Source organism: Erwinia endophytica (genome assembly GCF_009295515.1).
In the GTDB taxonomy this organism is placed as follows: domain Bacteria; phylum Pseudomonadota; class Gammaproteobacteria; order Enterobacterales; family Enterobacteriaceae; genus Erwinia; species Erwinia endophytica.
Window position 1 is genome coordinate 1 of record NZ_RQVV01000037.1, and the last position, 57,671, is coordinate 57,671.

The following is a 57,671-nucleotide window of genomic DNA, read 5'->3' on the forward strand; positions in this document are numbered from 1 at the left end:
ACAGTGAGATCATAGAATTATGAGTTAGTTCCATTTTTTTAACAAAGTACGATCCAGCCCTGTCGTAAGAGTCGTAAGAGTCGCCTGTGCTGCCTGTCGATGCCAACAGCTCCGCCTCCTGCAGCCGTTGGGTGTACGCCAAGGACACGTATTGGGAGCCCTTGTCCGGGTGATGAATTGTACCTGAGGGGCGACGTGCCCACAGAGCCTGTTCCAGTGCATCGCGCGAACCTTGCTACCATCGACGATGAGACTCGCCAGCCAACGATCGTGCCCGCGAACACATCGATGATGAAAGCCACATAGGCGAAGCCCTGCCAGGTGCTGACGTACGTAAAATCTGCACACCAAAGCTGACAGGGACGTTCTGCCACGAACTGGCGGTTTACCTGATCCGCTGCTGTCGCTGCTTTGCGACCGAGCGTGGTTCTGATGACTTTGCCGCGGAGTACGCCCCGAAGACCGATTATTTTCATCAGGCGTTCAACAGTACACCGGGCAACACTAAAGCCTTCGCGGAGTAACTGACGCCAGACTTTTCGTGCGCCATAAACACTGTAATTTTCTTCGTAAACACGTTTTATCTCCTGGCTGATTTGAGCATCGCACTTTTCTCGTTGGCTACATTTCTCCGGATACCGCCGGCGTTGCTGATGCCAGTAATATGTCGACGAGGCAATATCCAGTTCGCGACATACCGGCCCGACCCCGTGTGTACCACTCAGACGCTGCATCAGTGGCATTATTTTTTCCAGTGGCGGTCGAGCTCCGCCTGAGCAAAATAAGCTGAGGCCTGACGCAATATATCATTGCTGCGGCGTAGCTCCCGATTCTCACGTTCCAGTTCTTTTAAACGCTGGTGCTCATTGGTGCTCAGTCCGCCATCATCAGTGCTGACGAGGCTGACACCACCACGGACATCATTTTTATGCTGACGCAACCAAGCTCGTAAGGTGTCGTAATGACATCCGATTTTTGACGAGATGGCACGAATGGCATCCGGCTCAGAGTCATACTCATCACGGTGTTCCCACAACATTCTGACAACGCGCTCACACAGTTCAGGGGGATAGCGTTTGGCGGATTGTGATTTCATTTGAGATCTCCTTTCACTGAGAGTTTAGTCTCCAAGAAACCCGGGACGGTTCAATATATCCAGCCCGCTTTCCGGTTTGGCGCTGTCAGCCTGAAAAGGGATTTTACCAACAGGAAGGTCGTGGAATATTGATAGGGCATTTTAAGGTAATGACCAGCTAGGTAGTCGCGGTTGATACGCCAAGCCACAATCTCACTGTCGGCCATACACTGAAGCGGAACGGCCTTATCAGCATTGATCTCACTCAGTACCGCGCCGGGAGCCGTCACATCTGTCAGGTGTATTCCGCCATGCCACATTTTATTGGTGCCGGCCAGCCAGGAGCCGTGCGGCTCCCGCCCGATACAGGTCATAATCTCGTTCAGGCTCGCGTAATCCTCACCATTCGCCTTACGCGCCGGGAAGCTGGTTTTCACAGGAAATTACTTATTCTTAACAGGGTTAAGTCCTCATCATACACCGGACAAGACTTAACCAGAGTTTCCCCTGTGTTATAATATGTTACTGGCACATGACTGTCCTGGAGACACCTTATGAAACACAAAAAAACTCACTCCCACCGAAGAAAAACGGCTGGCGGATGCATTTGTCGCGCAGGCGCTGGCTATGGGCCTGAAAGGCAATAAAAAACTGCCAAAGGACATCAAGCTACAGGTTCGGGACAGGGTGCTCGCATCCATTCAGGCCGACCGGCAAGCCAGTGAGGCGCAGCTGGCCCGAAGGCTGGAGCATGAGGCGGCGGAAAATACCTTCAGCTGGAAACCAGTAATCCGCCGGCGCTGAAGATGGGTTATGCTTTTACGATGAGACACTAACGGGACACTGTCATTTTTATGGCATGGCACACTGTTCAGGACACCCTGAAATTAACCGGAAAATCGCGGTCGCAATTATACCGGGACATGGCTAAAGGCCTTGTCAGCTACCGGACAGGGAAGGATGACCGCCGGGAGTTCGAAACCAGCGAACTAATCCGAGCTTACGGTGAACTCCGTACCAGTGAGACACCGAAAAGGCACAGAAAGGGACAGTCAAAAAAAGGCGATATGCCGGCGGAAAATCCGCAGTTAGAGGCTATTCAGCAGAAGCTGGATGCACTGCAGCAGACCGTCACCCTGATGATCGAGGATAAGGCCGCTCGGGAAGCGGAAAATCGCCAGCGGGATGAGGAACGGGAGCAGCTGCAGGCGGAGATAAGCCGGCTGACTGACGCACTGGCGCAGGAAAAGAAACGCGGGTTCTGGTCGCGCCTGTTTCGCCCCGGCGCAGAGTGACCGTGCCGGTCGCCCGGATTGAACATCACACCCGTTATATGTCGGACAGGAAAAAGCCCGCTTGTGCGGGCCATCAAGTCTGAGTCTAAGGCGAGCAATACCCTCCTTTGTGATGAGAGCCAGTTCCGCCATGCGGATGCTCGCCTTTCGGACATGCTATTGCTGATGCAGACATAGCACCAAGCGTCACAACCATCAGTAACGTTATAATTTTTTCACTCTTCACTCCTGTCTAATTAAACGGACTTTTAAGCTAATCCCCTGTTTTAACCAGAATTGTGAACGCAAGCGAATAACCATAAAAAAAGAAGGGATTAATATTGAAATCCGGCCTCGGCAACATAATATGTGAAGGCGTACGGCACATTGTTGTACGGAAAAAAGGTGGGAAAATGAGTAAAAAACATGCGTATGTAGAACACAGACCAACATCCACGAATAAACATGCCACCACTGAACATCACGTGGTAATTGTCGATGGTAAAGAAGTGAAGAAAACCAACACACAAAAAGATGCGGCTGACTGGGCTATTAGTATGGATTTCGTGGTACATGTAGCTCGTGAGCGCCATCTCCAGGATCGCGATACTCCGGCTCACTGGCGTCAATACAATTAAGGAAAAAACATTTAATGTCAGGAACAGTAGCCCTTCCTCACGTATGTCCAAAATGCAGGAAGACCACAGCAAAAACTGCCGCCGAATTACTGACGTTGTTCGGCTATCGGACTATTCCTTCTGGGGCAACGAATCAGAGTTGGTGTCGTGAGTGTCGCGGTAAATCATAAGCAAAAAGCCCTGCGGGGCTTTTTTTGGTTCTGTCGCATTAAGCGGCCCATCAGGTAACATGCTGTTTTGTTTTTGTGATGTTGCCTGCCCATGCCCCTGACCAGAAAAGCCTTCAAACGCCTGCATTATCCCGCTGATGTAATAGCCCAGAGTGTCCGCTGGTACCTGGCGTACTCACTCAGCCTGCGCAATCTCGAAGAGATGATGGTAGAGCGTGGGATCGTCGTTGACCATTCCACACTTCACCGCTGGGTTATTCGTCTTGTCCCACTGCTGGATAAGGCGTTCCGTCGGCATAAACGTTCCATGGGCCACCGATGGCGAATGGATGAAACGGACATCAGGGTGAGAGGCAAGTGGAAATACCTGTACCGGGTAGTTGACGGCGAAGCGTGATGCCTCAGCTGCTCTGCGCTTCTTTCGTAAGGCCATCCGACATCACGGCCGGCCAGAAGTAGTGACCATAGACAAAAGTGGAGCGAATACAGCAGCACTCGCGGTGCTTAACGCCGGCAGAGAAGACGATGAGCACATTAAGGTCAGGCAGAGTAAGTATCTGAACAATCTGATTGAGCAGGACCACCGGAATATCAAACGACGAATACGTTTGATGCTGGGATTTAAGTCGTTCCGCCGGGCACAGGCCATTCTGGCCAGCATTGAACTGATTCACATGATACGTAAAGGGCAATATCAGCGCCCGGCCGGGGACGGGATGTTCCCGGCAGAACAGTTTTATCTGTTAACAGTCTGAAAAACAGTCAACATGATTTTTGTCACACTGCTGCCGTTAATGCGACAGAACCGCATAAATACCTCCCCTTCACTGCCGTCATCCAGACCCGCCAGAATACCTAACAATGTCGATTTACCGGAACCCGACTCACCGATCAGCGCGATAGTTTCAGCCGGTTTGACAACCAGCTCAACTCCGGTAAGGATGGACAACCGATGTTCTCCCTGACCGACGGACTTACTAAGACGATGAACATTCAACAATGTTTTCCGCTGGCATTACCTTGTCCTGTTATTATTGACGCTGACGACGTTACGCGCGATGGCGGCAGATACCCTGCTGGTACTCGGCTACAGTCTGAGCGCGGGTTACCGAATGCCCGCAACCACAGCATGGCCAGCGTTACTCAATGAAAAATGGCGGCAGTGATGGTTTACGCGGTTTTCCACCGCAGAATATCGAACAAGATCTGAGTAAAATCATCACGCTGGTGAAAGCGGCGAGCGCACAACCGTTACTGATGCAAATCCGTTTGCCCGCCAACTACGGCCGCCGTTATACCGAGGCTTTCAGTCGGATTTACCCCAAACTGGCCAAAGAGTTTGCTGTCCCGCTGGTGCCTTTTTTTATGGAACAGGTCTATCTGAACCCCCAATGGATGCAGTCAGATGGCATCCATCCCTCTGCCGCTGCTCAACCGTTTATTACCGAACTGCTGGATAAAGAACTGGCACCATTAGTTAAACATGAGTGAACAGATTTGCAGGCTATTGACAGGTAAAGTTATGCAAAAAATTATAGTAATAACCGGATGTTCCAGTGGGATCGGTCTGGTTGCCGCCAACGATTTACTGCGCCGAGGTTATCGGATCTTCGCCGCCTGCCGCAAACCACAAGACGTGGTGCGCATGGATGAACTGGGATTTACCGGCATAGAACTGGATCTGAATGACCGCGACAGCGTATCCCGTGCGGCTGAACAAATCCTTGAACTCAGCGATAACCGGCTATTCGCCCTGTTTAATAACGGCGGCTATGGCGTGTACGGTCCACTGGAATCCATCAGTCGCGAACAGGTGGAACAACAGTTCGCCACTAACCTTTTTGGCACACATCAGTTGACCACCTTGCTATTGCCAGCCCTGCGGGCCAGCGGCGACGCACGGATTATCAATACCAGTTCGGTGTTGGGGCTGATCTCCACTCCGGGCCGGGGTATTTACGCCGCCAGTAAATACGCGCTGGAAGCCTGGTCAGATGCATTACGCATGGAATTGCACGGCAGCGGCATTCACGTTAGCCTGATTGAGCCCGGCCCGATCAAAAGCCGCTTCACCGATAACGTCAATCAGACGCAGCGGAACAATCCTGTAAAAAACCCGGGTATTGCCGCCCGTTTTACCCTGCCGCCTGAGGCAATTTTACCTAAACTTCATCATGCCCTGGAGAGTAAAAAACCCTGTCTGCGCTATCCCGTGACCATCGTCGCCCACGTGATGACGCTGTTACGGCGTTTACTTCCAGGCTGGATACTGGATCGCATTTTGCGCGGTAAATAAGCGGATAACGAGAATAAACCTTGAAGCGCGGGGCACCGCCCCAATAAAGTAAGAAACCCTGTAAAAGAGACGAATTCATGTCACCACAAGCAGACATCATTAGCATTAACGAAACCAACCTGCACCAGACACTGGAGCAGTCAATGCAGACGCCGGTTCTGTTTTATTTCTGGTCGGCCCGTAGCCAGCACTGTCAGACACTGACACCACTGCTGGAACGTCTGGCGCAGGAATATGCCGGCCAGTTCATTCTGGCGGAACTGGATTGCGATGCTGAACCCGCTGTGGCCCAGCAGTTTGGCTTACGCGCCATTCCGACCGTTTATCTGTTCCAAAACGGCCAGCCGGTGGATGGCTTCCAGGGACCACAGTCAGAAGAGGCGATCCGCTCGTTGCTGCACAAAGTACTGCCGAAAGAAGAAGAACTGAAGGCGCAACAAGGTAGACAATTGATGCAGGAAGGCAAGACACTGGAAGCGCTACCGCTACTGAAAGAAGCCTGGCAACTGAGCAAGCAGAACAGTGAGATGGGCTTTCTGCTGGCCGAAGCGCTGATAGCCCTCAACCGCAGCGATGAAGCACAGACAGTTCTGGACACCGTGCCATTGCAGGATAAAGATACCCGCTATCAGGGGCTGATTGCCCAGATAGATCTGCTGAAACAAGCCGCCGACACACCGGAAATCCAGCAATTGCAGCAGCAAATGACCGCCGATCCGGATAATGCCGAACTGGCAACCAAACTGGCCTTGCAATTGCATCAGGTTGGCCGTAATGAAGAAGCGCTGGAACTGCTGTTCAATCATCTGAAGAAAGATTTAAGTGCGGCAAACGGTCAGGCGCGTACAATACTGCAAGAGATCCTGGCGGCGCTGGGTACCGGCGATGCGCTGGCAGCGAAATATCGCCGACAGCTTTATTCTTTATTGTACTGACTCCACAAAACAATTCGTGTTGCAGCATCGCGGCAATTGATGTGACAAATCGCTCAAAAACTGATTTGAACAACGTTGGTTCTGGCTCCCTAAGTGGGATCCAGGACGGCGTCACAGCAACCCCCGGAAGTTTCAGGTAAATAACTGGGGTAGCTGGAGCAATTGCAACGCGAAGTATAAAGTGGAACACCGAAGGGAATCATTCGGTACTCGACCAACAATCTGGAGGTTATATGCTCACTGTCCTTCCTGTCATTATTATCCTGGCGCTGATCGTCGTCTGGTCTGGCGTAAAAATTGTCCCTCAAGGCTATCAGTGGACGGTGGAACGCTTTGGTCGCTATACCAAAACCCTGCAACCCGGCCTGAATCTGCTGGTGCCGTTTATGGATCGAGTCGGTCGCAAGATCAGCATGATGGAGCAGGTACTCGACATTCCCTCGCAAGAGATCATTTCCAAAGACAACGCCAGCGTCACCATTGATGCCGTCTGTTTTATTCAGGCCGTGGATCCTGCTCGCGCGGCCTATGAAGTCAGTAATCTTGAACTGGCGATCATTAATCTGACCATGACCAATATGCGTACAGTCCTCGGTTCAATGGAACTCGATGAGATGCTGTCCCAGCGCGACAATATCAATACCCGACTACTGCGTATTGTTGACGAGGCAACCAACCCCTGGGGGATTAAAATCACCCGTATCGAAATCCGTGATGTACGTCCACCTGCGGAGTTGATCGCGTCAATGAACGCGCAAATGAAAGCCGAGCGAACCAAGCGAGCCGATATTCTGGAAGCTGAAGGGGTACGTCAGGCTGCCATCCTGCGTGCGGAAGGGGAGAAACAGTCGCAAATCCTCAAAGCTGAAGGCGAACGGCAATCCGCATTCTTACAGGCGGAAGCGCGGGAACGTAGTGCTCAGGCAGAAGCCGCCGCCACTAAAATGGTTTCAGAAGCTATCGCCGCCGGTGACATTCAAGCCATCAACTACTTCGTTGCACAGAAATACACGGATGCCTTGCAGAAGATCGGCTCCTCCAGCAACAGCAAAATGGTGATGATGCCGCTGGATGCCACCAGCTTGATGGGATCTCTCGCCGGAATTTCCGAACTGCTGAGCGAAACCAAAAAAGAACGAGGACGCTGATGGTCGCCGAACTGCTCGCAACCCCGTGGTGGGGATGGCTGACGGTCGGGGGCATATTGCTGGCAGCTGAAATGCTGGGGACCAGCGGTTATCTGCTATGGAGCGGTATAGCGGCATTGCTGGTCAGCCTGCTGGTGTGGCTGGTGCCGCTATCGTGGGAATGGCAGGGCATCAGCTTTGCCGTGCTGACAATATTATCCGCCGTAGGATGGTATCACTGGCTAAAAGGCCATAATCGTAATCAGCCCCCCTCCTTCCTCAACCAGCGCGGTAAACAAATGATTGGCCGTAAACTAACCCTGAATGAACCGCTGGTCGATGGCTTTGGCCATGTGAACATTGGCGACAGCAGTTGGCGCGTAGTGGCAAAAGAGGATTTCCCTGCCGGGACGCACGTCACCGTAGTGGCGGTCGAGGGGATTACCCTGCGGATTATCAAGCACACAGAAAACTCAGTTGGCTGAGGTCATCACCGTCGGCGTCACAGACAGCAGAACCCTGGTTATGCTTGCCGGAATAGCCAGGGCGAAGTTAAAGCTAATGTCATCGGTATATAGGCTACTTCGGGCTTTTTTTATCGTGACAGCATCCGGCCAGATCATTGATTATCGGGCAGTCGGCGCTTTCATCTCCAGGGCAACTTTCGGCCAGAGTCAGCAACCGCTCCCGCATCAGGGTCAGCTCACGAATATGTGACTCAATTTCTGCCACTTTATTCAGTGTGCGGGCTTTAACATCGGCGCTATGGCGCTGGGGATTATTGAACAGTGAGACCATTTCACGGCACTCCTCCAGATTGAATCCAACCTGTCGTGCCTGACGTAACAGAGTCAGTTCTTCGAGGTGTTTTGCCGTGTAACTACGATAACCATTTTCACTGCGCTGCGGTGCCGTAACCAGCCCTTTCTCCTCGTAAAAACGAATGGTTTTGCTGGTCAGCCCTGTTTTACGGGCCACATCGCTGATATTCATATTGTCTCCTTGACCTTTACCTTGCTGGAAGGTTTAACCTGCATAACTACTGTAAAACCTTACCGGGGTCAAACCCGGTAATCAGGAGTTCGTACCATGTCACAAACTATTTTATTGACGCTGGAAGGCCTGTCCTGTGGCCACTGCGTAAAACGGGTAAAAGAAACGCTGGAGCAACGCTCCGATGTGGATCAGGCTGAGGTGTCAATCACCGAAGCGCGTGTGAGTGGCAATGCTCACGCCGAAGAACTGATCGCCGCCATCGAGCAGGCAGGCTACCATGCAACGCAGGCACAGGGGACAGAGCCCCCCCCAAAGCCTGAACCGCTGACAGAATCAGACATTCAGCCGGAAGCGCTGACAGCGGAGCCCACTCAGCTTCCGGCACAGGATACAAAAAGTTTCCATCTGCTGATTGATGGCATGAGCTGCGCCAGTTGTGTCAGCCGGGTGCAAACCGCATTGCAACATGTTTCCGGCGTCAGTCAGGCTCGCGTTAATCTGGCCGAACGCAGTGCGCTGGTATTGGGTAAAGTCGCCCCCAACGTATTGATCCAGGCAGTGAAGGATGCCGGTTACGATGCAGAAATTATCGAAGATGATAACGAACGCCGTGAAAAGCAACAGCAAAAAGCGACTAAAGCCATGCATCGTTTCCGCTGGCAGGCCATACTGGCGCTAACGCTGGGTATCCCACTGATGATGTGGGGAATGATCGGCGACAATATGATGTTGACCGCCGACAATCGCAATGTCTGGCTAACAATTGGCCTGTTAACCCTGTTGGTGATGATCGTCGCCGGAGGTCATTTTTATCGTAGCGCGTGGCGTAGCCTGCTGAAAGGCTCAGCCACAATGGATACGCTGGTAGCTCTGGGGACCGCTGCGGCCTGGCTCTATTCGATAACCGTCAATCTGTGGCCTGATATTTTTCCGCATGAAGCCCGCCATCTTTATTACGAAGCCAGCGCGATGATTATCGGATTGATTAATCTGGGTCATATGCTGGAGCAACGGGCACGCCAGCGATCCTCACAGGCGCTTGAGCGTCTGTTGGATCTCACGCCCCCCACCGCCCGGGTAGTCACCGCATCCGGAGAAAAGATCGTCGGATTAAGTGAAGTACAACCGGGCATGATACTGCGCCTGACGACCGGTGATCGCGTCCCCGTAGATGGCATTATCAGTCAGGGAGAAGCGTGGCTGAATGAGGCGATGCTCACCGGCGAGGCCCTGCCGCAACAAAAGACTCAGGGTGACAAAGTGCATGCCGGGACGGTAATGCAGGATGGTAGCGTCGTCTTTACCGCCAGCGCCGTCGGTAAAAACACCACGCTGTCGCGTATTATCAATCTGGTACGTCAGGCGCAAAGCAGCAAACCGGAGATCGGCCAACTGGCTGACCGCATCTCAGCGGTGTTTGTTCCAGTCGTTGTCGCTATCGCCATGCTGAGTGCGGCGGTCTGGTATTTCGTCGGCCCTGCGCCACAGATCGTTTACACCATGGTCATCGCCACCACCGTCCTGATTATCGCCTGCCCTTGCGCGCTTGGACTGGCAACGCCAATGTCGATTATTGCCGGCGTTGGCCGGGCAGCCGAGTTTGGTGTATTGGTACGTGATGCCGATGCGTTGCAACGCGCCAGTGCCTTGTCGATACTGGTGTTCGACAAAACCGGCACCCTGACCGAAGGCATGCCGAGCGTGACGGAGATAACGCTGTTTAACGGTATCAATGAAGAGCAGGCTCTGCTCTGGGCAGCTGCACTGGAACAGGGTTCGCAACATCCACTGGCCCACGCCATCCTGGCGAGAGCCGGAAAACGCGCCATTCCCGCGATGACACAATTCCGAACCCTGCGAGGTATGGGAGTGAGCGGTACGCTAGGCGGCATGGAGTTATTGCTGGGAAACAGCGCGCTGCTGGCTCAGCAGAATATCACCATCACTCAGGCAGAGGCTATAATAGCCTCCCACTCAGCGCAAGGCATCACCCCGGTGTTACTCGCCGTAGATGGCGAGCTCAAGGCCATGTTTTCAATACGCGATCCGCTGCGCTCAACAAGCGTGTCGGCGCTGAAGCGACTACGTGGACGCGGCTATCAGTTAGTCATGCTGACCGGCGACAATGAGCTAACCGCCAGAGCAATCGCGCAAGAAGCGGGGCTGGACAAGGTGATCGCGGGGGTCCTGCCGGAAGGCAAAGCAGACGCTATCCGCGATCTGCAACAGCAGGGTCATCACGTGGCGATGATTGGCGATGGCATTAACGATGCGCCCGCGCTGGCGCAAGCCGATGTTGGCATCGCGATGGGCAGCGGCAGCGATGTGGCAATTGAAACCGCGGGGATCACGCTGATGCGCCACGATCTGACGACGCTGGCCGATGCCCTTGCTATCGCCAAAGCCACGCTACGCAACATGAAGCAAAACCTGCTGGGTGCTTTTGTTTATAACGCCTGCGGCATCCCTGTTGCGGCTGGCGTGCTATATCCACTGACCGGCACACTGCTCAGTCCGGTAGTGGCGGGGGCCGCGATGGCGCTATCTTCTATTACCGTGGTGAGTAATGCTAACCGGTTGATCCGCTATCGCCCCCCAGCCAACAAATAAACCTCTCCTGAGCGAGTTGACGTCTGTTTTTCCCCTGTTCCTCAGCCAGTTAAAGCGTTAGCATTGGAGCAATCAGCAATAAGGCACAGAATATGGGAACACGATGGTGTAAGGTCGCCGCCCTGTGGCGACAATTCTCTCCGACTCGCTATGCCTATCCGGCACAAGATATCATCTTCGACCACTGTCATCTGCACCTGGTCGGCAGCATTCATATGGGTACCCAGACCATGATGCCGTTGCCTGCCACCTTGCAAGCGCAGTTGGATCGCGCGGATGCGCTGATTGTGGAAGCGGATATTAGCACCGGCGCGTCACCGTTTAGCGAGAGTGAAATATGCCCACCGCTGGCAGAGCGTCTGTCTGCCGAACAGATGGCTCATCTGTTACGTCGGTGTGAGGAAGTGGCGATAGACAGTGAAATGATTGATACACTCCCCGCCTGGCAGGTAGCGCTGATGCTGCAAGCACAACAGGCGCAACGTCTTGGGCTGCAGTCTGATTACGGCATTGATTTTCAACTACTCAAAGCCGCCCATGCGCGGCAGAAAAAAGTGATTGAACTGGAAGGGACGGAAAACCAACTGGCGCTGTTGAAAAGGCTGCCCAATAACGGACTTTCACTGCTGGAAGATACGCTGACGCACTGGCATACCAACGCGCGGCTGTTGCAAACAATGATCAGTTGGTGGCTGGAAAGCCCACCATCCAGTCATCAGACTACGCTGACCAACACCTTTAACCGTGCGTTGAATGACGTACTGATTCGGCAGCGTAACCAGCATTGGTCCCAGGCTCTACGTGAACTCCCGCCCGGGAAATACGTAGTGGCTGTCGGCGCCCTGCACCTTTATGGTGAAGATAATTTGCCCGATTTACTAAAAAACAACTGAAAAAAAAGGCCAATATTACTATCGGCCCGTCAAAGAAGAATTTTTTTTATGATTTTAGTTATCCATCAACAATCGGGTTGCTGATGGGGAGCAGATTGTCGCTCAAAGCCTGAATTTTAGCCAGTATTATTCTTCATCAGCGGCTAACCATTTACCGCTTATTTTTTTAGAAGGACCATTTTCATGACACCTGCAGTAAAACTCCTTGAAAAACAAAAAGTAAAATTCAAGTTACATGCTTACGAACATGACAATAGCGAGACCCATTTTGGCGATGAAGCGGTTTCCAAACTGAACCAGGATGCGAACCAGGTGTACAAAACATTGTTGGTGGCGCTGAATGGCGACAACAAAACTCTGGCGGTGGCGGTAACCCCCGTCGTCGGACAGTTGGATCTAAAAAACGTCGCGAAAGCGCTGGGGGTGAAGAAAGTTGAGATGGCCGATCCGCAGATTGCTCAGCGCACTACCGGTTATCTGGTGGGTGGCATTAGCCCGCTTGGTCAGAAAAAGCGGCTGCCAACCGTCATTGATCAATCGGCGCAGCAATTCCCGACAATTTTTGTTTCCGGCGGCAAGCGTGGACTGGAGATTGAACTGGCCGCTCAGGATCTGGCGCACCAGCTGAATGCCTCTTTTGCCGCTATCTCTCGTAGAGATTAGTCGGGTGCTTGCCCCTGCAGTTGATCAATCATCCAGTACCCTGCCGGCCCAGGTGGGGTGCTACGTGACCATACTGCATCCACCGAGATACGCTGCGGCCAGCCGCTAACCGGCAGCTCGCGCAACAGTTGGTGACCAAACTGTTGCACCAACCAGCGCGGCAAAATACTCCAGCCGAATCCCTGTTCAGCCATTTCCAGCAACAGTAAATAAGAAGGCGCAGACCAGATGCCCGTTCCTGATTGCTGGCGTTCATTCTCAATCCAGGTATTCAGACACAGCTGACGTACCGACTTCAATGCCGTTTGGCTGACTCGCTGCTGTTGCGCCAACGGGTGCTGATGATGCAGATAGATCGCCATCTGCGCCTCAACCTGCAACCGCGAAGTAACAATATCAGCCGGATAATCAGGCTGCACCCGAATCACCCCGATATGCGCCCTGCCCGCCTGCAATAAATCGATCACATCAGCATCTTCAGCGATCATGCATTCAAATTCGATATCCGGGAAACGCGTCGCAAAGCGTTTCAACAGTGATTCATGGTAATCCGTTTGCCAGAAGTCAGAAACAGCCAGACTGAGGCGCGGTTCCACTTCACCTGCCAACCGGACAGCCAGCTCGTCGAGCTGAGCGCTGGCCGCAAGAATGTCCCTGACTTGTGCCAATGCTCTTCGGCCATTCTCCGTTAACACCGGCGAACGAGAGTCGCGGCTGAACAGCCTGAAGCCGAGGTCGGTTTCAAGATTTGCCACTGCGGCACTAATGGTGGACTGGCTTTTATGCAACGCCCGGGCAGCCGCAGAAAACGAGCCACTTTCCACAGTCTGAACAAATGCTTGTAATGATTCCGGTGAATAACGCATAAAAATATCGCTTTTATCGATAGGTGTTCATTTTATCTTAGCAAAATTTCAGCGGAAAATAGTGTCCAGAAATCACTGAAGGAGCATTTATGCGCATCCGGACACTGAAAGAACGTTTTTATCATGCCGCAGGCTTTGAAATATTGGCGATCCTGCTGGTCTCGCCTCTGGCTGCCTGGATTATGGCGAAACCACTGTTTCAAATGGGCACGTTAGCTGTTCTGCTTTCGACTGCGGCGATGTTCTGGAACATGATTTACAACTCGCTGTTCGATAGCCTTTATCCATCAGACAAGGCAGAGCGCAACTGGCCGTTGCGCATTCTGCATGCGCTGGGGTTCGAGGGGGGATTTATTCTGTTCGGTCTGCCGATTGCCGCCTGGATGCTGGACATCTCGTTATTACAGGCATTTATGCTGGAAGTGGCTTTTTTCATCTTCTTCCTGCCCTACACTATCGGCTATAACTGGTTATATGACTGGCTGCGTGAAAAGTGGGTTCAGCGCGCTGAATACCGGGTATAAAAATCTCCCCCTGTCGTTACTCACGGGTGAGTCATCGCATCATTGTCGACATTAATCAGCCACGGATCTGGACATGCCCCTGGGCGTAATACCCTACAGTTTGTGGCTGACGAGGGGCGGACAGATGCCAGTGTTCCCAGGGCAGTTTAGTCAACCGGGTATTTACACTTTCCTTAACTGGCATCGACAACCATTATTTCTCACCGGAACGGGGGATTTGCCGCCTGAATGAACCGCCAACCTGACTGTGGCTGCCGACCATCACGCTTATTATTCCCAATCAAGCCACTATTACCTTTCATTTCTATTGTATTAGCGCAACATCTCCATAAAAAAACCATTTAAATAAAAATATAATGTGTTTTAATAAAAAATAAATAACATGAAAATCAATAAATTAAAAAACATTACAAGTAAAAGAAGACATCTAAATGGATATTAATGCGTTAATTGATTTTTACTGTCATTTTCGCTATTTATACCAGGCGGTATTGCCAATTATGTCATACACTTAATTCTTACATCCGGACATATTTATCAACCTAAGGAGAGAGGCATGCACCACACTACCCCGCTCATCACCACCATTGTAGGAGGACTGCTTCTCGCCTTCCTCCTGGGTATGTTAGCCAATAAGCTGCGTATCTCTCCTCTGGTCGGTTATTTGTTGGCGGGCGTACTGGCCGGTCCCTTCACTCCAGGATTTGTCGCTGATACCAATCTGGCGCCTGAACTGGCCGAACTGGGGGTCATCCTGCTGATGTTCGGTGTGGGTCTGCATTTCTCGCTAAAAGATTTGATGGCGGTTAAAGCCATTGCTATTCCTGGTGCCATTGCCCAGATAGCCGTCGCTACCTTACTGGGGATGGGGTTTTCCTGGACTATGGGATGGTCCTGGCTAACCGGTCTGGTGTTCGGGCTGTGTCTCTCCACGGCCAGTACCGTAGTGCTGCTGCGCGCACTGGAAGAACGCCAACTGATTGACAGTCAGCGTGGGCAGATCGCTATTGGCTGGTTGATTGTGGAAGATCTGGTGATGGTATTAGCGCTGGTGCTACTGCCCGCCGTGGCCGGAATGTTTGAACAAGGCAGCGCCAGCGTCAGTATGGTACTGTTTGATCTGTTGATAACGATCGGCAAAGTAGCGGCCTTTATGATACTGATGATGGGGGTAGGTCGCCGTGCTGTCCCCTGGATCCTGGCACACAGTGCCGCCACCGGTTCTCGCGAACTGTTTACCCTTTCTGTTCTGGCTTTGGCGCTGGGCATCGCCTTCGGCGCGGTGGAATTTTTTGATGTCTCCTTCGCCCTCGGCGCGTTCTTTGCCGGAATGGTGCTGAACGAATCCGAACTCAGTCATCGCGCCGCACACGACACCCTGCCACTACGTGATGCCTTTGCCGTACTATTTTTTGTCTCGGTTGGCATGCTCTTCGATCCGACTATCCTGGTCCATTCCCCGCTGGCGGTTATCGGTGTATTGATGATCATCGTGCTGGGTAAATCCCTTGCGGCGCTGATGCTGGTACACCTGTTCGGCTACTCCCGTCGTACCGCCTTGACGATTGCGGTCAGCCTGGCGCAAATTGGCGAGTTCGCCTTTATCCTCGCGGGCCTGGGCATTTCACTCAACCTGCTCACTGAGCAAGGCCGCAATCTGGTGCTTGCAGGTGCTATCCTGTCGATCATGATTAACCCGCTTCTCTTTACCGTACTTCAGCGTTATCTCGATAAAACCGCCCCTCTTAATGAGCAGACAAAAACCACACCTCCCGAAGAGGAAAAACAGATCACGGTGGATATCTGCAACCATGCGGTGGTGGTTGGTTTTGGCCGTGTCGGCAGCCTGCTGGGGCACAAACTACTGGCAAACGGCGTGCCGATTGTGGTCGTGGAAAACAACCGAACGCGCGTAACCGCGCTGAGAGAACAGGGAATCAACGCCGTACTGGGTAATGCTGCCCGCGCAGAAACGATGGCGCTGGCGCGCCTTGACTGCGCCCACTGGCTACTGCTGACCATTCCTAACGGCTATGAAGCGGGTGAGATTGTGACGTCAGCCAGGGAAAAACACCCAACGCTCGACATCATTGCCCGTGCCCACTATGACGATGAGGTGGCGTACCTCACTGAACACGGAGCCGATCGGGTGGTGATGGGGGAAAGGGAAATCGCCAACAGCATGCTAAATCTGATGGCCGTTGACTCGCATGAAATCACCAAAACGTGCCCGGTTTGCTCTCTCGCCCCCAGTAGAAACGTCATTCCGGGCGGCAAGGCTGAAATACGCCCGGAGTGAGTGGCTTCCCTTCCCTGACTGAAGGTTAGTTCTGGCTGTTAACCAAATCCGCCATCATCTCAATGTGCAGCTCGTCATCGTTCAGCGCCGGAATGTAGGCAAACCGGGTGCCGCCCGCCCGGAGGAAGAACTCACGATTTTGTTCACTGATCTCTTCCAGGGTTTCCAGGCAGTCCGCAGAAAAACCGGGGCTCATGATTTGTACATGCTTAATGCCTTTCGCTGGCAGTGATCGCATGGTTTCATCCGTGTATGGCGTCAGCCACGGCTCACGCCCAAAACGGGACTGAAAAGTCAGCATCACATTCTGACTGGTCAAGCCCAGGGCCGCCATCAGCGCATCACGAGTATCATGACAACGCTGAGGATAATCATCCCCTTCATCGGCAAAGCGTTGCGGAATGCCATGAAAGGACATCACCAGTAAATCCGGCGTACCATGCTTCGCAAACGAGCGTTCAACAGAGGCTTTCAGCGCGGCGATATACATCGGATGTTCTGCGTAATCACGAATAAACTGCACCGAAGGAAGACAACGATAGCCAGCGAAAACTTGCGTGATGCCATCCCACACCGCCGCCACCGTCGAACAGGAGAACTGTGGATAAAGTGGCAAAACTATCAATCGGGTAATGCCTTGCGCCATCAGTTTGTCGATAGCCGTTTTCAGACCGGGATTACCGTAACTCATGCCCAGTTCAACCGGCATAGTCAATCGTGCCGCCAGTGCATCTCGCTGACGCTGACTATAAACCAATAATGGCGAACCTTCGTCCATCCATACCGAAGCATAAAGTTTAGCAACACGCGGAGAGCGGACAGGCAAAATCGCACCATTCAGAATCGGCCACCACAACCAGCGCGGGGTATCCACCACTCGACTGTCACTGAGAAACTGTTTCAAATAGCGTTTAACAGCAGGCGTGGTCGGGGCGTCTGGCGTTCCAAGGTTTACCAGTAGCACGCCGGGTTTGTCTTGCCGCATTATTATTCCTTATCCAGGCATCTGCAGAAATGAAAACGAGACTTATTCTAGCGGAAAATTGCGGAGGGAAAACCAATTGCTGCAGTAGGGAGGGGCCAGCGATATCCGACCCCTGACGACTTAGCCGAGGATCTTCGCCAGCTCGGCGCTAACTTCAGACACTTTACGGGTACCATCGATTTTATAATAAGCGGTACTACCGGATGCCGCTTCTTTACTGTAATAAGCAATCAGTGGCGCTGTCATCTGATGATATTCCACCAGGCGCTTGCGCACAGTCTCTTCCTGATCGTCTTTACGGGTGGTCAAGGCTTCGCCAGTCACGTCGTCTTTACCGGGTACTTTAGGTGGATTGAAGGTAACGTGATACACGCGGCCAGATGGCGCATGGACACGGCGGCCGACGATACGATCAACGATCAATTCGTCAGGCACGGCAAACTCCAGTACACAGTCGATTTTAATCCCGGCGTCCTTCATGGCATCAGCCTGAGGAATAGTCCGCGGAAAACCGTCCAGCAGAAAACCGTTACGGCAATCATCCTGAGCGATACGCTCCTTCACCAGCGCGATAACCAGTTCGTCGGTAACCAGTTTGCCTGCGTCCATGATCTCTTTGGCTTTTTTACCCAGTTCGCTGCCGGCCTTAACTGCCGCACGCAACATATCACCCGTGGAGATTTGCGGAATACCATATTTCTCCATAATGAACTGAGCCTGAGTCCCCTTACCTGCACCCGGTGCACCGAGCAGAATAATACGCATTGCGTAAATCCCCTTGCGAATCGCTTCAATAATCAAATTATGTAGGCCAAGAACATACCATCATGATCCTTTATCCACAAGGAACGCCTCGGTTAACCGACACCGATGTAGCCGGAGGATAAAAAAATGTCATCCATGACAACGCGTTTCGCCCTGTCCTGAGGCGAAACGCGTTAGTATTCCCAATCTGATGAAACATCCCATACGTTGCATCATACGTGGTTTGTACGATGTATTACCCCAGCAACAACTGGTTCATTCGGCGGATAAACAGGTTTGGATCTTCCAGCGTACCGCGCTCAGCGAACATCGCCTGATCCAACAGCAATTCAATCCACTCCGCGAAGCGCGCTTCGTCCTGTGTGTCAGCCGCGCGTTTCACCAGGGCGTGGTCCGGGTTCAGCTCAAACAAATACTTCACTTCCGGCACCGTCTGTCCCGCAGCGGCAAACAGTTTCGCCATCTGGGTGCTCATATCGTTCGCATCCGTGGTGACAATCGCCGGGGTGTCAGTCAGGCGATGGGTCAGACGCACTTCCTTCACGCGATCGCCCAGTAATGTTTTCACCCGCTCAACGAACGGCTCAAGCGCTTTCTCTGCTTCTTTTTGCTCTTCGCTTTCTTCCTCATCGGCCAGCTTAGCCAGCGACTCATCCGCTTTACTGACGGACTGGAATGGCTTGCCGTCAAACTCGGTGAGGTAGCTCATCATCCACTCATCGATGCGATCGGAGAGCAGCAGAACTTCAATACCTTTCTTACGGAACAGCTCCAGGTGAGGACTGCTTTTCGCGGCGGCATAGCTGTCGGCAGTGATGTAGTAAATCTTATCCTGGCCTTCCACCATACGGCTGACATAGTCTTCCAGCGAGACGGTTTGTGCCGTTCCTTCACTGCTGGTGGTCGCAAAACGCAGCAGTTTGGCAATAATGTCTATATTGCCAGCGTCTTCCGCCGGCCCCTCTTTCAGCACCAGACCAAATTGCTGCCAGAACTGCTGATACTGTGCTTCATCGTCTTTTGCCACTTTCTCCAGCATCTGCAACACACGTTTGGTCAGGGCGTTACGCAAGTTCTGCGTGACACGGCTGTCCTGCAGAATTTCACGCGAGACGTTAAGAGGTAGATCGCTGGAATCGATCAGCCCCCGCACGAAGCGCAGGTAGTTCGGCATAAATTGCTCGGCATCGTCCATGATAAACACACGCTGCACGTACAGTTTTAATCCGTGTTTATGATCGCGGTTCCACAGGTCCCACGGTGCCTTCGCGGGGATATACAACAGGCTGGTGTATTCCTGCTTACCTTCCACACGGTTGTGGCTCCAGGTCAGTGGATCAGCAAAATCATGAGAGATGTGCTTATAGAACTCTTTATATTCATCCTCGCTGATCTCTGACTTACTACGTGTCCACAGCGCCTGAGCTTTGTTGATTTTTTCCCAATGGGTGGTGTTGTCTTCTTCGTTGTGGGTTTCGATTTCTACCGGCAACGCGATATGATCAGAATACTTACTGATGATACTGCGCACACGCCAGGTATCGAGGAATTCTTCCTCGCCTTCACGCAGATGCAGGGTTATCTCGGTACCACGATCGTCTTTGGTGATGTCAGCAACCGTGTATTCACCTTCGCCCGCTGATTCCCATAATACGCCTTCATCAGCACTTGCGCCTGCAGCCCGGGTACGCACAGAAACGTTATCCGCCACGATAAACGCCGAGTAAAAGCCCACACCGAACTGACCGATCAACTGGCTGTCTTTCGCTTGATCAGACCCCATTGATTCCAGAAAAGATTTGGTACCAGATTTAGCAATAGTGCCCAAATTCTCAATGACTTCGTCCCGCGTCATCCCGATACCGTTGTCGCTCAACGTCAGGGTACGTTGCTCTTTATCAACCGAAACCCGGACGTGCAGGTCGCCATCTCCCTGATAAAGATCCGGTGTGGACAACGCGCGAAAACGCAGTTTGTCAGCGGCATCAGACGCGTTGGAGATCAACTCGCGCAGGAAGATTTCTTTATTTGAGTAGAGGGAATGGATCATCAGGTGCAGAAGCTGTTTTACTTCTGACTGGAAACCACGCGTCTCTTGTCCTTTCATGGTCATTGCTACCTCATCTAATACGTATTGGTATAGGTTGAGGTGAACAATGGGGGCAATTGGCAGGATTTCAAGACAGCACGACAAGATCGTGCCGTTGGATGACTAAAATCTAATCTTATGACGCCCGGCCAGAGAATGTGACAAGGTGGTGCCATCAACCATTTCCAGCTCGCCGCCCACCGGCACACCGTGTGCAATACGGCTGGCTTCAACACCATACTGCCCACACATTTCAGCAATATAGTTGGCCGTCGCCTCCCCTTCCACGGTCGGGTTGGTTGCAAGGATCACTTCCTGAATCGTCTCGTGTTCCAACCGCTGCTCAAGCCGGTCCAAACCAATATCATGGGGACCAATACCATCCAACGGAGACAGGTGACCCATCAGCACAAAGTAGCGCCCCGCAAACTGCCCGGTCTGCTCAATGGCATGAATGTCTGCCGGGCTTTCCACCACGCAAATAAGGCCGTTTTGCCGACGACGCGGATTGGCGCAGATGGTGCAGATTTCCTGCTCGGTAAAGGTCCGGCAATCGGCACAATGCCCTATCTCTGACATCGCTCGCGTCAACGCCTGAGCCAGGCGCATTCCCCCGCTACGATCACGCTGCAAAAGCTGGAATGCCATGCGCTGAGCAGACTTCGGCCCAACGCCCGGCAGACAACGCAGCGACTCCATCAGGCTTTCAAGGAGCGGACTGGTCTGCATCAGAACGGCATCTTAAAACCAGGCGGCAGTTGCATACCACTGGAGACTGCCGCCATTTTATCTTTCTGCGCTTCAGCAATACGGCGGGCGGCATCATTAAAAGCGGCAGCCACCAGATCTTCCAGCATCTCCTTGTCGTCTTCCAGCAGGCTGGGATCGACTTCCACCCGACGGCAGTTGTGCGCACCGTTGATGGTGACCTTCACCAGACCTGCGCCTGATTCACCGGTCACTTCCATCGCGGCAATTTCTTCCTGCACCTGGGCCATTTTGTCCTGCATTTGCTGGGCCTGCTTCATCAGGTTACCCAGTCCGCCTTTTCCAAACATAGTTTTCTCTCTCAAGATCGAGCCGCACTCAGGAGCGCAGCGTTTCAAAGGGGGCGAATACTCTCTTCATCCACGTCCGCATCGAAAAACCGACACAACGTCTGAATATGATTATCCGCAATAATAGCCTGACGCGCCTGCGCCAGCTTTTCTTCGTAAATCTTCTGACGCCATTCCAGCGGCGTCAACACCGCCGGATTATCGTCTTCAATCAGCGTTAATTCAACAGGATGACCAGCCGCTTCACTCAACGCTTCGGTTAAAATTTTTTGCGCAGAAGCAGAATTTAGATGGCGCTGACTGGAACGCAGATGCAGCGTAATGCCGTTTTCCGTCTGTTCCTTCCAGGCATTTAGCGCCAATTGTTGTACCAGTTTCGGCAACGTCAGGGCAGCTATTTCAGCGGCCCAGCTATCACGCAGTTGCGACTCAACCGCCAGCTTCGCCATAAGTTCCGGGGTTTTTTCATGCTCCAGTGCCGAACGTAAGGCTTTCGGCGTGGCGACCGGTTCCACCTTCACCTCGGCGGTCTGCGCCTTCCAGCGATAAGCTTCTTTTTTGACCTGTGCCGTCGGCTCAGCAACAACCTGCCGCTTTTGAGCGCGATCGGTCACCGAAGCCAACCGCTCCAGTGCCGAACTTGCCGGCCGCGCATTCTGCACCGCCGGTTCACTCTTTTTTGCTTTGTTCCCCCCTTGCTGACGCATTAACTGCATTCGCGCCTGCAATAGCTGACTGGTGGTGTCGGGCAAGTCCGTCGGGGAGGGCGTCGCCTGCATCGCGGGCGTGGGTATGGTAGCCTCGGTAGCGACAGTTCCTGTCTGGGTTGGCGCCGGAACAGGGGTTGACGCTGGCTGAGTTGACAGTGCGATAGTCGGGCAGGCGACTGGCTCGGCAACCCCCTGTTTAGGATGAAAAGCCAGCGCGCGCAGCAGGGTCATTTCCACCCCCATGCGGCGGTCCGGCGCTAACGGCAACTCCTTGCGTCCCACCAGCAGGGTCTGGTAATACAGTTGCACATCGGTTGGCGGCAGCACTCTGGCCAACTCGCGCAGGCGCTGCTCCACAGCGACAAAATCGTCGCCTAACGCGGAAGGCAGCAGCTGGATCATCGCGACCTGATGCAACAGCGTCAACATCTCCACCAGCAGTGCTTCCCATTCCACGCCTCTGGAAGCGGCCTGATTAAGCAGCGACATGACCTGCTCGCCATCAGCATTAACCAACGCTTCAATCAGTGCCAGCGGCTGTTCATCATCCAGCGTGCCGAGCATCTCGCTGACTGTCGCAGTGGTGACCTGCCCCTGGCCCATGGCAATCGCCTGATCAGTCAGACTCAGCGCATCGCGCATACTGCCATCACCTGCCCGGGCCAACAGTTGTAGCGCCCGCGCTTCTGCAACAATATTTTCTGCTTGCAATACGTGCTCAAGCTGACCACGGATCTCCGCTACATCCAGCGCCTTCAGATGGAACTGTAGGCAGCGAGACAAAATAGTCACCGGCAATTTTTGTGGATCCGTGGTCGCCAGCAGGAACTTTACATGTTCAGGCGGCTCTTCCAGCGTTTTCAGCAACGCATTGAAGCTGTGACGCGAAAGCATGTGGACTTCGTCAATCAGGTAAACTTTAAAACGGCCACGGGCGGGGACATACTGAACGTTATCCAGCAGTTCTCGGGTATCTTCCACTTTAGTGCGCGAGGCGGCATCAATCTCAATAAGGTCAACAAAGCGGCCCTGCTCAATCTCACGACAGTTATCACATTGCCCACAGGGGGTGGCGGTAATGCCGCTTTCGCAGTTCAGCCCTTTGGCCAGCAGGCGCGCAATGGTGGTTTTCCCCACCCCGCGGGTGCCGGAAAATAGATAAGCGTGATGAATACGGCCAAGGGACAAACCATTAGCCAGTGCGGTCAGAACATGTTGCTGACCAACAACATCTGTAAACGCTTGCGGACGCCACTTGCGGGCCAGTACCTGATAGCTCATTAACTCGTCATCATTGATTTGTAGATATACCCGTCATCGCGAATAATTTCGGGAGCCATTTCCCTGGACCTCATGAAATCGCAGTTTAGCCCCACGGTAGTGTACCAGCACGGCTGTTGCCATTCCTATACCTTTGAGTAAATCATGCTGATAGATGTTGTCATTAAATAGCCGTTCCTGAGTGTGCCACACCTTACCTCTGGCCTTGCTACTTAAGGGATGACTCATTATCTGAAAGAAATACAGTGACCACAGAGCGTCATTGATGATTGAGTGAAAACCACTCAAAACTGTCAACTGGATAGGTATGCGTAACCGATCTTCTACGGGCAGAATATAAAGTCTTTCGACAAAAATAAGATTATATTTTTCAATCATAGTCAGAATAAAACAAATAATACTAAAATAAATAGTATCAATTCATTTAATTCCTAATTAAAATCGTAAAAGTAAGGATTGACATTATTTAATTAAAGGTCTCAAAAAAAACAGGATGTTGCTAAACATTCACAAGATAATGTTAATAAAATAATAAACCCCAAACAGAAAAACCTCACTTAATGCATGATAATGTTGGTTTTTATTATATAAAACGTAATAGTTGCATTAAAAAATCTTGTTAAAAAAATATAATGGAATATAAAATGATAAAGCAAAATACGCCAAAGGACTCCACCATCCTCACTGAAACGACACATCACTCTCTAATTAAAATCATCAACACACTAGCTATTATCAGCCTTCCTTTTCTTGGGACGGTAAATATCACGTATGCCAGTGATGATGATAATGTTGTTATCGGCTCTCCAGGGGGGAGTGGAGGAAGCGGAAGCTCAGCAAGCAGCGCAGGGAGTGCCACAAACGGAAGCAGCGGCAGTAACGGAACAAATGCCAATGGAAGTAGCAGCGGAGGCAATGGTAGCGATGGTGTTACCGGTGGCAATGGTGCCAGCAGTAGCGCTGGCATTGATGGAAATACAGGAGCTACTGGAACGGATGTAATCTCATCACTCCGCAACGTTAAAGGCCAATTGGGGATACTACAAATCGGAGGAACGGGTGGTGATGGCGGCGCCGCTGGCCTGGCGTCAACCGGTACCGATGGCGGTACTGGTGGCGCAGGAGGTAATGGCGGTAATGGCGGTACTACGGGTTCCGGCGGTGATGGTGGCAACGGCGGTAATGGAGGCAATGGGGGGAACGGTTCAAGCGGAGGTAGCGGAGGCAGCGGCGGTGTCGGTGGGAACGGAAATCTCACCATCACCTCAAGCAATTTTACCGCCACTGAAGTCACTATTGGCGGAACCGGAGGCAATGCCAGTGCCGGGCAGTCAGGACAGACCGGCGGCAATGGGGGAGCAGGTAGCAGCGGCGGGGAGGCAGGAATCGACGGTCTGCAGGCAGCTGGCGGTCTTCCCGGTAACGGGGGTAAAGGCGGTAACGGGGGTAAAGGTGGGGATGGCGGAGATGGCGCCGACGGCGGCGCAGGCGGTTCTGGCAGCCTGAAGCTGAGTAATACCACGATGACTGTCACGGACACATTAACCATTGGTGGCGATGCCGGGAAAGGTTCCAATGGTGGCGACGGTGCCGCTGGTGGTAAGGGCGGGAATGCCGGTGAAACCCAGGAAGATTATGTTGACACCAATATTACTGGCGAAATTGGCGTTAGCGGCAACGGTGGCAAAGGCGGTGCTGGCGGTAACGGGGGACCAGGTGCCGATGGTGGCGAGGGCGGTTCAGGTACGCTGCACCTGACCAACAGCACAGTAACCGCGCAGTCAATCGTCGTGGGGGGGGAAGGCGCAGATGGCGGCAACGGAGGCAACAGTGGCAGTAACGGAAAATATGGTACTGCAGACATCGTAGCCTCAGCAGGAAGCGGAAACTCAGGTGGCAAAGGTAGCAATGCAGGAAATGGTGGCTCAGCTGGAGATGGTTCACTGGTTGTCGAAAATAGTACGCTTAATGTTACCAGCGCAATTCAGATTGGCGGCAACGGCGGCAATGGTGGTAATGGCGGCTCACTGCAAGGTAGTCAGTCTGCTGGAACCGGGGGCAATGGTAGCGATGGTGCGTCCGGCTCGTTAACCTTCACCAATAGTGTGATTAATAATACCGGAACCTTGACGCTTGGTGGCCAGGGTGGCAATGCCGGTGACGGTGGGACCAACAATGGAGCCAGAGGCAGATCAGGTAATGGCGGCGCAGCAGGAAATGGCGGAACCGGAACCGCTATCTTTGAAAGTGGCAGTGGACAGATTGCCAGCGATATCCAGCTTGGAGGGGAGAATGGCAGTCATGATGGGGTGCTGAACAACAGTACTTTGGCGCAATCGGCAGGTCTGGGGGGCACAGGTACTCTTGAGATTCGTGGGGGTACCTTTACAGCAGGAACACTCACCATCGGCTTAGCAAATCAGTGGAGTGCTTTAACAAATACCCTATCCACGACCGAAAATCAGTTTTTACAAAGTGGTGGAACATTCCAGATCGATAGCACCGTACTGAACAACGGCAGTCTGACTGTCAGCAATGGTACATTAGCCAGTCAGACGCTGGAAGCCAGTCAGGGAACGTTGACGATAAGTGGCGACGGCACCGCAATATTTGGCTCGACCGAACTGAATGCCAACAATTGGCAGGAAAATGTTGTGCTAATGCAACAAAACCAGCAACTCACGTTCAATGGTAAGCTAGTGCTAAACAGCGACACCACATTGGACCTGTCCAGTCCCGATCTCAACTGGCGCGTAGGGGGAGATGAAAACACTTATGGGCTGGGCGCCTCATCGCTGACGGTACTCAACGCTCGCTCCTATATTGATTCAGGGAATACGGCGCTTGCATTAGGCGATGCTCAGATTGATTCGGATGCCTACTTGCTGATCCTGACCGATGGTGGAGTCACAACTGGCGAATCCTTTACCGCGACAACCGCATCAGGCTCGTCAAGCCAGAGCTCCCCATCCTGGCTGGACACGAACATCAGTACCACTAGCAGACTACTGGCCGCAACACAGGTAACCAGTGCTGATACCACACAGATAACCATTGAAAAAGCGGATCTCAGCACCAGCCTCTCCCTGCTCTCAGCGAGTTCAACCAGTCTGCTTGGTGCAATGATTAGTCAGATTGGCGTTGATGCATCCTCTGATAATGCCGCTCAGCAATTCCTGTCAAGAAGCGCGGATATCAATTACGTCAGTGATGCCACCACCTCAGCACGCTTAATTGATTCAGCCATCAATTTGGCCTCTATCGCCAATGTAGCCGGTACCAGTTTTCAGATCATGTCAGCCACAGCTGAAACGCTGTCAAAACATTTATCCATGGGACAACACTTTTTCCTGGGTACCCCTCTTGAAGAAGGTTTTAATTTGTGGGCAGCCCTGCTACATAACAACAGCAAGTTATCGGGATATCACGCGGGCGGCTTTGACGCTAAAACGAAGACCGGGCTGAACGGCATCTTTATTGGTGGCGAAGATACGCTGATCACCAAAGAGGGCAATATTCTGAAAACAGGGGGGGCACTAAATATTGGTAAAGGTAAAAGTAAAACCAGAGGCAATCTATATCCGGTGAAAAACAACATCGATTTCTGGGGCGCTTCACTGTATGGAAGTTGGATCAATGGAAACTGGAATCTGGTTGGTGATGTGAACTACTCAAGAATCAGCCACAGTTTGAAACAATCGCTCGATCCGGTAACAGGTTACTCCAGCTTGTCCGGCAAGCCGAAATCAACAGTGTTCAGTGCTGGACTGACCCGCGAGTATGTATTTGAAACCGATTACGTAGACATCATGCCACACATCGGCATTCGATATACTATGTTGAAAAATGATGCATTCCAGGCAAAAAATGACGAAGCAAGCCTATTCAAAAACAGCGCAAGCACTCAGTCATTATGGTCTGTTCCACTGGGAGTCAGCTTCACTAAAGAATATAAAAATGAAGCGGGATACACACTGAAACCGGCGCTGGATCTCTCTTATATCGCCACCGGGGGGGATACCACCAGCGGCACAAAAGTGACGATGGCAGCGGTTGATGGCTCGGCATGGAGTAAATCGCGTATTGCTGACAGTTCCGCGTACGCTGGCAATGCAGGCTTTCTGTTGCAGAAAGATAACCTGACTTATGGACTGAACTACGGGATCCAGAAGTCATCAAATGAAACAGCTCAATCAATTTCTGCTTCATTTAATATGAAGTTCTGACGACGAAAGGCTGGCTGGCTGGCTGGTTACGCAATGTAACCAGCCTTGTTACCACTCTGATTCAATGCCCCGGGAAGTTCACCAGGCTAAAACTGTCAACCCCCATCGCCTTCAGACGCGCTTCACCGCTCAGATCGAACAGATTAATAATGAAGGCCGCATCCTTCACCGTACCGCCGGCTCGACGGATCAATTTCACTGTGGCTTCAATCGTACCGCCCGTCGCCAGCAAATCGTCTACCACCAACACGGTGTCGCCCTCAGAGATAGCATCACAATGCAACTCAAGTTGATCGGTGCCGTATTCCAGCTCATAGCTTTCGGCAAATGTTTTACGTGGTAGTTTTCCCGGTTTACGCACGGGAACAAAACCGACGCCCAACCCTAATGCTACCGGTGCGCCAAACAGAAAACCGCGCGCCTCGGTGCCCACCACTTTGGTAATACCCGCATTACGGTAGCGCTCGACCAGCAGTTCAATACTGAGCGCATACGCTTTCGGATCTTCCAGCAAACTGGTCACATCACGGAACAGAATGCCCGGCTTAGGATAATCTGGGATACTTTTGATACTGTTTTTAAGGAATTCAAGCTGCTGTGCAGTTGCAGTCATCATGTTATGCCTGGTAAATACAAATCTGACTCGCGAAGCTTCAGCGGCTCTTACGAAACAGATTCGCAGAGTCTGACGGTCCGTCTGATGGGGAAGCCGCGCACGAAAACGCCCAAATCTATGCAAACCGACCGGCAATTGCAACCGCGGAAAGCAAAACAAACGCAGATAAGGCTATCATAGTCAGCCAGATTAGCGGAGAGAGAACCTGATGAAAAGTGCCTACCTGCTGGAACAATTGGAAGAAAAGCTGGAAGAACTGGCGCAGGCAGTGGCGCCACATACCGATAAAAGAACGCCTAAAGCCCGTTTTGACAGCCAGTTATTTCATTGCCGCAGTACCCGACTGGGGGATTACCTTGAGGAAGTCCGCCACAGCCTGACTCAGTTGAAGCAAAGCGTTAGCGCCCAGCGCACCGAACGCGTAGCCTGGATGGCTGAACGGGTGGTACTACAAATGGGCGCTCTGCAGCGGGAGCTGGCAACGCAAACCCTGCGCAAAGGTGAAGTCCATGAGGTAACGGAAAACGTAAACCTCTATGAGAAATTGGCCCGGCACCAGGATTATGAGCGCCGCCTACGTGCGATGATTGCCGACCGGGAAAGCCTGTTGGCAGGCCAGCAGACACTGGCCCAACAGCAAACCCTACAACGAGAAATCGCCGCCTTTGAGGGACGTTTACAACGTTGCCTGCAGGCATTAAAGCGTATTGAACGCACGATTGAAAAACATGAATATTAACGATAGCCAAAAATATTAATACGGCCGGACAAAAACACCTGGTCGTTTTTAAATAGCCCCCTGGTCTGATAGAGATAAGGAACACTATGTCACTTGAAACCGCCCCAGAAGAAGTCAAGCTCGCTGTTGATTTGATTATGCTGCTGGAAGAGAACGCCATTGCACCACAAACCGTGCTGGCGGCGCTGGCTATCGTACAAAAGGATTTTGAGAAAAAACTGGACGAAAAAAATGCGTCCCCTCGTTGCTAAGCAGACAGAATGCGTAATGAGGGGCTGTGCTGCAGCATGTCGATCAGCACATCCACCAGTTGCGGCGTATCCGCTACCAGGTCGAAACTTTCAGGCATAAACAACCAGTTTTCCATGATGCCTGTCATATAGCCGCGAATGACTATCGCCGTACGACGCGTATCCAGATTATCCGGTAACTGTCCGGCAACGATGCACTGACGAAGTTGATCCTCAATCTTCTCGTAACATTCGAGGTACAGCGCCTGCTGCATCATCTGCAAAGTGGCCATTTCACCCACAAATTCACACTTATGGAAAATAATTTCCATAAGTGAACGTCTGCGATCATCCCTCGCTGTCGCTTCAAGGACATACGCAATCATCGATTTCATCACTGACAGTGGATCGAAAGGAAATTTTAATTGATACTCAAGCTCTAAGTCTTTCAAACCAGACTCGGACTGCGCCCATATTTCATTGAGCAGATCGGTTTTGTTTTTGAAATGCCAGTAGATTGCCCCCCGCGTCACCCCAGCGGTAGTGGCAATATCGGCCAGTGACGTTTTAGACACACCTTCGTCGGAAAATCTTTCAATTGCCGCATCAATGATGTGGTTTCGCGTTTCCTGCGCTTGTTGTTTGGTTTTTCGTGCCATAGGGTGATTTTTACAAAAACATGGACTTACATACATTTGCGAATGTATGTACCATAGCATGACCATAATTTAAACGCAGCAATGGGTTTGTGATCCATTGGACAATCGATATCGGACACTCGGGGTTTATTTATGAACAAAAAAAGAGGAATAAAACCTCTGGCAGCCGTTCTGATGCTTTCAGGCAGCTTAATGCTGACAGGATGTGATAATAAAGGCGCACAGCAAGCCAGTCAGCAGCAAGCACCTGAAGTCGGTGTTGTCACGCTGAAAAGTACTCCGCTAACCGTCACGACTGACCTTCCGGGCCGTACTTCTGCGTTCCGCATTGCAGAAGTTCGCCCACAAGTTTCGGGGATTATTTTAAAACGCAATTTTGTGGAAGGGAGCGATATCAAAGCAGGAGAATCACTTTACCAGATAGACCCGGCAACCTATCAGGCTGCTTATGACAGCGCCAAAGGCGATTTAGCCCAGGCTGAGGCCAATGCGCAAATCGCGGCACTGACCGTAAAACGCTACAAGCCTCTGGTCGGGACTAAATATATCAGCCAGCAAGATTATGACACGGCTGTCGCGACGGCAAACCAGACCGCCGCCGCTGTACAGGCAGCGAAAGCCAATGTTGAAACCGCCCGCATCAATCTGGCTTACACCAAAGTAACATCGCCAATCAGTGGTCGTATCGGCAAATCTTCCGTTACGGAAGGAGCTCTGGTGCAAAATGGCCAGACGACTGCGCTGGCAACAGTGCAGCAGCTTGATCCGATTTACGTCGACGTCACGCAGTCCAGTGAAGACTTCATGCGGCTGCGCGCAGAGCTGAACTCCGGTAGGCTACAGCAAGTTGGGGGTAAAGCGCAGGTCAAACTGTTACTGCAAGACGGTAGCGAGCTCTCCCAGACTGGCACATTGGAATTTTCTGATGTAACCGTGGATGAGACCACCGGATCTATCACTCTGCGTGCGGTATTCCCTAACCCTGACCACGCCCTGCTGCCTGGGATGTTTGTTCGCGCCCGGCTGAATGAAGGCGTCAACCCTAACGCGCTGTTAGTGCCTCAGCAAGCGGTCACTCACTCGCCGACCGGTCAGGCGACCGCGATGGTCGTAGACGCAGACAACAAAGTTGAAGTACGCACTCTGACAGCAGATCAAGCGATCGGTGATCAATGGTTGGTAACCAGCGGTCTGAAGGAAGGTGACAAAGTCATTACCGTTGGTCTTCAGCGCGCCAAACCAGGAGCCAGAGTGACTCCGCAGGAAGTGAGTACAGACCATGCCGAACAGGCAAAATCTGAACAGCCGCAGTCTTAAACAGGAGCCGCTGATACATGGCTAAGTTCTTTATCGATCGCCCCATCTTTGCGTGGGTTATCGCCATCATTATTATGCTGGCGGGCGTGCTATCGATTCTAAAGCTGCCGATCGAGCAATATCCCAATGTTGCACCGCCGGCAGTACAGATTCGCGCCACATATCCGGGAGCTGATGCGAAGACATTGCAGGACTCCGTAACTCAGGTTATCGAGCAAAACATGAACGGCATCGATGGCCTGATGTATATGTCATCGAGCAGTGATTCCACCGGTACGTTGCAGCTTACCCTGACGTTCCAGTCAGGCACCGATCCGGATATCGCCCAGGTTCAGGTGCAGAATAAACTGCAGTTGGCTACCCCGTTATTGCCACAAGAAGTGCAACAACAAGGGATCCAGGTGCAAAAATCCTCCAGCAGCTTCCTGATGGTGGCCGGTTTCGTCAGCGCTGATGGCAGTATGACGCAGAACGACATTTCGGACTATGTCGCATCGAATATCAAAGATCCGATCAGCCGTACTCTCGGTGTAGGTGATACCCAGATATTTGGTGCCCAGTACGCGATGCGTATCTGGATGGATCCACATAAACTGAACAATTATCAACTCACGCCAGTTGACGTCATCAGCGCGATTACTGCGCAAAACTCCCAGGTCCCCGCCGGTCAGTTAGGTGGCTCACCGCCCGTTCCAGGCCAGCAGCTTAACGCTTCGATTATCGCGCAGACGCGTCTGACGTCGACCGATGAATTCGGCAAGATCCTGCTAAAAGTCAATACCGATGGGTCACGCGTCTTGCTGAGGGACGTGGCAAAAATTGAACTGGGTGGTGAAAACTACGATATCATTGCACGCTACAACGGCAGACCGGCTTCTGGTATCGGTATCAAGCTGGCAACTGGCGCCAATGCTCTGGATACCGCTAAAGCAGTAAAAGCAGAGCTAAATAAACTGGAGCCGTTCTTCCCTGCGGGTCTGAAAGTGGTTTACCCCTACGACACCACGCCATTTGTTAAAATTTCCATTATGGAAGTGGTGAAGACGCTGCTCGAAGCCATCGTGCTGGTGTTCATCGTCATGTATTTGTTCCTCCAGAACTTCCGCGCCACCTTGATCCCAACGATTGCGGTGCCCGTGGTGTTGCTGGGAACCTTTGCGATCATCGGTGGCTTTGGCTACTCGATCAACACCCTGACGATGTTCGGGATGGTGTTGGCTATCGGGTTGTTGGTGGATGACGCCATCGTGGTGGTCGAAAACGTCGAGCGCGTTATGGCGGAAGAAGGCTTACCGCCAAAAGAAGCCACGCGCAAATCGATGGGACAGATCCAGGGAGCATTGGTGGGGATCGCAATGGTGTTGTCTGCGGTATTCATCCCAATGGCCTTCTTTGGCGGATCGACCGGGGTTATCTATCGCCAGTTCTCCATTACAATTGTCTCGGCGATGGTACTGTCAGTTCTTGTGGCGTTGATCCTGACGCCTGCGCTTTGCGCCACCATCCTCAAACCAGTCAAAAAAGGCGACCATGGTAAAACCACCGGATTCTTCGGCTGGTTTAACCGCGTATTCGACAAAAGTGCGCATCACTACACCGACAGTGTTGGTCATATTCTGCGCAGCACCGGTCGGTATCTGGTGATTTACTTGTTGATCGTGGTCGGTATGGCCTATTTGTTCATCAAATTGCCCACCTCCTTCCTCCCGGAAGAAGATCAGGGGCTGTTGTTGACTCAGGCTCAACTGCCTGCGGGGGCGACTCAGGAACGTACCCAAAAAGTGTTGGATCAGGTAAGCCATTACTTTCTGACCAAAGAAAAAGACAACGTTCAGTCGGTATTTACTGTTAACGGCTTTGGTTTTGCTGGTCGTGGACAGAACACCGGTATCGCCTTCGTCAGCCTGAAACCATGGGATGAACGCAGCGGTGCGGCTAACAAAGTAGAAGGTATTGCTGGACGCGCAATGAAGGCTTTCTCTGCCATCAAAGATGCGATAGTGATCCCCTTCAACCTGCCCGCGATTATCGAACTGGGTAACGCCACGGGCTTTGACTTCGAGTTGATTGATCAGGCTAACCTTGGGCATGATGCGTTGACCAAAGCACGTAACCAACTACTCGGCGCCGTTGCCAGGCATCCAGATATCCTGGCCGGGGTACGTCCGAATGGTCTGGAAGATACACCACAGTACAAGCTGATCATTGATCAGGAGAAGGCAGAAGCACTTGGCGTCTCTATTTCTGATATCAACACCACTCTGGGCGCGGCATGGGGTGGCAACTATGTAAATGACTTCGTTGATCGTGGTCGTGTGAAAAAAGTGTACGTGATGGGACAGGCAAATTCGCGTATGTTGCCTGATGATGTCAGCAAATGGTACGTGCGTAATGCCTCCGGTGAGATGGTGCCTTTTTCAGCTTTTGCCAGTGCAAAATGGCAGTACGGTTCTCCTCGTCTGGAACGCTATAACGGTCTGCCATCAATGGAAATCCTGGGCCAGCCCGCATCGGGCAAAAGTTCAGGCGAGGCGATGAATCTGATGGAAGAGTTGGCAGCACAATTACCACAAGGTGTGGGTTATGACTGGACGGGCATGTCCTACCAGGAACGCCTCTCCGGTAACCAGGCTCCCGCATTGTATGCCATCTCGCTGATTGTGGTGTTCCTGTGTCTGGCGGCACTCTATGAGAGCTGGTCTATTCCGTTCGCGGTAATGCTGGTGGTGCCGCTTGGGGTTATTGGCGCGTTAATCTTCACCACATTACGCGGGCTGAGTAATGACGTATACTTTGTAGTAGGCCTGCTAACAACCATTGGTCTGTCGGCGAAGAATGCGATCCTGATCGTGGAATTCGCCAAAGAGCTGATGGAGAAAGAAGGCAAAGGTCTGATAGAATCGACGCTTGAAGCCGTTCGTATGCGTTTACGGCCAATTCTGATGACGTCTCTGGCCTTTATCCTTGGTGTACTGCCGTTAGCTATCAGTACCGGCGCAGGTTCCGGTGCACAAAATGCGGTAGGTACCGGGGTAATGGGGGGGATGGTGACCGCCACCGTTCTGGCTATCTTCTTTGTTCCAGTGTTCTTTGTGGTGGTTCGTCGCCGCTTCAGCAACAACAAGGAAGAACTGGAATCCAGTCATCTGGAAGAACATCACCCGCACTAATCTCTGTGATTAACAGACTGAAGAGGCCGCTTATGCGGCCTCTTTTTTCATCAGTACATAAACACCGCCCTACTCTATCCTGGGCCGTTCGACTCATCCCCCCTGACAGGCTCACCTCGTTGGCTCAGGTGTCAGGAAAAGTGAAGACATCATGGGAATTTTTGTTATATTGGAACCCACGGTAATTACTGGATCACAAAAACCTTAGAAAAAGTAAAAATGTATCTAAATATGACTAAACTCAACTGAATAATGAGATGGTGTTGTATTAGATTTTTGTAACCTTCTGTTTTTTTCCTCGCAAGAGGCGTCTCTGTCTACTAAGATAATTAATAATCAAATCATTGAGATAGTTAATAGTTAATTCCGGGGACTTGATAATTTCTCTCCTGAGACTAATTATCTTTATAAGTATTATTAACTCTATGAAGAAAAAGTGTGCAACGGTATTCCTTAAGATCTGAAGGTGGTACACACGATCACGAATATTCGGCAGAATATTCTCAAAACAGGGGGCGGGCTCAGTGGGTTATTGTTATTGCATTCACAAAATGCTTAATATAAATGTTATCTACGTGAGAATTATTTCATAGAAAATTCATCTAAATGGCGTGATAAGATGGCATGCAGATTCCACTGTGACGTTTCTGGATATTGATGCAGAAAAGACAATAATCGAGACTGCCATTTCTACTGTCCTGATTTTTGATTGCATCAAACCATCGCCCCTGGGAATTGTAATTTTTTGGTAAGGGTATAACTAACATGTTTTTGCCAGGTTATATTTAATAATACACAGGGTAAGATTTTATTCTCGTTTACTGGCACACTATGCTCTGAAAGCCCGCGTTAGTGGTATTTTTCACTCGCTATGGAGGGAAAAAGATGGACGAATACTCACCAAAAAGGCATGATATTGCCCAGTTGAAGTTCTTGTGTGAAAGTTTGTACCATGAAAGCCTTGCTACGTTAGGTGACAGTCACCATAACTGGGTTAACGATCCAACTTCAGCAATCAATTTACAACTCAACGAGTTGATTGAGCATATTGCAGCTTGCACGATGAATTACAAAATCAAACATATCGAAGATAGCGGACTGATTAGTCAGATTGACGAATACCTTGACGATACGTTTATGCTCTTTAGCAATTACGGTATTAATGTTCAGGATCAACAACGCTGGCAAAAATCAGCTAAACGCTTGTTTAACATTTTCGCAGAGGAATGCGCTCACGTCACTGTACAGGCAAGCCATTCATTTTAACAACCTTTTATATTTTCAACGGTTTAACAATGACAGATAAACGTCTAACCAAAACTGATTATCTGATGCGTTTAAGGAAGTGTCGTTCTATCGATACACTTGAACGTGTTATCGAAAAAAATAAATACGAATTATCCGATAATGAACTTGCGGTGTTTTACTCTGCAGCGGATCATCGCCTGGCCGAACTGACGATGAATAAGCTCTACGATAAAGTGCCGGTAGCCGTCTGGAAATTCGTGCGATAATAATCTGTGGAGAAATTTAGCTGGCGCGGTGAATAAAGCAGAATTGGGTGGGGGCCCTGCCAGCTACATCCCGGCACATACGTCACCTGCTGCGGCTGCTTCCTTCCGGACCTGACCGAGTTCACAAGTTAGCATTGCGGGAGAACCAACCGGGCCCCCATTGAAAAGCGCCATATCATGGCGCGAAAGCATTATCATTGAACCTCATGGCAATTGCAAGCTTGCTCCGGGTAACCGTTGGTTTCTTGTGCAAATCTGCTATCTGATTGTTTTCTAAGCTTTCTAACTTCCTGTGCCCACTATATTATAACTACATGAAATCGCTTAAGATGTTACGCCATCACTTTCGGTAACGGTTAAATGAGTCAGCGTTAAACTCCATGATGGAACAAGATACATTCCGGCAACGCATCTGGCAGATTGTCGCGGCTATTCCCTATGGTAAAGTGACTACCTATGGCGAAATCGCGCGTTTGGCGGGATCCCCTCGAGCATCCCGCCAGGTTGGCGGCGCACTCAGGCACCTGCCAGAAGGCAGTAAATTGCCCTGGCACCGGGTCATTAACCGGATGGGTAAAATTTCCTTAACGGGAGAGAGCTTCAACCGTCAACGTCAGGCGCTGATGGCAGAAGGCATTGAAGTAAGCGCAGACGGTAAAGTCGATCTGAACTATTATCGCTGGGAGCTGTAAACCCGCCCCTTGTCAGGGGCGGAAAAATCATATTGAAGATGGCGATGATGCCGCAGAGGAAGGCAATACCTGTGTCGGTACAGCCACGGAAGGAACAGGCACCAACACCAGATCCTGATTATATCCGCCGTCATTAATGACTTGTTTCACCGTATCGGTAATAAAGGTCATTCTGCCGTCAATGGTTATAGCTGCGCTCAACAAAATTCGGGCATCAGGCTGAATATCCGCTGGGTTAAATGGCAGGATGAACTTAAATGGCGCCTGTTTACCGTTGGTTTTCACCACGCGTTGTGAAATAACTTTCGACGGCGCATTCGCACGCGAAGCATCCGAAAGCGTCACAGTCAGTACCGCATTAGGCGGCAATACCACTTTCTGATGGATATAAATAGAGCCGCTGACGTTTGGCTGTCGAATCGTCGACTGCCCACCCGCCGCCGGTGAGGACAACGTTGCTGTTGGTACATCCGCGCCTTTATCCGCACAACCGGAAATCGCCACCGCCAGAACGGTACCAGTAAGTATTGACCAGATTTTCATTGATTTATTCTCCTTTGATCAACGCAATGAGGGTTATCTCAGTAAATTACAGACAGAGTTTCCCTGTCCCATAAGTCTTAATACTGGCACAATTTATTGATATTTCCATATAAATCCGACTAATACGTGCGTTGGCAACAGAATTGTGCCCACTCCGTTGACGAAAACGGGTCGGGTCTCGCAAACTAATCAAGAAAAAATGACTGAGGACACCGTGATGAGCCACGCACTGCAAGACTTATTAAATCTGCTGCGTCTGGAAAAGCTGGAGGAAGGCCTGTTCCGGGGACAAAGTGAAGATCTGGGACTACGCCAGGTATTTGGCGGTCAGGTGGTCGGACAGGCGCTGTACGCTGCCAGGCAAACGGTCCCCACGGATCGTATCATCCACTCCTTTCACAGTTATTTCCTGCGTCCTGGCGACAGTCAGAAAAACATCATTTATGACGTGGAAACATTACGTGACGGGCAGAGTTTCAGTGCCAGACGCATCAAAGCCATCCAAAACGGCCAGCCCATTTTTTACATGACCGCTTCATTCCAGGCAGCGGAAAGCGGCTTTGAGCACCAAAAACCCATGCCACAAGTCACCGGTCCGGATAACCTGCCAACTGAAAGTGAGATTGTCAGGCAACTTGCCCACTTGATTCCAAAACTCGCACGGGAAAAACTCCTTGCCGAAAAGCCTTTCGAAATCCGCCCGGTACAATTCCACAACCCATTAAAAGGTCACGTCGATGAACCGATACGACATGTCTGGTTACGAGCCAATGGCCACATAGAGGGTGACCAACACATCCATCAGCATCTGCTGGGTTATGCATCAGACTTTAATTTCCTGCCAGTGGCACTGCAACCGCACGGCAAAGGTTTTCTTGAACCGGGAATACAGATAGCCACCATTGACCATTCGATGTGGTTCCATCGAGAGTTCGATTTAAACCAGTGGTTACTGTACAGCGTTGAAAGTACATCAGCATCGGGGGCCAGAGGATTTGTACGCGGTGAATTCTATACCCAGGACGGCACGCTGGTCGCGTCCACCGTTCAGGAAGGCGTAATACGCATTCGTCATTGACAGCAAATAAAGTATCCCTGGCATCATCGCTGGGCGTTTTCTCTATGTAAAAAAATGGCCCCAAATGGGGTAATGCCAGTCAGTTAAGCAACTGACTGGCTTTTTCCCTGTGCTTTTGGATACTTCCGGGGGCTCTCCTTTACCACTCTCGGGAAGACCCTTTCTCTTCTTACTGGCAGTTTCACCATCTGCGCCATACCCTCCAGATTACACAGCAGTTCTGGGATTCGGCCCGATGATGCGCCCTGGTACCGAAGGCAGCAGCCGTAAGCAGATGACGGGTCAGTTCCATCTGGCAGACCATTTTTACCTGGGGGTAAAGCCCTGGTTGTCCGGCATAGGTCTGCCGCGGGAAGGCCGCCTCGTTTTCCGGCGTATCCTGGGTGCGCCAGACGACACCGTCCACCGCCAGTAATGTCAGACCACACCAATGCGGATGAGTGACGGAGTTGTGCCACATCTGCTCGGGATCCAGCACATCGCCAGGAGAAGTCAGAGGATTACGGGTAGAGTCGTAGCAGGAAACGAGCTCAAGAGCCTGAGCAATGCGCATAAAAAAATCCAGAAACGAAGAACGTTTCTGGATTTTTACACAGCCACTGGATCGTTCAACTGATCCTTAACTGATCGGCATTCCCCCAAATGGGGCCGTTTCTTATTTTTAGCACACTACTTTTCTTTTTCTTACCGCCAGGCTTACTGGTTGTAAGCATTTTCACCATGGCTGTTCACATCCAGACCTTCACGTTCTTGATCTTCAGGAACCCGCAGACCAACAACCATATCAGCCACTTTAAAGGCGATAAAGGCAACCACACCGGTCCAGACAATAGTCACACCCACACTGAACAGTTGGATCCATACCTGATGCCCCATGGTGACACCTGCGGCATAACCCACACCGCCCAGTGAAGGGGCAGCAAAAACGCCAGTCAGGATACACCCAACGATGCCACATACCCCATGCACGCCGAATACATCACATGGGTCATCCACACGTAACCATTTCTTCAGGGTGGTGACCCCCCACAGTCCAGCCAGACCACCGACGATACCGATAATCAATGCACCGCCGACACCAACATAACCACAGGCTGGCGTGATGGCAACCAGTCCGGCAATCACGCCAGAGCACACGCCCAGCAGTGATGGCTTGCCACGCAGAGCCCACTCGCCGAAGGTCCAGCTGAGCATTGCGCCTGCCGTTGCCATTACCGTGTTCAGGAAAGCCAGACCCGCAATTTCATTGGCCGCACTGGCTGATCCCGCATTGAAACCGAACCAGCCGACATACAGAATAGCGGTACCGGTGAACACCATTGGCAAGTTGTGTGGTTTGAATGCTTCTTTACCAAAGCCAGCGCGTTTGCCCACCAGGTAAGCTCCCACCAGGCCAGCCACCGCAGCGTTGATGTGCACCACCGTACCGCCCGCGAAATCCAGTGCGCCATCCTGAGACAGCAAACCACCTGACCACACCATATGAGCGATAGGCAGATAAGAGAAGGTCAACCAGATTGCCACAAAAATCAGTACGGCAGAGAAGCGGACACGTTCAGCGATCGAACCAACAATCAGCCCCACAGTGATACAGGCGAAAGAAGCCTGGAAAGCGACGTGGATATATTGATAGAAAGTCCCCACCAGCGCGGTCAGTTGGATATTTTTCAACATCGCCATGCTGAAGCCGCCAAAGAAAGCGTTACCGTCGCTAAAAGCGAGTGAATAGCCGTAAACCATCCACAGCACACAGACCATTGCAAAAGTCACGGCAACCTGGGTCATCATGGAAAGCACGTTTTTAGCGCGAATCAGGCCGCCATAAAACAGGGCAATACCCGGCAAAGTCATAAACAGCACCAGCGCGGTGCAAATCATCATAAAGGCATTGTCCGCTTTATCCACCACAACCGGCGCTGCGGCCATCGCAAGCGACGGTAACAGGGCCAGACTGGCAAGGCCAAATACAGCAAGTTTTTTGTTCATTTTATCCCATCCCATCACTATTCTTAGCCCCGAGATTACAGCGCTGCTTCGTCAGTTTCGCCTGTGCGAATACGAATGACTCGCTGCAGTTCTGCAACAAAGATTTTACCGTCGCCAATTTTGCCGGTATAAGCAGCTTTACTAATGACATCAATAACTTCATCAAGCTGATCGTCTGCAATCGCAATGTCTATTTTTACTTTTGGCAGGAAGTTCACGCTATACTCAGCACCGCGATAAAGTTCTGCATGCCCTTTCTGGCGACCAAAACCTTTCACTTCAGTCACGGTCAGCCCTTGAATACCAATAGAAGACAATGCTTCACGCACGTCTTCTAATTTAAACGGTTTGATTACCACGGTAACCAGCTTCATACGATCCCCTCCAGGTATTGAAAACGGTTGTTCCACCGGACATGGATTGTTTAAAGCAAAGGCTGTGCCATAAATTAAAACCCAGCATTTTTCAGACGATTAGTCAGTCCACCTCTGAATCCGACGCTGACGGCTAAATTTCGTATCAGGTAAAGGAAGAGGCTGCGATCATAAAAAATGCACCACCTTCGTGCATAATGACGCAAATCAGTGCAATCACCCCTTTTGGCACAGTTTTATGCACAACAGCAGTGCACAAGGCCAGTCAGATTGTTACCGTCTCCCCCGTCTTCAGTTCCTCTCCTGCCAACTGCAATTGATACATTTGCCAGTAACGTCCCTGCTTCTCCAGTAGTTGACGGTGATTACCTTGCTCAACGACGCGGCCACGGTGCAACACCAGGATGGTATCCGCCTCGGTAATAGTGGAAAGACGGTGTGCGATCACCACCAAAGTAGTCTGCTGGCGAACCACCTGCAGCGCTTTCTGGATTGCCTGCTCAGTACCAGAATCAATGTTGGCGGTAGCTTCATCCAGAATCAGGATGTGCGGCGAAGCCACCAGCACGCGGGCCATGGCCAATAGTTGCTTCTGCCCCACTGACAGGCTATTCCCCTGTTCACCCAGGCGGGTATGGACACCATCAGCCAAACTTCTGACCAGATCAGCCAGTTGAACCGTTTCCAACGCTCGCCACACGGCTTCCTCACTGACATCCCGCCCCAGCGTCACGTTGGCAAAAAGCGTATCAGCCAGCAACACGGGATCCTGCTGTACCATCGCCACACTCTGTCTTAATGTACGATGGGACAGCGACGTTAATGGCCTGCCATCCAGACGGATTTCTCCCTGCGTTATCGGGTAATAGCCCATTATCAGATTGGCGAGTGAACTTTTACCACTGCCAGTATGCCCAACCAATGCCACAAAATGGCGGGAAGGTATGTGCAGATTAATATCGTTGAGCACGTTGCTATCGTCGCGATAGGAAAAGGTCAAATTATCAATATCAATGGCGCCTGAGGTCAGCGGCCGGTCATCACTGCCGTAGCGCTGAAGCGGCGCATCCATCAGTTCAAAAATACGTTCACCCGCCACAACGGCCTGCTGCAATATCGACTGTTGGGTGGTCAGCGCGATCAACGGCTCATTCAGTCTGCCGAGATAGTTAATAAACGCATACAATACCCCCACCTCAAAACTGCCCTGAGACGAAAAACCAAATAACAGCAGCAGTCCACAAAGGATCATCGCCGAAAACAGGCTGAGCAACGGGCGAAGCAGGAAACCATCCAACCGCAATGTTTCCATTCTTGCCAGATAGTGAGCTCGACTGGCCTCCCCTATCCTCTCGCCAAAACGGGCCTGCTGGCGGAACTGCTGGATGACATTCATCCCGTTGATCACTTCATTGAAACCGTTATTGATGTCAGCCAGGTAACTACGTACCCGCCGTACAATCGGCGTGCTGTAACGCTGGTAGATTAACATGACCGTGATCACCGCCGGGAAAATAGCGAGAGCGATCAATGCCATTCGCCAGTCCAGGCTGAACATAGCCACCAGCATCGCCCCAATCAACGCAGCGCTACGCAGCACCGTCGCCACCACCGTGACGTAAAGATCGCGCACCACTTCAGTATCGTTCGTCACGCGCGAGATGATTTGCCCGACCGGTTGGGTGTCAAAAGTGCTTAAAGGCTGACGCAAAGCGGCATCCATCACATCTGTACGCAAGCGCTGAACCACGCCGACCGCCGCCTGGTTAAACAACAAAGATTGCCAGTAATGCAGTAAGGCGGCGAAAATTTGCAGCAGAATAAAACCCGCCGCCAGGCCAGCAACGATTCCTAACGGCATCCGGTGCTTCGCCACCATATGATCAATAAAATAGCTGATCAATATCGGCCCCATCACTTCCGCCGCCGCCGCAATCCACAATAGCAGCACCGCTGCCCCAAGGGATTTACGCCATGGCAGCCCATAGCTCAGCAGCCTTTTTATAGTCGGCCAGAGTTGGATCATTTTAGCCATGGGGGACACCTTTCTCTGTTTCATCCTCTTCCAGCGCGGCTTCAATTTGCTGATAACGGTACATATCCTGATACCACCCATTTACCGCGACCAGCTCATCGTGCTGACCGCGTTGGGCAACCGCGCCGTTCTGCAGTACCAAAATTTCACTGGCTTCAGTCAGGGCAGACAGTCGATGGGCACTGATAATCACTGTTTTTCCCGCTCCCCACTGCTGGAGATTATGCAAAATCAAATGTTCGGTACGACCATCCACCGCTGAAAGCGCATCATCAAGGATCAGAATTTCAGTATCCAGCAGCAGCGCTCTGGCTATGGAGATCCGCTGCTTCTGCCCACCGGACAGCATGACACCACGCTCACCAACCTCTGTCTCGTAACCCTGTGGCAGCCGCAAAATATCATCATGAACATTTGCCAGTCTGGCGGCCTGCTCAATATCACCCTGGCTGGCAGTAGGCCGTCCCAGCGCAATATTGTTGGCCACCGTATCGGAAAACAAAAATGGCGTCTGGCTGACCACGGCCATCCGGCTTCTCCAGCTATCCAGCCGGAGTTGCGGCAGAGAAATGCCATGGTAACGAATGTCGCCCTGAGTGATATCAAAATGCCGCTGGATCAGGCTCAGCAACGTACTTTTTCCTGCCCCCGTCGGACCACACAATCCCAGCATCTGGCCGGGTTTCAGGTTGACATTAACATGGCGCAATGAGGGATACTTAGCACCAGGATAGCAGAATTCACGGACAGCAATCTGCAGATGTCCCCGTTCTTCCGACAGCGTTTTGCTGCCATCTGCCACTGTCGGAGCCTCAGCCAGCAGTGAACGGATCCGCCCCCATGCCGCACTGCCGCGTTCAACGATATTGAACATCCACGCCAGCGCCAACATCGGCCAGATCATCAACCCCAGGTACATCACAAAGCTGGTCAACTGCCCCAATGTCATGGATCCATGCCATACCAGCCAACTGCCGCCGCCAATCGCCAGCAGATTAGACATCCCGATAGCCATATAGATAGTGGGATCAAAACGAGCATCAATGCGGGCAACACGCAGGTTTTTCTTTCCAGTGTCATGGGCAATGTCGGCAAATTGTCCGGACTGATGGTCTTCCAGCCCAAAGGCTTTAATCATGCGGATACTGGTCAGGCTCTGCTGAGTCTGATCGTTGAGAGAAGAGAATGCCGCCTGCGCCAGCTTGAAACGCTGATGAAGTTGATCACCATAATGCTTAATCACCAGCGCCATGACTGGCATCGGCAACAACGCCAGCAAGGTCAGTTGCCAGCTAATTTGCGTACTCATCACCAGCAACACCGCCAGTCCCATCACCAGAGAATCCACCAGGGTCAATACGCCCTCCCCAGCGGCGAACACCACACGATCCACATCATTCGTGGCGCGGGCAATTAAATCCCCGGTACGGTGACGCAAGTAAAACTCCGGATGTTGCCGGCTAAGCTGCCGGTAAAAATCCTGACGCAGTTCAACCGCTAACTGGTAAGATGCGCCGAACAACAGCACACGCCAGACGTAACGCAGCAAGTAAACCACCACGGCAGTACTCAGCATCACACCGATCCACATGAGCAACCGTGCGTTGCTCATCTGCTGGTGAGTGACCCCATCCACAATGGCACCGACTATTTTTGGCGGTAATAGCTGGAGTAATGCAATAATAATCAGCAGGAACACGGCCCCAAGATAGCGCCGCCATTCGCGAATAAAGTACCAGCTTAATTGGCTAAACAGTCGCACAGTAAACGTCCCGGTTAATATTGAGCGAAGTCATCAGACAGCAACCATCAGTTCAATGGCAGCGCAGTGGTGTATTTTATTTCTTCCATCGCAAAGCTCGATGTCACATCCAGCAAACCGGAGACCCCGTTCACCAGACGTTTATAAAAAGCATCGTAAGTTTTCATATCTGCCACCTGAATACGCAACAGGTAGTCATACTCCCCGGCCATCCGGTAACAACTCATCACTTCCGGCATGCTCTTTACCACCGCCGTAAATTGCTGGTACCAGTTGCTGTTATGCTGCTGAGTTTTGATCAACATAAACGCGGTCAGTGACAGTGCAAGCTTCTCTGGATCCAATAGCGCCACATGGCCGCGAATATAGCCCTCATCTTCCAGCCTTTTCAAGCGTTTCCAGCACGGCGTCGTCGTCAGATGGACCGCATCGGCCAGCGCCTGTAGCGACAACGTACAATCCTGCTGCAACAGCGCCAGCAGTCTAAGGTCAGTTTTATCTATCATCTCCAGCCCAGAGAATAATTTTCTACGAATGGCCGATTATAAAGCAGAGAGAGTAAACCTTTTTTCCTGTTAATGCCGTACTCTTTAACAAATTTCACCAGAGTAGAAAAAATGAACGACTCATGGGTTTCCCGCGCAATACAAGAGATTAATGCCGACATTCAGCGCTCGGCCGATACCCATCTGATCCGTCTGCCGCTGCCTGCTTATACCGGGATCTGGCTTTATCTGAAAGATGAAAGCACTCATCCAAGTGGCAGCCTCAAACACCGTCTGGCGCGCTCGCTATTTCTCTATGGGCTATGCAATGGTTGGATCAAAGAAGGCACGACGATTATCGAGGCTTCTTCAGGTAGTACCGCTGTGTCGGAAGCCTATTTTGCCCGCTTACTGGGGCTCCCCTTTATTGCGGTAATGCCAGCCACGACCGCGAAACGTAAAATCGAACAGATCACTTTCTACGGCGGTCGTTGCCATTTTGTCACTGATCCCTGCCAGATGTACGCAGAATCCGAGCGACTGGCCTGTGAACTGAACGGCCATTTTATGGATCAGTTTACTTTTGCCGAGCGTGCCACCGACTGGCGCGGCAACAATAATATCGCAGACAGTATTTTCCAGCAGATGAAACATGAACCGTTTCCAATTCCGGAGACGATGGTGATGAGTGCCGGAACAGGCGGCACCTCAGCCACCATTGGCCGTTATCTGCGCTACCAGGGGTATTCAACCCGACTGGTGGTGGTTGACCCAGAAAACTCGGTGTTTTTTGATTACTGGCATCAGCGTGATAAGTCACTGAATAATCCTCAGGGGAGCAAAATTGAAGGGATTGGCCGTCCACGTGTTGAACCCTCCTTCATTGCGGAAGTGATCGATGAGATAGTCAAAGTGCCTGATACCGCAAGCATCGCTACTATGCTGTGGTTGGAAAAACAACTGGGACGCAAAGTGGGGCCCTCCACCGGGACTAACGTCTGGGGTGCCTTGCAGGTAGCAAAACGGATGAAGGAAGAAAATCGCAGTGGGTCAATCGTCACGCTATTGTGCGACAGCGGTGAACGTTATCTGGACACTTACTACCATCCGCCATGGGTGGCACAGCACATCGGGGATCTCAGCCAATGGCAACAACTGCTCGATTCTTCCCCAGAGTGAAAGCCGAACGCCATTGCCTGTCACTTAGCAAGGATGCGCAATATGTGGGGCATTGCGAACTTCAGGTTGCAAAACCAGTGGCTGAGATCGCATAAGCGGCGCTACCCTTCGTCCCCGTCAGGCAGTACCATACAGTGCAACAGATGAATAAGGTGAACAGTATGCAGCGTGCAGTAGTGGTTTTCAGCGGTGGCCAGGACTCAACAACCTGTCTGATTCAGGCATTAAAGCAGTATGACGAAGTGCATTGCATCACCTTTGATTATGGTCAGCGTCACCGTGCAGAAATCGATATTGCGCAGCAACTTTCCCACACTCTGGGCGCCCGTGCACACAAGGTGCTGGACGTCACGCTGCTCAATGAGCTGGCAGTAAGCAGCCTGACTCGCGACAATATTCCCGTTCCGGCTTACGATCCGCAGGCCAGCGGGTTACCAAGTACTTTTGTACCGGGCCGCAATATCTTGTTTCTGACCCTCGCGTCAATCTACGCGTATCAGGTGGAGGCCGAAGCGGTGATCACCGGCGTGTGTGAAACCGATTTTTCAGGCTATCCCGACTGCCGCGATGATTTCGTGAAGGCGCTGAACCACGCGGTGGAATTGGGAATGGCACGTCCTGTGCGTTTTGAAACGCCGCTGATGTGGCTCAACAAAGCGGAAACCTGGGCGTTGGCCGACTACTGGCAGCAACTGCCGCTGGTACGTAACGAAACCCTGACCTGCTACAACGGTGTAAAAGGCGATGGTTGTGGTGAATGTGCCGCCTGCCATTTACGAGCCCGCGGCCTGCAAGAATACCAGGCCAACCGTGCCACTATCATGCAGGAAATGCAGCGCAAGACCGGTTTACGCTGAGTCCCACCTTCTGCCGAACCCTTTAATCGTGATCGGCGGTTTGCATAACGCTTGCGACGGTTCGAAAAAATGAGGTCACGCCAACGGCCTGTGACCTCCGACTGAATAGCAGGCCGCCAAAAAAAGATAGCCCGGTAATTAATGTGCAAAAGCGATCACAATTTCAACCGGGACAAATTCCGCTCGACCAGCGCATTCCCCATCCCCGGTACCTCTTTCAATTGTTCCAGTTGAGTGAAGGCACCATACTCATCACGATAACTGACGATTGCCTGCGCCTTTTTCAGCCCGACCCCATTGAGCGCTGCAGCCAGTTCCTCCGCTGTTGCCTGGTTGATACTGACCTGCCGGTCGGTCAGCCCATCAACAGAAGTCACCGGGCGATGAGAAGAACCGGGCAAGTCAGCCTGCGAGCCAGACTGCCCTACTGATGAACTGGCCTTTTCCGTTACCGCCCCGGCCATTTCCGCATGAGCTGGCAACAATGCGGCACCGACCAGGAAGGTGAAGCATAGTGCCGGTAATATCCTGTTTTGCATGCTGTTTTCCTCCATGTGTTTGACAGCTATGCCAGGTTACGCCCTTCTGTCAGCCACCACAAACACCGGAAACCAGAACTGGAAAAGGCCGCAGAAGCGGCCTTTAATTTTGCATAACGTTGCAGAAAATTTGCGAGACCTACTGGGCCTGCGCCGCTGCACCGAATTTGATTTTACCTTCTTTACGCAGATTACTGAGCAGTGCTTCGAACATGATCTGCGCATTATTCTGGGTGATACCCTGAATCATCGCTTTCTTCTGCGCTTCGGGCATTGACCCTCTGCGTACCTGATCCAGCGCCAGTAACACGACATTACCCTGTCCATCTTCACTGACCGCATAACCCGGCTGGCCTTTTTCTGGTAACGGCATCGCAAAAGCGGACTGGGTAAGGAGATCCTGACCACTACGGGTCAGCGTTTTCTGCGCACTAAAGCTAAGGTTAGCCGCTTTCATCGCTTCGTCGCCTTTGCCCGCTTTCAGCTCAGCCAGCAGTTTATCTGCCTGCGCTCTCGCTTCTTTCTGCGCCTTTTGCGTTTTCAAGGTATCGCTGATCTGCGCACTGACTTCGTTCAACGGTTTCACCGCTTCCGGTTTATGCTCGCTGATACGCAATACAAAGGCCCGATCGCCATCAACGGTGATGATGTCTGAGTTACTGCCAGGCGCGCCGTTCTCCCCGACTAATCCCCCGTTGAAGATGGCCTGCTCAACCGGTTTGAAGTTCAACTCAGCAGGTAGCGTATCACGGCTGAACCAGCCGGTTTCTACCGCTTTGACACCAGCTGCCTCCTCTGCGCCTGCCAGTGACTCATTATTATTGCTGGCTGCATCGCTGACTTTCTGCTGCAGTTTATAATAGGCATCAACCGCTTTTTCCTGTTTCACTTTCGCAGCAATCTGATCATGAACAGCAGACAACGGTTTGATTTGCTGTGGCTGTACGTCATCCAGACGGGCGACGATATAACCGACAGAAGATTTGATCACGCCAGACAACTGGCCTTTCTGCGTCAGGTTCGCGTTTTTCAGTTCATCCGGCGTGGTGTCAGGCTCCAGCCAGCCCATATCACCGCCGTTATGGGCTGAGATAGGGTCAACAGATTTCTGCTTCGCCAGCGTAGCGAAATCCGCACCTTTTTTCAGGGCATCCAGCACTGACTGAGCATCAGCCTCAGTTTTGGTCTGAATAATGCTGAAACGGCTACGCTGCGGCTGGGTGTAATCCTGCAGATGCTGATCGTACCAGCTCTGGATATCACTCTCACTCGCCTCTTCCTGCAAAGAAGCCGCATCCAGTTTTATGTAGCTGACACGGAACTGTTCAGGCGACATAAAACTGTTTTTGTTCTGCTCGTAATAATTCTTCACGTCTTCATCACTGACCGTCTGTTTCGCGCTCAGGGCCGCCACATTGATCGTCGCTTCACGAACCAGACGTTCCTGTGAAACCAGCGCGACCAGCGCGTCAGTTTCCCCTGGCAGCATAAAATCAGTACCGGTAACCGCGGCGATCAATTGCTGGGTGGTCAACTGCTTACGTAACGCTTCAGCATACTGGTCGGCGGAGAACCCCATACTGCTGAGCAGGCCAAGATACCGGGTATTATCGAACTTACCGTTAGTCTGGAAAGCGGGCTGACTGAAGATCGCCTGCTTAATTTGAGCGTCGCTGATAGCCAACCCCAAATTTTTCGCGTACTGATCCAGTAAACGTTCATCGATCAACTGGGACAATGCCTGCTGACGGATCTGTTGCATATAACCCGGATTACTCGCCAGTTCGGAGAACTGATCACCCAGCTGTTGCTGCTGGCGGGAACGCTCGTTGGAGAAAGCTCTCTCTAACTGCGCACGACTGATTTCCTGTCCGTTAACCTTGGCGGCGTAATCCCCATTGCCACCAATCAGGTAGTTGCCCACCCCGGTCAAAACAAAAGACAGGATTATCAAACCCAGTATAATTTTGAGCACGACATGGTTCGACGCCGCGCGTAAATTGTCCATCATGGTGTGACAACACTCCGCTGTAGTGTGAATGTAAAACCTTGCGCTTTCGTCCCTCGTTCCCAGGAACGCGCCACGCCGCTGCGTATCAGGCCATTGGTCATTGAAACATAATAAAAAAAGGCACATCCGTACCTTGATGTGCCTCGTATGGTACATGAGAACGCAGGGACAATCCTCACTGCACCAAAGAAATTGCTCAGAAAGCCTTAATTAACGGCATCTTTCAGCGCTTTACCGGCACGGAAACCCGGTACTTTACCCGCAGGAATAGTAATTTCTTTGCCTGTTTGTGGGTTACGACCGGTACGCTCAGAACGTTCACGAACAGAGAAGGTACCAAACCCCACCAGCGCAACTTCATCGCCCGCTTTCAGAGCATCAGAAACAGCCCCCATGAAAGCATCCAACACACGTCCGGCTGCTGCTTTAGAAATATCAGCATTTGCAGCGATTTTGTCGATCAGCTGTGACTTATTCACTCAATCATCCCCTATTTTATTATTCACCTCGCGACCAGAATTACCCCCAGTCACGAACACGCATCAGTTATATAGAATTTTATCTGCTGAGCCGTCACAAGGCGCCACAAGGTCTGGCCTTCACTGACTTAACAGACCTCTAAATTAGCGGCCCCCCAAAAAGCTGGCAAGTCCGAATTTGCCTGCCAGCTCTGGTTTTGGCGTCTTTTTGTCTTAAATCACTATTTCGCGGTGGCAACCTGCATACCGTAAGGCGAATTTTGCAGCGCCAGCGTCAATACCTCTTCAATGCGCTTAACCGGATGAATGTCCAGATCGGCAATCACATTATCCGGAATTTCTTCCAGATCTCGTTTGTTTTCGTCCGGTATCAGCACGGTTTTGATACCGCCGCGATGTGCCGCCAACAGTTTTTCTTTCAAACCGCCAATCGGCAAAACCTGACCACGCAGTGTGATTTCTCCGGTCATGGCCACATCAGCCCGTACCGGGTTACCCGTAAGGCAGGAAACCAGGGCGGTACACATCGCGATCCCCGCGCTTGGACCATCCTTCGGTGTTGCACCTTCCGGAACATGCACATGGATATCACGTTTTTCGTAGAAATCGCCGTTAATCCCCAGCTTATCCGCACGGGCACGTACCACGGTCAGCGCAGCCTGAATCGATTCCTGCATCACTTCACCCAATGAACCGGTGTAGGTCAGTTTGCCTTTACCTGGCACACAGGCGGTTTCGATGGTCAACAGATCACCGCCCACTTCGGTCCACGCCAATCCCGTCACCTGGCCTACGCGGTTCTCACTGTCGGCACGGCCGTAATCATAACGCTGCACGCCCAAATAATCTTTCAGGTTATCGGCGTTGATCTCAATGTGTTTGATGGATTTATCCATCAACAGTGTTTTCACTGCTTTACGGCACAACTTCGACAGTTCACGCTCAAGGCTACGCACACCGGCTTCGCGGGTGTAGTAACGAATGATCCCCACAATCGCGCTGTCATCCACGGCCAGCTCGCCTGGCTTCAAGGCGTTACGCTCAATCTGCTTGGGCAGCAGGTGCTGTTTGGCAATATTGAGTTTCTCATCCTCGGTGTAACCCGACAGGCGGATCACTTCCATACGATCCAGCAACGGAGCCGGAATGTTCATCGAGTTGGACGTCGCCACGAACATCACATCAGAGAGATCGTAATCCACTTCCAGATAATGATCATTAAAGGCGATGTTTTGTTCTGGATCGAGGACTTCCAGCAAGGCAGAAGCCGGATCTCCGCGCATATCCGAAGACATCTTATCGATCTCATCCAGCAGGAACAGCGGGTTTTTCACCCCAACTTTCGCCATTTTCTGGATCAATTTGCCCGGCATGGAGCCAATATAAGTACGGCGGTGACCACGGATTTCCGCTTCATCACGCACGCCGCCCAGCGCCATACGCACATACTTGCGCCCCGTCGCTTTAGCGATGGACTGTCCCAGAGACGTTTTACCCACCCCTGGAGGTCCCACCAGGCACAGGATCGGACCTTTGATTTTACTGACGCGGCTCTGTACGGCTAAATACTCCAGGATACGCTCTTTGACCCGTTCCAGTCCAAAGTGATCGGTATCCAGCGTTTCCTGCGCCTTGACCAGATCTTTTTTTACTTTGCTGCGCGCGTTCCACGGCACCTGCACCATCCAGTCGATGTAACCGCGAACCACCGTCGCTTCCGCTGACATCGGCGACATCATCTTTAACTTCTGCAGCTCGGCTTCCGTTTTTTCACGCGCCTCTTTCGGCATTTTCGCCGCATCGATTTTGCGTTTCAGCACTTCATTTTCGTCAGGCGCATCATCCATCTCGCCTAACTCTTTTTGAATCGCCTTCATCTGCTCGTTCAGATAATACTCGCGCTGGCTTTTTTCCATCTGCTTTTTGACACGATTACGGATACGCTTCTCAACCTGCAACAGGTCAATTTCCGATTCCATCATCGCCATCAGATATTCCAGACGTTCGTTAACGTCGGACATTTCCAGCACCGATTGCTTATCCGCCAGTTTTAACGGCATATGGGCGGCCACGGTATCCGCCAGGCGCGCAGCATCCTCAATGCTGTTCAGCGAAGTCAACACCTCAGGAGGGATCTTTTTATTCAGCTTGATATACCCTTCAAACTGATTGATTGCCGTGCGCACCAGCACTTCTTGCTCACGCTCGTCAATTTCCGGAGAGGACAGGTACTCTGCCTGGGCGGTAAAATGATCGCCGTTATCAGCCAGCGTAGTGATATGAGCACGCTGCAGCCCTTCCACCAGCACTTTTACCGTACCGTCAGGCAGCTTCAACATCTGCAGGATAGAAGCCACCGTCCCTACAGAGAAGAGATCGTTAATGCCAGGTTCATCCGTTGAAGCCTCTTTCTGAGCGACCAGCATGATCTTTTTGTCATGATCCATGGCGGCTTCAAGGCAGCGAATCGATTTTTCACGGCCTACAAACAACGGAATTACCATGTGCGGATAAACCACTACGTCACGCAACGGCAACACAGGGATTTCAATGCGTTCAGAACGCTCAGGATTCATAGAGCTCTCTCTTAGTTTAATTTCCGCCAGGGTGATGGGAACCACAACAGACAACTAAAGTGCAGTTTTCCCCACAAGTAGCAGAGTATATGGGGATGAATGCAAGACATTCAACGTTATGTGCGAGAGAAAAACAAAAGGGGAAAATTTTTTCCCCTTTTCAAGATAACTGACTGGAAAGATGTGGTTATTTATTCACCAGAGGCTTGTTGCGCTTCGTGTTTTCCATAGATCAACATGGGTTCGGTCTGTTCATTGATCACCGAATCATCGATCACCACTTTTTCCACATCGTCCATTGACGGGAGGTCATACATCGTATTTAGCAACGCGCCTTCCACAATAGAACGGAGACCACGCGCCCCGGTTTTACGTGACATCGCCTTTTTCGCTATCGCCGTCAGGGCTTCATCACGGAATTCCAGCTCCACGCCTTCCAGATTGAACAATGCCTGATATTGCTTGGTCAGCGCATTTTTCGGCTCTCGCAGGATCTGAATCAACGCTTCTTCACTCAGTTCGTTCAACGTCGCCACCACAGGCAGACGGCCGATAAACTCAGGGATCAAACCAAATTTAATCAAATCTTCCGGCTCTACTTGCTCCAGCAACTGACCTTCCGTCGCTTTCTGCGATTCACCTTTCACGGTGGCGCCAAAGCCGATACCGGATCCCGTATCCACACGCTGCGAGATCACTTTATCCAGGCCTGCAAATGCACCACCACAGATAAACAGGATCCTGGACGTATCAACTTGCAGGAACTCCTGCTGCGGATGCTTACGCCCACCCTGTGGCGGAACCGCCGCTACCGTTCCTTCAATGAGCTTCAGCAGTGCCTGCTGTACACCCTCGCCAGAGACGTCACGGGTGATGGAGGGGTTATCAGATTTGCGAGAAATTTTATCGATTTCATCGATATAAACAATCCCACGCTGCGCTTTCTGCACGTCATAATCACATTTCTGCAACAGCTTCTGAATGATGTTTTCAACATCCTCCCCCACGTAACCCGCTTCGGTCAACGTAGTGGCATCAGCCATAGTAAACGGCACGTCCAACAGACGAGCCAGGGTCTCAGCCAGCAGTGTTTTGCCACTACCTGTCGGCCCAATCAACAGAATGTTACTTTTACCCAGCTCGATACCGTTGCTGGTATCGCCGTTGCGTAATCGTTTGTAGTGGTTATAAACCGCCACTGCCAGCACTTTTTTCGCTCTTTCCTGGCCGATAACATAATCGTCGAGGTGCTGGCGGATTTCATGCGGCGTCGGCAACGCACTGCGCTCGCGATGCGGCGCGACTTCTTTAATCTCTTCGCGAATGATGTCGTTACATAAGTCGACACACTCATCGCAGATATACACTGACGGGCCGGCAATCAGCTTACGCACTTCATGCTGGCTTTTGCCGCAAAAAGAGCAGTACAGCAGCTTTCCTGAACCGTCTTTGCGCTTATCTGTCATCAGTTAACCTCTTCTATTATCTTCGTCCGCACTTGATTGCGGCGATGATGCCGTCTGACGGCACCCTCATTCGTCGCCCACGCCTGATACTAACTATAGACGACGCCAGTGTCGTGGGGCTTAAGTACGATGCGTCAGAATGGAATCTACCAGGCCATACTCTACAGCTTCGCTGGCAGAGAGGAAACGGTCACGTTCAGTGTCACGTTCAACTTCAGCCAGAGCTTTGCCAGTATGTTCCGCCATGAGCTCATTCATGCGTTGCTTAATCTTCAAGATTTCACGCGCGTGGATTTCAATATCCGTCGCCTGTCCCTGATAGCCCCCAAGAGGCTGGTGAATCATCACCCGCGAGTTCGGCAAGCAATAACGTTTACCTTTTTCACCTGCGCCCAACAGGAACGCCCCCATGGAACAAGCCTGCCCCATACAGATGGTACTGACATCAGGCTTGATAAACTTCATCGTGTCATAAATAGACATGCCCGCCGTTATCACTCCACCTGGGGAGTTGATGTAAAGGTGGATATCTTTTTCCGGGTTCTCGGCTTCCAGAAACAGCATTTGGGCGACGATCAAGTTTGCCATATGATCTTCGACCTGACCGGTCAGGAAGATGATACGCTCTTTGAGCAGGCGGGAAAAAATGTCGTAAGAGCGCTCTCCGCGAGAAGTCTGCTCAACCACCATTGGCACCAACGCCATATGAGGTACTGTTTGTTCACGTTCGCCACTGTATGACATCACCGTCTCCTGGATAAATTTCATTTTGCTATACCCGCCATATTCACACTGCAAGTACGTTGGCGATATTCAGTCATCCCGAATCACTGACTCACGCAAGCCCAGCGAAATCCCTTCACTTACCGTCCTTCTGCAAGCCTGAATATTTTACGTATATATTCCCATTTGGGGATGCTGCCCCACTGATTCAATCATAACAACGTTTTTCTCAACTACTAACCAGGAAAAACAGCTTAGTCGACAATTTGCCGATTTAATAAGCGAATAATCACGGTTAGTGCACACTGTGCGCAGGATATCCCCCCTGAAACATAGATAAACACAGTCACCGGGTAAAAGACTACGCTCAACATACCTGCAACTCGCAGTATCACAAGTATAAATGCAAAAAACCCGCAATCATCTGACTGCGGGCTTATCATTATCTTAAACTCTTCGGGATCAGCGCATCAGGCCGCTTGCGTCTGGTTCATCAGTTCCTGGAAGCCCGTGGCCTTTTCGGTCACTTTAGCTTTTTCCAGGATGGCTTCCACTGCTTGTTCTTCCAGAGCGACGTTACGCATATTGTTCATCAGCTCATTGTTTTTGCTGTAGAACTCAATAACTTCGGATGGATCTTCGTAAGCTGATGCCATTTCTTCGATCAGAACTTTAACGCGATTTTCGTCAGCTTTCAGTTCGTGAGTGCGGATAACTTCACCCAACAGCAGACCAACCACTACGCGACGTTTAGCCTGCTCTTCGAACAACTCACGAGGCAGTTCCAGCGCTTGCTTTTCATTGCCACCAAAACGCTGGGCCGCCTGGCGCTTCAGCACATCGATTTCGCTATCAATCAGTGCCGTTGGCACCTCGATATCGTTAGCACTGACCAGCCCCTCGATAACCTGGTTCTTCACCCGGTTACGCACCGCACCTTTCAGTTCTCGCTCCATGTTTTTACGCACTTCGCTACGTAAACCCGCGACAGAACCATCTTCCACGCCAAAAAGCTTGATGAATTCTTCAGTGAATTCCGGCAATTCGCGCTCTTCGACTTTCTTCAACACGATATCGAATTTCGCCGCTTTACCTTTCAGGTTTTCAGCGTGGTAATCTTCCGGGAAGTTTACGTCGATGGTAAAGGTTTCACCCGCTTTGTGGCCCACAATGCCATCTTCAAAGCCTGGGATCATTCGCCCCTGCCCCATAGCCAGAACGAAGTCAGCAGCTTTGCCACCCTCGAATTCTTCGCCGTCTACTGAACCACTGAAGTCGATGGTGACACGATCTTCCGCTTCTGCGGCACGATCGGACGCTTTCCAGGTGGCCTGTTGCTTACGCAGGGTATCCAGCATGGTGTCAACATCTGCGTCAGTCACGGAGACAATCGGTTTTTCAACCTCGATAGCGTCCAGACCTTTCAGCTCAACTTCCGGGTACACTTCAAATTCAACGGCGTAAGTAAAATCTTCACCGGTTTTGTATTCGCCTGGCACATAGTTAGGCGCGCCAGCCGGATTAATTTTCTCTTTAATGATGGCGTCAACAAAGTTGCGCTGCATCAGATCGCCCAGAACATCCTGACGAACAGAGGCACCGTAGCGCTGCGCTACGATATTCATTGGCACTTTCCCTTTGCGGAAACCGTCAATACGCACTTTTTTTGCTACGCTGACCAACTCGCTTTTCACCGCGTTTTCGATTACATCTTTAGCAACGGTAATCGTAACGCGACGGCCCAGACCCTGAGTTGTTTCTACTGAAGCTTGCATCTTATTACCTCAAAAAATCACGTGCTCGGTCAACTTCAGACCCTCCCCGCTCCGCAAGAAACAAGGTAGAGACTAAGAACCGGGACGGCATCTGATATCAGAACCGCGTTCCCTGTACCAGAAGCGTCCCGAAGACATTCCGGAAAAATAGACGCAGCATTATAGCGACAACCTCAGAGCGAGTCGAGGCTGGCGCCGCTCTCCTTTTGTTAACCCGGTTTCTTTTGTCTTTTGTGACCTAAACAGCGCAAGTTTCAGGATACCCCCCTGACGCCACGATCCCATTTCACGCCAGCGTACCGGCCCCCCGGCAATCAGGCGAGGCAGGAACCGTATTTTGCAGCCCTGCCCACTCTTCCCCGGTATAAGTATGCAAGGCCAGCGCATGGACGCTCCCCGCCAGTTCATCAGCCAGCTCACTATAAATAGCGCGATGCCGCATCAAAAAACGCTGGTTAAGAAAATGGTCGCTGACAATAACCACCTTAAAGTGGCTTTCCGCACCGGCGGGAACATGATGACGGTAACTTTCGTCATGAACTTCAAGATGAACGGGAGCAAACGCCGCTCTTAACTTTGCTTCGATCTTTTCGCGGATCATGCTTTCATTCCTCTATGACAGCGGGCTGCGCCCCATCTTTTCAATATTAACGAGTTTAAAAACGCAAGGCGATGAATTTACGCCTTCCCAGGGCTTCCTCTTGTTAAACGCTCACTATATGATGACCGCAGTGATATCTGCGCTAACTCCTTCATACTTCAAGCCGCAGATGTGTTGGCCGCATGATCGCCTCGTGGTCACTTAGCTGAATCAGCGTCGGAGATTTGTTCACGGACCGCCTTCCTCCCACGTGAATGAGTTGGGTATAAATATTTTGTCACCGAGAAAATAAGCATGCTAAAAAAATTAATTTTCCCTCTGCTGGCCGTGTTTATTCTGGCTGGCTGTGCAAGCAACAACAACACACTCACCATTGCACCAAAAATTCAGTTGCCGCAGCAGGATCCCAGCCTGATGGGCATCACCATCAGTATTAACGGCGCCGATCAGCGAAGTGATCAGGCGCTGGCCAAGGTTAACCGTGATGGCCAACTGGTTACGCTGGTCCCTTCCCGCGATTTGCGTTTCCTGCTGCAGGAAGTACTGGAGAAACAGATGAGCGCCCGTGGTTATATGATTGGGACCAATGGCGCGGTTGATTTGCAGGTCGTGCTCAACCATCTTTATGCTGATGTCACCCAGGGTAACGTGCGTTACAGCATTACCACTAAAGCGGATATCTCGATCATCGCCACCGCTAAAAATGGCAATAAACAAGTGAAAAACTATCGCCAGACTTACAGCATTGAAGGGGCGTTTTCCGCCACCAACGATAAAATCGCCAC

At 51.5% G+C, this 57,671-nt stretch carries 51 protein-coding genes, 1 other RNA gene, 5 pseudogenes and 2 other annotated features (1 of these 59 running past the window's edge); of the genes and pseudogenes, 28 read left to right on the forward strand and 29 right to left on the reverse strand.

Annotation, left to right across the window (positions count from 1 at the left end; all coding sequences use genetic code 11):
- Both EH228_RS11735 and EH228_RS11740 read right to left on the reverse strand, forming a co-directional pair.
- Nucleotides 1-1,096 (reverse strand): annotated as a pseudogene (locus EH228_RS11735) (IS3 family transposase); the annotation flags it as partial.
- Nucleotides 672-788, reverse strand: a sequence feature (AL1L pseudoknot). (Overlaps the previous pseudogene by 117 nt.)
- 50 nt (nt 1,097-1,146) lie before the next feature.
- Nucleotides 1,147-1,512, reverse strand: a complete 366-nt coding sequence (locus EH228_RS11740; protein WP_193323334.1) for a hypothetical protein — start codon at nt 1,510-1,512, stop codon at nt 1,147-1,149.
- A gap of 190 nt (nt 1,513-1,702) precedes the next feature.
- Between EH228_RS11740 and EH228_RS11745 the strand changes: the two genes are divergently transcribed.
- The 4 genes and pseudogenes from EH228_RS11745 to EH228_RS11760 all read left to right on the forward strand — a co-directional run bounded on the left by EH228_RS11745 (nt 1,703) and on the right by EH228_RS11760 (nt 3,912).
- Entirely contained in the window at nt 1,703-1,879 is a 177-nt protein-coding gene (locus tag EH228_RS11745) for a hypothetical protein (protein WP_240116282.1), read from the forward strand.
- A gap of 50 nt (nt 1,880-1,929) precedes the next feature.
- On the forward strand, nt 1,930-2,370 hold the full coding sequence (locus EH228_RS11750) for an entry exclusion protein 1 (protein WP_152321848.1): 441 nt from the start codon (nt 1,930-1,932) through the stop codon (nt 2,368-2,370).
- A 392-nt stretch (nt 2,371-2,762) separates the two neighbouring features.
- Nucleotides 2,763-2,987, forward strand: a complete 225-nt coding sequence (locus EH228_RS11755) for a hypothetical protein (protein ID WP_152321849.1) — start codon at nt 2,763-2,765, stop codon at nt 2,985-2,987.
- 261 nt (nt 2,988-3,248) lie between these two features.
- A pseudogene (locus EH228_RS11760) lies at nt 3,249-3,912 on the forward strand (IS6 family transposase).
- A gap of 53 nt (nt 3,913-3,965) precedes the next feature.
- Here EH228_RS11760 and EH228_RS11765 read toward each other — a convergent pair.
- Nucleotides 3,966-4,173, reverse strand: a pseudogene (locus EH228_RS11765) (ATP-binding cassette domain-containing protein); the annotation flags it as partial.
- Nucleotides 4,174-4,182: 9 nt separating this feature from the next.
- On the opposite strand from EH228_RS11765, the pseudogene EH228_RS11770 reads away from it, so the two are divergent.
- From EH228_RS11770 to EH228_RS11790, 5 genes and pseudogenes are all read left to right on the forward strand, one after another.
- Nucleotides 4,183-4,648: pseudogene (locus EH228_RS11770) on the forward strand (SGNH/GDSL hydrolase family protein).
- Nucleotides 4,649-4,679: 31 nt separating this feature from the next.
- The gene (locus tag EH228_RS11775) at nt 4,680-5,453 is read left to right on the forward strand and encodes an SDR family oxidoreductase (RefSeq protein WP_152321850.1); all 774 of its coding nucleotides are present in this window, start codon (nt 4,680-4,682) and stop codon (nt 5,451-5,453) included.
- A gap of 77 nt (nt 5,454-5,530) precedes the next feature.
- Complete coding sequence (locus EH228_RS11780) at nt 5,531-6,388, forward strand: co-chaperone YbbN (protein WP_152321851.1); 858 nt, start codon at nt 5,531-5,533, stop codon at nt 6,386-6,388.
- Between the two features lie 233 nt (nt 6,389-6,621).
- Nucleotides 6,622-7,536: an SPFH domain-containing protein gene (locus EH228_RS11785; protein WP_152321852.1), complete on the forward strand. Its 915-nt coding sequence runs from the start codon at nt 6,622-6,624 to the stop codon at nt 7,534-7,536.
- Nucleotides 7,536-8,000: an NfeD family protein gene (locus tag EH228_RS11790; RefSeq protein ID WP_152321853.1), complete on the forward strand. Its 465-nt coding sequence runs from the start codon at nt 7,536-7,538 to the stop codon at nt 7,998-8,000. Before EH228_RS11785 ends, EH228_RS11790 begins: the two co-directional genes overlap by 1 nt.
- Before the next feature lie 94 nt (nt 8,001-8,094).
- On the opposite strand, the gene cueR is transcribed toward EH228_RS11790, so the two are convergent.
- Nucleotides 8,095-8,508, reverse strand: a complete 414-nt coding sequence (gene cueR / locus EH228_RS11795) for a Cu(I)-responsive transcriptional regulator (protein WP_152321854.1) — start codon at nt 8,506-8,508, stop codon at nt 8,095-8,097.
- A 96-nt stretch (nt 8,509-8,604) separates the two neighbouring features.
- Between cueR and copA the strand changes: the two genes are divergently transcribed.
- From copA to ybaK, 3 genes are all read left to right on the forward strand, one after another.
- Entirely contained in the window at nt 8,605-11,121 is a 2,517-nt protein-coding gene (gene copA / locus EH228_RS11800; protein ID WP_152321855.1) for a copper-exporting P-type ATPase CopA, read from the forward strand.
- A gap of 92 nt (nt 11,122-11,213) precedes the next feature.
- On the forward strand, nt 11,214-12,014 hold the full coding sequence (locus EH228_RS11805; protein WP_152321856.1) for a TraB/GumN family protein: 801 nt from the start codon (nt 11,214-11,216) through the stop codon (nt 12,012-12,014).
- Between the two features lie 183 nt (nt 12,015-12,197).
- On the forward strand, nt 12,198-12,677 hold the full coding sequence (gene ybaK / locus EH228_RS11810; protein ID WP_152321857.1) for a Cys-tRNA(Pro)/Cys-tRNA(Cys) deacylase YbaK: 480 nt from the start codon (nt 12,198-12,200) through the stop codon (nt 12,675-12,677).
- On the opposite strand, the gene EH228_RS11815 is transcribed toward ybaK, so the two are convergent.
- Nucleotides 12,674-13,543 (reverse strand): LysR family transcriptional regulator, encoded by an 870-nt coding sequence (locus EH228_RS11815; protein WP_152321858.1) that lies wholly within the window; start codon nt 13,541-13,543, stop codon nt 12,674-12,676. The two genes, ybaK and EH228_RS11815, sit on opposite strands and share 4 nt — an antisense overlap.
- Nucleotides 13,544-13,632: 89 nt before the next feature.
- Here EH228_RS11815 and EH228_RS11820 point away from each other — a divergent pair, with 89 nt between their 5' ends.
- Nucleotides 13,633-14,067, forward strand: a complete 435-nt coding sequence (locus EH228_RS11820) for a multidrug/biocide efflux PACE transporter (RefSeq protein ID WP_152321859.1) — start codon at nt 13,633-13,635, stop codon at nt 14,065-14,067.
- Between the two features lie 556 nt (nt 14,068-14,623).
- Nucleotides 14,624-16,366 carry a YbaL family putative K(+) efflux transporter gene (gene ybaL / locus EH228_RS11825; RefSeq protein WP_152321860.1) on the forward strand — a complete coding sequence of 581 codons (1,743 nt, stop codon included), beginning with the start codon at nt 14,624-14,626 and terminating at the stop codon, nt 16,364-16,366.
- Between the two features lie 25 nt (nt 16,367-16,391).
- Here ybaL and hemH read toward each other — a convergent pair whose 3' ends face one another.
- From hemH to dnaX, 6 genes are all read right to left on the reverse strand, one after another.
- Nucleotides 16,392-17,351, reverse strand: coding sequence for a ferrochelatase (hemH, locus tag EH228_RS11830; RefSeq protein WP_152321861.1), 960 nt, complete (start codon nt 17,349-17,351; stop codon nt 16,392-16,394).
- A 120-nt stretch (nt 17,352-17,471) separates the two neighbouring features.
- On the reverse strand, nt 17,472-18,116 hold the full coding sequence (adk, locus tag EH228_RS11835; RefSeq protein WP_152321862.1) for an adenylate kinase: 645 nt from the start codon (nt 18,114-18,116) through the stop codon (nt 17,472-17,474).
- Between the two features lie 235 nt (nt 18,117-18,351).
- On the reverse strand, nt 18,352-20,229 hold the full coding sequence (gene htpG, locus EH228_RS11840) for a molecular chaperone HtpG (RefSeq protein ID WP_152321863.1): 1,878 nt from the start codon (nt 20,227-20,229) through the stop codon (nt 18,352-18,354).
- A 99-nt stretch (nt 20,230-20,328) separates the two neighbouring features.
- On the reverse strand, nt 20,329-20,934 hold the full coding sequence (recR, locus tag EH228_RS11845) for a recombination mediator RecR (RefSeq protein WP_152321864.1): 606 nt from the start codon (nt 20,932-20,934) through the stop codon (nt 20,329-20,331).
- Nucleotides 20,934-21,263, reverse strand: coding sequence for a YbaB/EbfC family nucleoid-associated protein (locus EH228_RS11850; RefSeq protein ID WP_034937538.1), 330 nt, complete (start codon nt 21,261-21,263; stop codon nt 20,934-20,936). Before EH228_RS11850 ends, recR begins: the two co-directional genes overlap by 1 nt.
- A 44-nt stretch (nt 21,264-21,307) precedes the next feature.
- Nucleotides 21,308-23,254, reverse strand: coding sequence for a DNA polymerase III subunit gamma/tau (gene dnaX, locus EH228_RS11855; RefSeq protein WP_152321865.1), 1,947 nt, complete (start codon nt 23,252-23,254; stop codon nt 21,308-21,310).
- Nucleotides 21,902-21,963 (reverse strand) — a sequence feature (DnaX frameshifting element). Its footprint overlaps the gene before it by 62 nt.
- A 789-nt stretch (nt 23,255-24,043) precedes the next feature.
- On the opposite strand from dnaX, the gene EH228_RS11860 reads away from it, so the two are divergent.
- Genes EH228_RS11860 through EH228_RS11870 form a run of 3 tightly spaced genes read left to right on the forward strand, consistent with a single transcriptional unit; the run spans nt 24,044 to nt 27,480 of the window.
- Nucleotides 24,044-24,256, forward strand: coding sequence for a hypothetical protein (locus tag EH228_RS11860; protein WP_152321866.1), 213 nt, complete (start codon nt 24,044-24,046; stop codon nt 24,254-24,256).
- A gap of 60 nt (nt 24,257-24,316) precedes the next feature.
- Complete coding sequence (locus EH228_RS11865; protein WP_152321867.1) at nt 24,317-24,760, forward strand: hypothetical protein; 444 nt, start codon at nt 24,317-24,319, stop codon at nt 24,758-24,760.
- 17 nt (nt 24,761-24,777) lie between these two features.
- Nucleotides 24,778-27,480, forward strand: coding sequence for an autotransporter outer membrane beta-barrel domain-containing protein (locus EH228_RS11870; RefSeq protein ID WP_152321868.1), 2,703 nt, complete (start codon nt 24,778-24,780; stop codon nt 27,478-27,480).
- A gap of 61 nt (nt 27,481-27,541) precedes the next feature.
- On the opposite strand, the gene apt is transcribed toward EH228_RS11870, so the two are convergent.
- On the reverse strand, nt 27,542-28,093 hold the full coding sequence (gene apt, locus EH228_RS11875; RefSeq protein ID WP_152321932.1) for an adenine phosphoribosyltransferase: 552 nt from the start codon (nt 28,091-28,093) through the stop codon (nt 27,542-27,544).
- A gap of 211 nt (nt 28,094-28,304) precedes the next feature.
- On the opposite strand from apt, the gene priC reads away from it, so the two are divergent.
- Both priC and rsmS read left to right on the forward strand, forming a co-directional pair.
- Nucleotides 28,305-28,835, forward strand: a complete 531-nt coding sequence (gene priC / locus EH228_RS11880) for a primosomal replication protein PriC (RefSeq protein WP_152321869.1) — start codon at nt 28,305-28,307, stop codon at nt 28,833-28,835.
- An 86-nt stretch (nt 28,836-28,921) separates the two neighbouring features.
- The gene (gene rsmS, locus EH228_RS11885; protein WP_152321870.1) at nt 28,922-29,086 is read left to right on the forward strand and encodes a pleiotropic regulatory protein RsmS; all 165 of its coding nucleotides are present in this window, start codon (nt 28,922-28,924) and stop codon (nt 29,084-29,086) included.
- Here the strand turns inward: rsmS and acrR are convergent.
- Nucleotides 29,083-29,724 (reverse strand): multidrug efflux transporter transcriptional repressor AcrR, encoded by a 642-nt coding sequence (gene acrR / locus EH228_RS11890; protein ID WP_152321871.1) that lies wholly within the window; start codon nt 29,722-29,724, stop codon nt 29,083-29,085. The genes rsmS and acrR overlap by 4 nt on opposite strands.
- 132 nt (nt 29,725-29,856) lie before the next feature.
- Between acrR and EH228_RS11895 the strand changes: the two genes are divergently transcribed.
- The 4 genes from EH228_RS11895 to EH228_RS11910 all read left to right on the forward strand — a co-directional run bounded on the left by EH228_RS11895 (nt 29,857) and on the right by EH228_RS11910 (nt 35,725).
- Nucleotides 29,857-31,041 carry an efflux RND transporter periplasmic adaptor subunit gene (locus EH228_RS11895; RefSeq protein ID WP_152321872.1) on the forward strand — a complete coding sequence of 395 codons (1,185 nt, stop codon included), beginning with the start codon at nt 29,857-29,859 and terminating at the stop codon, nt 31,039-31,041.
- 17 nt (nt 31,042-31,058) lie between these two features.
- The gene (locus EH228_RS11900) at nt 31,059-34,211 is read left to right on the forward strand and encodes an efflux RND transporter permease subunit (RefSeq protein ID WP_152321873.1); all 3,153 of its coding nucleotides are present in this window, start codon (nt 31,059-31,061) and stop codon (nt 34,209-34,211) included.
- Nucleotides 34,212-35,096: 885 nt separating this feature from the next.
- Nucleotides 35,097-35,477, forward strand: coding sequence for an Hha toxicity modulator TomB (tomB, locus tag EH228_RS11905; protein ID WP_152321874.1), 381 nt, complete (start codon nt 35,097-35,099; stop codon nt 35,475-35,477).
- 29 nt (nt 35,478-35,506) lie between these two features.
- Nucleotides 35,507-35,725 (forward strand): HHA domain-containing protein, encoded by a 219-nt coding sequence (locus tag EH228_RS11910; RefSeq protein ID WP_152321875.1) that lies wholly within the window; start codon nt 35,507-35,509, stop codon nt 35,723-35,725.
- A 54-nt stretch (nt 35,726-35,779) separates the two neighbouring features.
- Here EH228_RS11910 and ffs read toward each other — a convergent pair.
- Nucleotides 35,780-35,876, reverse strand: an RNA gene (gene ffs, locus EH228_RS11915) — signal recognition particle sRNA small type.
- 229 nt (nt 35,877-36,105) lie between these two features.
- Between ffs and EH228_RS11920 the strand changes: the two genes are divergently transcribed.
- On the forward strand, nt 36,106-36,417 hold the full coding sequence (locus EH228_RS11920; protein WP_152321876.1) for an MGMT family protein: 312 nt from the start codon (nt 36,106-36,108) through the stop codon (nt 36,415-36,417).
- 27 nt (nt 36,418-36,444) lie between these two features.
- Here EH228_RS11920 and EH228_RS11925 read toward each other — a convergent pair whose 3' ends face one another.
- Complete coding sequence (locus EH228_RS11925) at nt 36,445-36,960, reverse strand: YbaY family lipoprotein (protein ID WP_152321877.1); 516 nt, start codon at nt 36,958-36,960, stop codon at nt 36,445-36,447.
- 217 nt (nt 36,961-37,177) lie between these two features.
- On the opposite strand from EH228_RS11925, the gene tesB reads away from it, so the two are divergent.
- On the forward strand, nt 37,178-38,038 hold the full coding sequence (gene tesB / locus EH228_RS11930) for an acyl-CoA thioesterase II (protein ID WP_152321878.1): 861 nt from the start codon (nt 37,178-37,180) through the stop codon (nt 38,036-38,038).
- A 226-nt stretch (nt 38,039-38,264) separates the two neighbouring features.
- On the opposite strand, the pseudogene EH228_RS11935 reads toward tesB, so the two are convergent.
- The 6 genes and pseudogenes from EH228_RS11935 to EH228_RS11960 all read right to left on the reverse strand — a co-directional run.
- A pseudogene (locus tag EH228_RS11935) lies at nt 38,265-38,591 on the reverse strand (hypothetical protein); the annotation flags it as partial.
- A gap of 143 nt (nt 38,592-38,734) precedes the next feature.
- Entirely contained in the window at nt 38,735-40,024 is a 1,290-nt protein-coding gene (gene amtB / locus EH228_RS11940; RefSeq protein WP_152321879.1) for an ammonium transporter AmtB, read from the reverse strand.
- A 35-nt stretch (nt 40,025-40,059) separates the two neighbouring features.
- Nucleotides 40,060-40,398 (reverse strand): P-II family nitrogen regulator, encoded by a 339-nt coding sequence (glnK, locus tag EH228_RS11945; protein ID WP_009114005.1) that lies wholly within the window; start codon nt 40,396-40,398, stop codon nt 40,060-40,062.
- 265 nt (nt 40,399-40,663) lie between these two features.
- Complete coding sequence (locus EH228_RS11950) at nt 40,664-42,433, reverse strand: SmdB family multidrug efflux ABC transporter permease/ATP-binding protein (protein WP_152321880.1); 1,770 nt, start codon at nt 42,431-42,433, stop codon at nt 40,664-40,666.
- Nucleotides 42,426-44,195 (reverse strand): SmdA family multidrug ABC transporter permease/ATP-binding protein, encoded by a 1,770-nt coding sequence (locus tag EH228_RS11955; RefSeq protein ID WP_152321881.1) that lies wholly within the window; start codon nt 44,193-44,195, stop codon nt 42,426-42,428. The genes EH228_RS11950 and EH228_RS11955 overlap by 8 nt, the downstream gene beginning before the upstream one ends.
- A 47-nt stretch (nt 44,196-44,242) precedes the next feature.
- Entirely contained in the window at nt 44,243-44,701 is a 459-nt protein-coding gene (locus EH228_RS11960; protein WP_152321882.1) for an Lrp/AsnC family transcriptional regulator, read from the reverse strand.
- Between the two features lie 111 nt (nt 44,702-44,812).
- Between EH228_RS11960 and EH228_RS11965 the strand changes: the two genes are divergently transcribed.
- Together EH228_RS11965 and queC are read left to right on the forward strand one after the other, a co-directional pair.
- Entirely contained in the window at nt 44,813-45,859 is a 1,047-nt protein-coding gene (locus tag EH228_RS11965) for a PLP-dependent cysteine synthase family protein (protein WP_152321883.1), read from the forward strand.
- A gap of 161 nt (nt 45,860-46,020) precedes the next feature.
- A complete protein-coding gene (queC, locus tag EH228_RS11970) occupies nt 46,021-46,716 on the forward strand; it encodes a 7-cyano-7-deazaguanine synthase QueC (RefSeq protein ID WP_152321884.1) in 696 nt (231 codons plus the stop codon).
- Nucleotides 46,717-46,871: 155 nt separating this feature from the next.
- Here queC and EH228_RS11975 read toward each other — a convergent pair whose 3' ends face one another.
- The 8 genes from EH228_RS11975 to bolA all read right to left on the reverse strand — a co-directional run bounded on the left by EH228_RS11975 (nt 46,872) and on the right by bolA (nt 56,886).
- On the reverse strand, nt 46,872-47,255 hold the full coding sequence (locus EH228_RS11975) for a helix-hairpin-helix domain-containing protein (RefSeq protein WP_240116283.1): 384 nt from the start codon (nt 47,253-47,255) through the stop codon (nt 46,872-46,874).
- 139 nt (nt 47,256-47,394) lie between these two features.
- Nucleotides 47,395-49,266 carry a peptidylprolyl isomerase gene (ppiD, locus tag EH228_RS11980; protein ID WP_152321885.1) on the reverse strand — a complete coding sequence of 624 codons (1,872 nt, stop codon included), beginning with the start codon at nt 49,264-49,266 and terminating at the stop codon, nt 47,395-47,397.
- Nucleotides 49,267-49,472: 206 nt separating this feature from the next.
- Entirely contained in the window at nt 49,473-49,745 is a 273-nt protein-coding gene (gene hupB, locus EH228_RS11985; RefSeq protein ID WP_152321886.1) for a nucleoid-associated protein HU-beta, read from the reverse strand.
- Between the two features lie 221 nt (nt 49,746-49,966).
- Complete coding sequence (lon, locus tag EH228_RS11990) at nt 49,967-52,321, reverse strand: endopeptidase La (protein WP_152321887.1); 2,355 nt, start codon at nt 52,319-52,321, stop codon at nt 49,967-49,969.
- A 191-nt stretch (nt 52,322-52,512) separates the two neighbouring features.
- Nucleotides 52,513-53,787, reverse strand: a complete 1,275-nt coding sequence (gene clpX / locus EH228_RS11995) for an ATP-dependent protease ATP-binding subunit ClpX (protein ID WP_152321888.1) — start codon at nt 53,785-53,787, stop codon at nt 52,513-52,515.
- Nucleotides 53,788-53,907: 120 nt separating this feature from the next.
- Nucleotides 53,908-54,531 carry an ATP-dependent Clp endopeptidase proteolytic subunit ClpP gene (clpP, locus tag EH228_RS12000; RefSeq protein WP_152321889.1) on the reverse strand — a complete coding sequence of 208 codons (624 nt, stop codon included), beginning with the start codon at nt 54,529-54,531 and terminating at the stop codon, nt 53,908-53,910.
- A gap of 449 nt (nt 54,532-54,980) precedes the next feature.
- Nucleotides 54,981-56,285 carry a trigger factor gene (gene tig, locus EH228_RS12005; protein WP_152321890.1) on the reverse strand — a complete coding sequence of 435 codons (1,305 nt, stop codon included), beginning with the start codon at nt 56,283-56,285 and terminating at the stop codon, nt 54,981-54,983.
- Between the two features lie 286 nt (nt 56,286-56,571).
- Nucleotides 56,572-56,886 carry a transcriptional regulator BolA gene (gene bolA / locus EH228_RS12010; protein WP_152321891.1) on the reverse strand — a complete coding sequence of 105 codons (315 nt, stop codon included), beginning with the start codon at nt 56,884-56,886 and terminating at the stop codon, nt 56,572-56,574.
- A 294-nt stretch (nt 56,887-57,180) separates the two neighbouring features.
- Between bolA and EH228_RS12015 the strand changes: the two genes are divergently transcribed.
- Nucleotides 57,181-57,671 carry the 5' portion of a lipoprotein gene (locus EH228_RS12015; protein WP_152321892.1) on the forward strand. It continues 88 nt past the right edge of the window, so 491 of the gene's 579 nt are visible here — the first part of the coding sequence; its start codon is at nt 57,181-57,183; the stop codon falls past the right edge of the window.

Coding starts and splice junctions, on each gene's coding strand:
- EH228_RS11745 (WP_240116282.1), top strand. CDS start 1,703: ATGGGCCTGAAAGGCAATAAAAAACTGCCAAAGGACATCAAGCTACAG.
- EH228_RS11750 (WP_152321848.1), top strand. CDS start 1,930: ATGGCATGGCACACTGTTCAGGACACCCTGAAATTAACCGGAAAATCG.
- EH228_RS11755 (WP_152321849.1), top strand. CDS start 2,763: ATGAGTAAAAAACATGCGTATGTAGAACACAGACCAACATCCACGAAT.
- EH228_RS11775 (WP_152321850.1), top strand. CDS start 4,680: ATGCAAAAAATTATAGTAATAACCGGATGTTCCAGTGGGATCGGTCTG.
- EH228_RS11780 (WP_152321851.1), top strand. CDS start 5,531: ATGTCACCACAAGCAGACATCATTAGCATTAACGAAACCAACCTGCAC.
- EH228_RS11785 (WP_152321852.1), top strand. CDS start 6,622: ATGCTCACTGTCCTTCCTGTCATTATTATCCTGGCGCTGATCGTCGTC.
- EH228_RS11790 (WP_152321853.1), top strand. CDS start 7,536: ATGGTCGCCGAACTGCTCGCAACCCCGTGGTGGGGATGGCTGACGGTC.
- cueR (WP_152321854.1), bottom strand. CDS start 8,508: ATGAATATCAGCGATGTGGCCCGTAAAACAGGGCTGACCAGCAAAACC.
- copA (WP_152321855.1), top strand. CDS start 8,605: ATGTCACAAACTATTTTATTGACGCTGGAAGGCCTGTCCTGTGGCCAC.
- EH228_RS11805 (WP_152321856.1), top strand. CDS start 11,214: ATGGGAACACGATGGTGTAAGGTCGCCGCCCTGTGGCGACAATTCTCT.
- ybaK (WP_152321857.1), top strand. CDS start 12,198: ATGACACCTGCAGTAAAACTCCTTGAAAAACAAAAAGTAAAATTCAAG.
- EH228_RS11815 (WP_152321858.1), bottom strand. CDS start 13,543: ATGCGTTATTCACCGGAATCATTACAAGCATTTGTTCAGACTGTGGAA.
- EH228_RS11820 (WP_152321859.1), top strand. CDS start 13,633: ATGCGCATCCGGACACTGAAAGAACGTTTTTATCATGCCGCAGGCTTT.
- ybaL (WP_152321860.1), top strand. CDS start 14,624: ATGCACCACACTACCCCGCTCATCACCACCATTGTAGGAGGACTGCTT.
- hemH (WP_152321861.1), bottom strand. CDS start 17,351: ATGCGGCAAGACAAACCCGGCGTGCTACTGGTAAACCTTGGAACGCCA.
- adk (WP_152321862.1), bottom strand. CDS start 18,116: ATGCGTATTATTCTGCTCGGTGCACCGGGTGCAGGTAAGGGGACTCAG.
- htpG (WP_152321863.1), bottom strand. CDS start 20,229: ATGACCATGAAAGGACAAGAGACGCGTGGTTTCCAGTCAGAAGTAAAA.
- recR (WP_152321864.1), bottom strand. CDS start 20,934: ATGCAGACCAGTCCGCTCCTTGAAAGCCTGATGGAGTCGCTGCGTTGT.
- EH228_RS11850 (WP_034937538.1), bottom strand. CDS start 21,263: ATGTTTGGAAAAGGCGGACTGGGTAACCTGATGAAGCAGGCCCAGCAA.
- dnaX (WP_152321865.1), bottom strand. CDS start 23,254: ATGAGCTATCAGGTACTGGCCCGCAAGTGGCGTCCGCAAGCGTTTACA.
- EH228_RS11860 (WP_152321866.1), top strand. CDS start 24,044: ATGTTGTTATCGGCTCTCCAGGGGGGAGTGGAGGAAGCGGAAGCTCAG.
- EH228_RS11870 (WP_152321868.1), top strand. CDS start 24,778: ATGACTGTCACGGACACATTAACCATTGGTGGCGATGCCGGGAAAGGT.
- apt (WP_152321932.1), bottom strand. CDS start 28,093: ATGACTGCAACTGCACAGCAGCTTGAATTCCTTAAAAACAGTATCAAA.
- priC (WP_152321869.1), top strand. CDS start 28,305: ATGAAAAGTGCCTACCTGCTGGAACAATTGGAAGAAAAGCTGGAAGAA.
- rsmS (WP_152321870.1), top strand. CDS start 28,922: ATGTCACTTGAAACCGCCCCAGAAGAAGTCAAGCTCGCTGTTGATTTG.
- acrR (WP_152321871.1), bottom strand. CDS start 29,724: ATGGCACGAAAAACCAAACAACAAGCGCAGGAAACGCGAAACCACATC.
- EH228_RS11895 (WP_152321872.1), top strand. CDS start 29,857: ATGAACAAAAAAAGAGGAATAAAACCTCTGGCAGCCGTTCTGATGCTT.
- EH228_RS11900 (WP_152321873.1), top strand. CDS start 31,059: ATGGCTAAGTTCTTTATCGATCGCCCCATCTTTGCGTGGGTTATCGCC.
- tomB (WP_152321874.1), top strand. CDS start 35,097: ATGGACGAATACTCACCAAAAAGGCATGATATTGCCCAGTTGAAGTTC.
- EH228_RS11910 (WP_152321875.1), top strand. CDS start 35,507: ATGACAGATAAACGTCTAACCAAAACTGATTATCTGATGCGTTTAAGG.
- EH228_RS11920 (WP_152321876.1), top strand. CDS start 36,106: ATGATGGAACAAGATACATTCCGGCAACGCATCTGGCAGATTGTCGCG.
- EH228_RS11925 (WP_152321877.1), bottom strand. CDS start 36,960: ATGAAAATCTGGTCAATACTTACTGGTACCGTTCTGGCGGTGGCGATT.
- tesB (WP_152321878.1), top strand. CDS start 37,178: ATGAGCCACGCACTGCAAGACTTATTAAATCTGCTGCGTCTGGAAAAG.
- amtB (WP_152321879.1), bottom strand. CDS start 40,024: ATGAACAAAAAACTTGCTGTATTTGGCCTTGCCAGTCTGGCCCTGTTA.
- glnK (WP_009114005.1), bottom strand. CDS start 40,398: ATGAAGCTGGTTACCGTGGTAATCAAACCGTTTAAATTAGAAGACGTG.
- EH228_RS11950 (WP_152321880.1), bottom strand. CDS start 42,433: ATGGCTAAAATGATCCAACTCTGGCCGACTATAAAAAGGCTGCTGAGC.
- EH228_RS11960 (WP_152321882.1), bottom strand. CDS start 44,701: ATGATAGATAAAACTGACCTTAGACTGCTGGCGCTGTTGCAGCAGGAT.
- EH228_RS11965 (WP_152321883.1), top strand. CDS start 44,813: ATGAACGACTCATGGGTTTCCCGCGCAATACAAGAGATTAATGCCGAC.
- queC (WP_152321884.1), top strand. CDS start 46,021: ATGCAGCGTGCAGTAGTGGTTTTCAGCGGTGGCCAGGACTCAACAACC.
- EH228_RS11975 (WP_240116283.1), bottom strand. CDS start 47,255: ATGCAAAACAGGATATTACCGGCACTATGCTTCACCTTCCTGGTCGGT.
- ppiD (WP_152321885.1), bottom strand. CDS start 49,266: ATGATGGACAATTTACGCGCGGCGTCGAACCATGTCGTGCTCAAAATT.
- lon (WP_152321887.1), bottom strand. CDS start 52,321: ATGAATCCTGAGCGTTCTGAACGCATTGAAATCCCTGTGTTGCCGTTG.
- clpX (WP_152321888.1), bottom strand. CDS start 53,787: ATGACAGATAAGCGCAAAGACGGTTCAGGAAAGCTGCTGTACTGCTCT.
- clpP (WP_152321889.1), bottom strand. CDS start 54,531: ATGTCATACAGTGGCGAACGTGAACAAACAGTACCTCATATGGCGTTG.
- tig (WP_152321890.1), bottom strand. CDS start 56,285: ATGCAAGCTTCAGTAGAAACAACTCAGGGTCTGGGCCGTCGCGTTACG.
- bolA (WP_152321891.1), bottom strand. CDS start 56,886: ATGATCCGCGAAAAGATCGAAGCAAAGTTAAGAGCGGCGTTTGCTCCC.